Source organism: Sphingomonas sp. (assembly GCF_031426035.1).
Classification (GTDB): Bacteria; Pseudomonadota; Alphaproteobacteria; order Sphingomonadales; family Sphingomonadaceae; genus Sphingomicrobium.
In genome coordinates, this window is record NZ_JANPKO010000006.1 from 1 (window position 1) to 54,846 (window position 54,846).

Below are 54,846 nucleotides of genomic sequence, written 5' to 3' on the forward strand. Positions count from 1 at the left end.
GGGGCCACCGCGCGCCTGTCGGGCTGGGTGCATCGCAAGCGCGACCATGGCGGGCTGCTGTTCCTCGACCTGCGCGACCATCACGGCCTGACGCAATGCGTGGTCGCCCAGGGCTCGCCGATGCTGGCGACGCTGGAGGCGCTGCGCCCCGAGAGCGTGGTGACGGTCACCGGCGAGGTGGTGCTGCGCGAGCCGGGCACGGTCAACGCGAAGCTGCCGACCGGTGCGGTCGAGCTGCGCGTCCGCGAGGTGACGGTGCAATCGGCCGCCGAACAACTGCCTATCCAGGTCGCCGGCGAGCAGGAGTTTCCGGAGGATCTGCGCCTGCGCTACCGCTTCCTCGACCTGCGCCGCGAGAAGCCGCACCGCAACCTGATGCTGCGCTCCTCGGTCATCGCCTCCATCCGCCGCCGCATGATCGACCAGGGTTTTACGGAGTTCCAGACGCCCATCCTGACCGCGAGCAGCCCCGAGGGCGCGCGCGATTATCTGGTGCCGAGCCGCGTTCACCCGGGCAAATTCTACGCGCTTCCCCAGGCGCCGCAGATGTTCAAGCAGTTGATCATGGTCGCCGGCTTCGACCGCTATTTCCAGATCGCGCCCTGTTTCCGCGACGAAGACGCCCGCGCCGACCGCTCGCCCGGCGAATTCTACCAGCTCGACTTCGAGATGAGCTTCGTCACCCAGGACGACGTGTTCAACGCGATCGAGCCGGTGCTCGCCGGGCTGTTCGAGGAATTCGCCGACGGCAAGGCGGTCACCCCCGCCGGCCAGTTCCCGCGCATTCCGTATCGCGAGGCGATGCTCAAATACGGCAGCGACAAGCCCGACCTGCGCAATCCGCTGGTCGTCCATGACGTCGGTGGCCACTTCGCCGGCTCGGGCTTCGGGTTGTTCGCCAATATCGTCGCCGGCGGCGGCGTGGTGCGTGCGGTGGCGGCGCCGAACACCGCCGACAAGAGCCGCAAGTTCTTCGATGAAATGAACGAATGGGCGCGCGGCGAGGGCTTCGCGGGTCTCGGTTATGCTACGCGCAAAGGCGGCGAATGGGGCGGCCCGATCGCCAAGAACCATGGGCCCGAGGCGATGGACAAGCTCGCCGCGGAAATGGTGCTCGGCCCCGACGACGGCATCTTCTTCGCCGCCGGCAAGGAAGGCGAGGCGGCCAAGCTGGCGGGGGCCGCGCGCACCCGCGTCGCCGAGCAGCTCGGGCTGATCGAGGACGGCGCGTTCCGCTTCTGCTGGATCGTCGACTTCCCGATGTTCGAATATGACGAGGACGCCAAGAAGGTCGATTTCTCGCACAATCCGTTCTCGATGCCGCAGGGCGAACTGGAAGCGCTCGAGAGCAAGGACCCGCTCGATATCCTCGCCTGGCAGTATGACATCGTGTGCAACGGGGTCGAATTGAGCTCGGGCGCGATCCGCAACCACCGCCCCGACATCATGTACAAGGCGTTCGAGATCGCCGGCTACAGCCGCGCGGAGGTCGACACCAGCTTCCCCGGGATGATCGGCGCCTTCCAGTACGGCGCCCCGCCGCACGGCGGCTCGGCGCCGGGCATCGACCGCATCGTGATGCTGCTCGCGGGCGAGCCCAACATCCGCGAGGTGGTGCTGTTCCCGATGAACCAGAAGGCCGAGGACCTCATGATGAACGCCCCGGCGCCAGTCTCGGCGCGCCAGCGCAAGGAGCATGCGATCAAGGTCGTAGCCGACAGCTGTGTTTGTACCAGCGAATGCAGGGTCCCAGTCTGGGCTCCTGCCTTCGCAGGAGCACATTGCTAATAGTATATACTAATCACTTCGTAGCTTTTCTCGCTGGCGGGGAGGTGGACGATGCGTTCGTCGCCGACCTTGGCCCCGATCAGGGCGCGGGCGATCGGCGAGCTCCAGCCGATGCGGCCCGCGCCGGCGTCGGTCTCGTCATCGCCGACGATCGTCACCACCCGCCGCGCATCGTCGTCATCCGCCAGCTCGACCGTCGCCCCGAAGCGCACTGCGTTAGTCGCCTGGGCGGCCGGGTCGACCACCTTGGCCGCCTTCATCACCCGCGCCAGATGGCTCAACCGGCGGTCGATCTCGCGCAGCCGCTTGCGCCCGTAGATATAGTCGCCGTTCTCCGAGCGGTCGCCGTTGCCCGCCGCCCAGCTGATCACCTCGACCAGTTTGGGCCGCTCGTGCCCAAACAATTGGTCATATTCAGCGCGCAGCCGCGCCAACCCGTCCGCCGTAATGAACCGCGGCGTGGCCCCCGTCACCAGGCCGCCGTCAACCCGGCGCGCCCTTGCCGAGGTAGCGCGAGACATGCATCGCGGTGGCCGGCTGGGGCGACGGGTTGAGGCTGTCGTAGACCACGCTGTTCTCGATCACCCGCTGGACATAGCCGCGCGTCTCGGTGAACGGGATCTGCTCGATCCAGCGCAGCACGTCGGTCCCGCCGCGCGGATCGCCATAGGCGTTGACCCACTTGCGGACATTGCCCGCGCCGGCGTTGTAGCTCGCCACCGCGAGCGGGACATTGCCTCCCCATGTGTTGAGCATGCGCTGGAAATAGGCCGAGCCGAGCATGACGTTGTAGGTCGGGTCGCTGGTCAGGCGGCCGTAGTCATAGCCGTAGCCCATCTTGCCCGCCTGCTCGCGCGCGGTGCCCGGCATCAGCTGCATCAGCCCGCGCGCCCCGGCGTGGCTGATCGCGGTGCGGTCGAACGAGCTTTCCTGCCGCGTGATGCCATGCGCCAGCGACCAGATCCGCCCGCTCGGCACCGACGATGAGTGCGTCGGGAAGGCCTGGCGGACGTAGAACGCCTCGCCATTGTTGCGCGCCGAGCGGGCCACCCACACGTTCAGATCCTGGCGCCCGATCTGCTGCGCCAGCTCGACCGCGAGCAGCCGCTCGTCGCGCGTCTTGAGCGATTCCGCCAGCGCGCGGACGAACAAGGCCTGCTCGTCGCGCCGCCCCTGGCTGCCCAGCACCCGCGTCGCCTGGACCAGCCGGTTGGCGCCGAACTGCGCGCGCAGCGCCGGCGCCACCGTGCCGGTCGCGGCATATTGCGGGGCAGGGACCGTGCGCCCGAGCCGCTCGAGCGCAAGCTGCCCGTAGAACAATTCCGGATAACCGCCCGCCGCGGTGAAGTACGCCGTCGCCTCGGCCGGCTTGCGCGCCGCCAAGGCCGCGCGCCCGGCCCAGTAATAGCCCTTGCTCAGTACCTGCAGCGACTTGCCGCCCTTGGCATAGCGGTGGAACATCGCGACCGCGTCCGCCGGCCGCCCGACCGCCTGCAACGCCGCCGTTCCCGCCAGCCACGCCAGCGAGGTATATTCGTCGCGCACGCCGTACGGCTGGGTGGTAATGTCGGTGCCCGGCGCGAACGAATCGTCGAGCTGGCGCGCGATGTTGAACGCGGTGGTCCACTGCCCGGAACGCGCCGCGCCCTCGGCGAGCAGCAATTGCATCTCGTAAAAACGCTCGACGTCGGCCGGCCGCTCGGTGAAGCCGTGCGGCCGCGCGAAAAGCGAGCGCGCCAATTGCTCGTTGCCGCCGTCGCGCAGGTAACGCGCGCGGTCCATCAGCAGCCCGGCATCGGCGGCGACGCGGTGCTGCGCCTGCTGGTAGAGATATTCGGCGTTGGGCGAGCGCGTCTGCATCGCCACCCGCGCCGCGAACGCCGGGCGGCGCGCCGCGCCGACCAGGCTCAGGAACCGCTGCGCATCGCTCGCCTTCTTGTCGAACAGCAAGGCGTCGGCGCGGCGCTCGTGGTCGGCGAACGTCAGGCTGGTCCCGAACCGCGCGTAAAAACTCTGCTCGTCGTAGGCGCTGAGGTCGGGCGAGGCCCACGCCTTGCGCGCCGCCTCGAGCGCCTCGGTGGCGCGGCCCGTAGCGCTGAGCGCCTCGGCATATCGTGCAAACCCATTGCCGCTGAGCGGCGGGTCGCTGCGGAAGAACGCCAGCACGGTCGCCGCATTCTCCCCCGGCCGCATCGCTTTTTCGGCCGAGCGCCGCATCGCGCTCTCGCCCGGCCAATCGGGGTTGTAGATCAGGAACCGCGCATAATCGCCGAAACTGTAGCCCTCGCTCTGGCGCAGCCGCCGCCAGTCGTTGAGCGCATAGCCGACATTGCCGGCCTGGGCCTGGTACGACGGGGCATAGGATGGCTGAACCGCGACCTGCGCGCTGCTCGACCCGGCAAATCCCATCAAGGGCAGTAAAAACGCGGCTCGCCTCATGCTGGACACCATGCAGTCGCAGTCCTTATCAGTCGCTGAACGGGAGGCTCAAACTAGACCCTCCGGCAATCCCCGTGGAAGGTAAAAGTTCATGTTTTTCGGGTCGATACCGGCGCTAGTCACGCCATTTGCAGGCGGCCGTGTCGCGGAAGACACATTCGCCGAGCTGGTCGAGTGGCAAATCGCCGAAGGCTCGACCGGCCTGGTGCCGTGCGGGACCACCGGCGAAGTCCCCACCCTGTCGGCCGACGAGCACCGCCGCGTCGTCAAGCTGGCGGTCGACACCGCGCGCGGCCGCGTCCCCGTGATCGCCGGCTGCGGCAGCTACTCGACCGCCGCCTCGATCGAGCGCATGCGCGCCGCGGCCGAGGTCGGCGCCACCGCCGCGCTGATCGTCGTGCCCTATTACAACAAGCCGAGCCAGTCCGGCATCGCCGCCCATTACCGCGCGCTGGCCGAGGCGTCGGACCTGCCGATCGTGGTCTACAACGTTCCCAGCCGCACCGTTGCCGACATCAGCGTCGAAACCCTCGCCGAGGTTGCCCGCCTGCCGACCGTGGTCGGGGTCAAGGACGCCAGCGGCAACCTCGCCCGCGTCACCGCCCAGCGCCTCGCCAGCGGCGAGCAATTCTGCCAGCTCTCGGGCAACGACGACATGGCGCTCGGCTTCAACGCGATGGGCGGGGTCGGGTGCATCTCGGTCACCGCCAACGTCGCGCCCAAATTGTGCGCCGATTTCCAGGAGGCGACGCGCGAAGGCCGCTGGGACGAGGCGCTGGCGCTCAACGACCGCCTCTACCCGCTCCATGCCGCAATGTTCGCCGACGCCTCCCCCGGCCCGGCCAAATATGCGCTGAGCCGCGTCCGCCCCGGCTTCCCCACCGAGCTCCGCCTGCCGCTGACCGAGCCGAGCGAGGCTGCCCGGCAAGCTGTCGACGCCGCGCTGGATCACGCAGGTCTCGCTTAAGCTTGTATCCCTGCGAAGGCAGGGATCCAGTCTGGGCCCCTGCCTTCGCAGGGGCACACTCCTAGCTTTCGGCTCGGACGCACCCTAACTGACGCCCATGGCCAAGCCCCTCCCAGCCCCGTTCGACAAGGCCAAGGTGGTCGCCGAGAACCGCCGCGCGCGCTACGATTATTTCGTCGAGGAGCGCTTCGAGGCGGGCATCCAGCTGACCGGCACCGAAGTGAAATCGCTGCGCGTCGGCGAAGGCTCGATCGCCGAAAGCTATGCCGCGGTCGAAGGCGAGGAACTGTGGCTGATCAACAGCCATGTCCCCGAATACAGCCACGGCAACCGCCTCAACCACCAGCCGCGGCGCCCGCGCAAACTGTTGCTCAAACAGCGCGAGATCGCCAAATTGCAGGGGGCGGTGGCGCGTCAGGGGCTGACGCTGGTCCCGCTTTCCATATATTTCAACTCGCGCGGCAAGGCCAAGGTCGAACTGGCGATCGCGCGGGGCAAGAAGATGCACGACAAGCGCGACACCGAAAAGGAACGCGACTGGAAGCGTGAGCAGGGGCGGCTGCTGCGCAACCATGGCTGATCTCGCCGTCCGCCTCAGCCGCTGGTTCCACCGTGTTGCGCCATCGCGCGAGGAAGTGCTCAAGAGCCGCTGGCTGAAACCGTTCGGCAAGCGCATCCGCCGCCGCGGCCTGTGGCGCTTTACCCGCCGCTCGGTTCCGCGCGGCGTGGCGATCGGTCTGTTCATCGGCATCGTGCTGATGATCCCGGGGCTGCAGATCGTCGGCGCCGCCTTGGTCTCGGCGCCGCTGCGGGGGAACATCCCGCTCGCCGCGGCGATGACCTTTCTGTCCAACCCGGCGACCACGCCGCTGTTCATCGTCGCCGCGATCAACGTCGGCAACCGCCTGGGCTATCATGCCGATCTCGCCGCGTTCGACGCGCTGCGAACGACCAACGCCAGCGTCGGCCGCTGGCTAAGCTGGCTGGTGTCCGATGCGGCCCCGGCGATGCTGACCGGGCTCGCGGTAATCGGCGCGGTGGTGGCGTTCGCAGGATATTGGGTGTCGCTCGTCGGATGGCGCTGGTGGGTGGCGCGCAAGTGGCGGCACCGTCGCCGCAGCGCGTAAGCGGCACGCCGCGCGCCCAAGCCGACCCGGAGGATCCATGAATCGCCTGACTATCCTGTTTGCCGCCGGCACCATGCTGTCCGGTTGCGCCGCGACGACACCGCCGCCGATCGCCGCCGCCCCGGAGGCACCAGCGCCGCCGCCGGCCGCCGCAGTACCCGCCGCCGCCCCAGCCGCGAAAATCGGCGAATTCGGCTTCGACCGCACCGGGATGGACCCGAGCGTCCGCCCCGGCGACGATTTCTACGAATTTGCGAACGGCGCCTGGGCCAAGCGCACCCCGATCCCGGCCGACAAGTCCAATTACGGCATGTTCAACGCGCTCCAGGACACCAGCCAGGAACGCGTCCGCGAGCTGCTCGAGGCGGCCAAGGACGATCCCGCCAGCCGCATCGGCGCCGCATACGCGAGCTTCCTCGACGAAGCCGCGGTCGAGGCGCGCGGCCTGACCCCGATCCAGCCGTGGCTCGATCAAATCCGCGGCCTCGATGACCGCGCCGGCTTCGCCGCTCTGTCCGCCAAAGCCGCGCGTCGGGGCATCGTCGGCCTGTTCGCCGGCGGGGTCGGCCAGGATGACCGCAACAGCGAGGTCTACATCGTCGGGCTCGGCCAGGCCGGCCTCGGCATGCCCGACCGCGACATGTATCTGCTCGCCAAGCCCGAGATGGCCGCGCTGCGCACCGCATACCTCGCCCATTTGACCAACGTCCTGACCCTCGCCGGAGAGGCCAACGCGGCGTCCCGCGCCAAGGCCCTGCTCGCGTTCGAGACCGCCATCGCCAAAGTGTCGTGGAACCGCGAGGACAGCAGCGACGCGACCAAGATCTACAACAAGATGACGGTTGCCGAGCTCGCCCGGCTCGCCCCCGGCTTCGACTGGGCCACTTACCTGCGCGAGGGCGGGGTCGACGTCACCGAGCTGCTGGTCGCCCAGCCCAGCGCGTTCACCGGCATCGCCGCGCTGGCACGCAAGGCGCCGCTCCAGGTGCTGCGCGACCAGTTGATCGTGCGTTCGCTCGATGCCTATGCCGACGTGCTGCCCAAGGCGGTCGCCGACGAAGCGTTCGCTTTCTACGGCACCAAGCTCAACGGCACCCCGCAAAACCAGCCGCGGTGGAAGCGCGCGGTCGATTTCACCACCAATGCGCTGACCGACGAAGTGTCGAAGGACTATGTCGCCAAATATTTCACCCCCGAGGCCAAGGCGGCGATGGACGTGCTGGTCGCCAACGTCGTCGCCGCGCTCGGCACGCGGATCGAGGCGCTCGACTGGATGGCGCCCGCAACCAAGCTCAGGGCCAAGGCCAAGCTCGCCGCGTTCAAGAGCCGCGTCGGCTATCCCGAGCAGTGGCACGACTATTCGTCGGTTACGATCGCGCGCGACGATCTGTTCGGCAACGCCGAGCGGGCCAACCGCTGGGCCTATGACTGGAACGTCGGCAAGCTGGGCAAGCCGATCTACCGCTGGGAGTGGGGGCTCGACCCGATGACGGTCAACGCCCAGGCCAACTCCAGCCTGGTCGCGATCACCTTCCCCGCCGCCATCCTCCAGCCGCCGTTCTTCGATCCGGGCGCCGATCCCGCGATCAATTACGGCGCGATTGGCGCCGTCATCGGCCACGAAATCAGCCACCATTTCGACGACCAGGGCGCCAAGTATGACGACAAGGGCAATCTTGCCGACTGGTGGACCCCGCAGGACGTCGCCAACTTCAACGCGCGCTCGAAGAAGCTCGTCGAACAATATGACAAATATGAGATTCTTCCGGGCGAGTTCCTCAAGGGTGAATTTACTTTAGGGGAAAATATCGGCGACCTTGCGGGCATCCAGATCGCCTATGATGCTTACCGGAAGTCGCTCGGCGGGCAGGAAGCGCCGGTGATCGACGGCATGACCGGCGACCAGCGCTTCTATCTCGGCTGGGCGCAGGTGTGGAGGCGCAACTATCGCGAGGCCAATCTGCGCAGCCGCATCCTCACCGATCCCCATGCGCCGGCGATCCAGCGGGTATGGATCGTGCGCAACTTCGACCCGTGGTATCAGGCGTTCGATGTGCAGCCCCAACACAAGCTCTATCTGCCGCCGGAGCAGCGGGTCCGGATCTGGTAGCTGATGCTGCATCAGGACCTGCCGGCGCTCGACGCCTCGCCGCTCAATCAGGGCGCGCGCTGGCTGGTCCCGGCAATCGGCGCTGCGGCGGCGCTCAGCGGGGGCGGGCTGCTGTGGGCGGCCGGCTTCCCGCTCGCCGCCGGCATATTCCTGGCGGCATGCCTTGCGGGGGCGGTGATGGGCATGCGCCGGGCAAGTCCGCCGATGGCATTCGATCCGGTCGCGGCCGGCCCCGATTTCTCGATCGTCGGCTCGGCGCTAGCGCTGTCGGACCAGGCCGCGGCGCTGACTGCCGCAGACGGCACCCTGCTGATCGCCAACGCCGCCTATCGCGCGCGCTTCGAGGGGGCACCGCGGCCCGCGACCCTCGGCACCGACGACGATGCGATGCAGGCTCTCGCGGCGGCGCAGTCGATGGCGTGGCGCGATGGCGGGGGGTGTGCGGGCGGGGTGACCACAGCCGCCGGCCCGATCGCGGTCGAGATCGAGCGGGTCGGCGCGCGCGGCGACCTCTTGTTGTGGCGGTTTCCCGAGCCGACCGCGTCCGATCCCATGGCGATCGCGGCGGAGCGCGTCACCGGGGTCGTCGGCGAGCGCCTCGGCCACGCCGCGGTGCTTGCCGCGCTGGTCGACCAGGATGGCCGGCTGCTGGCGTCGAACCGCTTGTTCGCCGACCGCGCGCTGACCGGCATCGAGGCCCGCGACCACCCCAGCTTCGCCGATCTCGTCGAAGTTTCCGACGACGGGCAGTTCCGCCTCGTGGCCGAGGGCGAGAACGCGCATATGATGCGCGCAGTGCACATGCCGGTCGACCCCGCGCTGCCCAACGGGCCCGGCACGTTCCTGCTGTTCGACAGCGCCGATGCGTCGGCCGGCTCGACCCAGCTCCAGGCGCTGCTCGACATGCTCCCGATCGGGCTCGCCCTGGTTGACCGGGACGGGCGCTTCCTGACCATGAACGACGCCTTTCGCACGGCCGGCGGGATCAAGCCCAACGCGCGCCCGATCTATCCCGGCGACCTGGTGGTCAAGGAGGACAAGGCGGCCGTCGCCGACACCGTGCGGCGCAACGCGCGCGGGCCCGCGATGTCGGGCGATCTCGCGGTCCGCCTTGCGCGGAGCCCGGCCGAGCCGGTCGCGCTGACCGTCGCCGGCCTGCGCGGCCTAGGCGACGCCGCGGTGCTGCTCCTGCTCAAGGACAATAGCGAGGAGGCCAAGCTCAAGCGCCAAATCGCCCAGGCGACCAAGATGCAGGCGGTCGGGCAATTGGCCGGCGGCGTGGCCCATGATTTCAACAATATCCTGACCGCCATCATCGGCCACTGCGACCTCATGCTGATGCGCCACACGCCGGGCGACAGCGACTATGACGACATCCAGCAGATCAAGTCGAACTCCAACCGCGCCGCCGGCCTGACCCGCCAATTGCTCGCTTTTTCGCGCCAGCAGACGCTGCGCCCGCAAGTGCTGCAATTGCCGGATGTCGTGTCCGAGGTGTCGCACCTGCTCAAGCGCCTGCTCGGCGAGACGGTCCAGCTGGCGGTCAAGCATGGCCGCAACCTCGGACCGATCCGCGCCGACCCGGGCCAGCTCGAGCAGGTCATCATCAACCTCGCGGTCAACGCCCGCGACGCGATCATCGCCAAGGGCGGCGGCACGCTGACCATCCAGACCTACGCGGTGCGCGCCGACCAGGTCGCCGAGCTTGGCTCGGAGATTCTGCCGACCGCCGATTACACTGCCTTGTCGGTGACCGACACCGGCTGCGGCATCGCGCCGAGCATCCTGTCCAAGGTGTTCGAGCCGTTCTTCACGACCAAAGAAGTGGGCAAGGGCACCGGGCTCGGGCTCAGCACCGTCTACGGCATCGTCAAGCAGTCGGGCGGCTTCATCTTCGCCGATTCCAAGGTCGGGGAGGGGACTCGCTTCGTCATTTACCTCCCAGTCCACCGGGTCGAGGACAAGCCGGGCAAGGCGGCACGGGGAAGCAAGGCCCCCGCGGATGAGCTGTGGGGCACCGGCACCGTGCTGCTGGTCGAGGACGAGCCGATGGTGCGCACGGTCGCCGAGCGGGCGCTGGTTCGCCATGGCTACACCGTGATCACCGCCACCAACGGCGAGGAAGCGCTCGAGGTGCTCGGCCGGGGCGGGGACATCGCCTTGCTGATCACCGACGTGGTGATGCCGGCGATGGACGGTCCGACGATGGTCCGCGAGGCGCGCCTGAGCCGCCCCGATCTGCCGATCCTGTTCATGTCGGGCTACGCCGAGGAGCAATTGCGCAACTCGATCGACATCGACAATGTTGCCTTCCTGCCCAAGCCCTTTTCGGTCCAGGAACTGGCCGAGGCCGCGCGCAAGGCACTGGCGCCCAAATAAATCTTTGCAGGTCCGGAACGGCAGCTTATGCCTACGCCGCAATGACCGCTTCCCGCACCATCCTGATCGTCGAGGACGAGCCGCTGATCGCCATGATGCTCGAGGACTTCCTCGAATCGCTTGGCCATTCGGTCCAGGCCACCTGTGACACGGTCGCCTGCGCCCTTAGGGAGGTCGACAAGGGCGGGTTCGACCTCGCCATCCTCGACGTCAATTTGAAGGGCGAGAACGTGTGGCCGGTGGCAATGCGCCTGCGCGAGCAGTCGGTGCCGTTCGTGCTGGCGACCGGCGGCCATGTCGATCCACCGCCGCCCGAGTTCGCCCACGTTCCGGTGATCGAGAAGCCGTACACCATCGACCGCGTCACCCCGGCGCTCGACGCCGCCTACGCCCAGTAAGCCGCGCCTGCCCCGGCTGCTCCTCGCTGCCGCCATTGTCCTGATCGGCACCCTCGTCATGCTTTCGATGCTCCAGACCCAAACGATCTTTCCGACCCATGCGGTGGCAAATCCCGGCCCGCTGCCGCGCGGCGCCAAGCTGCTCGAGCTTGAAGCGGCCGACGGCAGCCGGCTCCACGGCGTCCATATCCCGCCGCTGTCACCATCGGCCGACCGGCTGCTGATCCTCGGCTTCGGCGGCAATGCGTGGAACGCGCAGGATGCCGCCATCTATTTTCACCAGCTCTACCCCGCGGCCGATGTCGTCACCTTTCATTACCGCGGCTATCGCCCGTCGACCGGCACGCCGTCGGCGAAGGCGCTGCTCGCCGATGCCCCGATCGTCTACGATTTTGCGGTCAAGCAAGTGGATCCCAAACACATCGTCGCGGTCGGGATGAGCATCGGCAGCGGAATCGCCGCCAACCTCGCCGCGCACCGCACGCTCGACGGCCTCATCCTCGTCACCCCGTTCGATTCGCTCGAGGCGGTCGCCACCGGGCAATTCCCGTGGCTGCCGATCGGAATGGTGTTCGAGCATGAGATCGAGGCCGCCGAGCCCCTGAGGGAGTCCAAGGTACCGGTGGCGATCGTCGCCGGCGAGCGCGACACCTTGATCCCGCCCGAGCGCACCGAGGGCTTGCGCCGACAGGTCGGCAATCTCGCCTTCGACCGTACCATCGCCAGTGCCGGCCACAACGACATCTACCACCGCTCGGAATTTCATGCCGCGATGCGCGCGGCCCTCGACGCGGTATTGCGCTGATTGCGCGGGAGCCGCGGCGCCGGTCAATTCATGCTCTTAACTTGGCCGTGAAAAACCGATAAAAACACCGCTGCTCGGTTCACTAGATGCGCCTTTCGCGCGCACCAGGGAGGGCACTTTGAGCAACCGCCTGTTTCCGACCGACATCCTGTTCGAGCAGCGCCTGCTGAGCTGCTGCGGCCTGTACCGCAATCGCCTGGATGGCGAATGGGGCCCGCGGACCGACGCCGCGGAGCGCGCGTTCATCGCCGAGTGCGACGCTCTCGCGCAGGCCGAGGGGCGTTTCGACGACCGCAGCGAGCGCAACATCCGGACGCTGCAGACGGCCGCGCAAAAACTGTGTCGCCGCTCGCTCAAGCGCCTGATCACTGCCGGTTTCGACGCGCGCGTCATCTCGGGCACCCGCACCTATGCCGAGCAGACCGCGATCTACCGCCAGGGCCGGTTCGGCAATCCTGGCCCGATCGTGTCCCGCGCCAAGGCGGGCAGCAGCTGGCACAATTTCGGGCTGGCGTGGGATATCGGGCTGTTCGACAACGGCCGCTACCTGACGTCGGGCAATCAGTATCGCGCCGCCTCTGCGCACGCCAAGCTAGATGGCATCGAGTGGGGCGGAGACTGGCGCAGCTTCAAGGATGAGCCCCATTACCAGGTGCCGGGGGCGCACACGACAATCGCCAGCGTCCGCCAGTTCTTCGAAGCGGGCGGGCGGTAATTGTCAGGCAGCGGCGGGTTGCCCCGCGATGGGGCTGACAGCACGCAGGACTGAACACCGGCCAATCGCCTGAAATCGCCTCAAAAAAGTTTCGCCAAATCTCTTATGTTCTTCTCTTGTTCCGCGTGAACAAACGGTATACATCATTCTCTCCACGAGGCGCCGCTCGGTCGCCTGATTGACGAGAGGAACAAGGCCATGGCAGCGCAACTGGCAGTCGTCGGAACGGGATTGGATTCGGGCAATATGGACAGGCAGAAGGCGCTCGAAGCCGCCCTCGCGCAGATCGACCGCGCGTTTGGCAAGGGCTCGGCGATGAAGCTCGGCAGCCGCGAGAAGATGGAGATCGAAACGGTCTCCACCGGCAGCCTCGGGCTCGACATCGCGCTCGGCGTCGGCGGCCTGCCGCGCGGCCGGGTGATCGAAATCTACGGGCCGGAAAGCTCGGGCAAGACCACGCTCGCGCTGCACGCGATCGCCGAGGCGCAGAAGGTCGGCGGCACCGCCGCGTTCGTCGATGCCGAACATGCGCTCGACCCCGGCTACGCCAAGAAACTGGGCGTCGACATCGACGAATTGATCGTCTCCCAGCCGGACACCGGCGAGCAGGCGCTGGAGATCGTCGACACGCTGGTGCGCTCCAACGCGGTCGACGTGCTGGTCGTCGATTCGGTCGCCGCACTGGTGCCGCGGGCGGAGATCGAGGGCGAGATGGGCGACAGCCACGTCGGCCTCCAGGCGCGCCTGATGAGCCAGGCGCTGCGCAAGCTGACCGGCTCGATCAGCCGTTCGAAATGCACCGTCATCTTCATCAACCAGGTGCGGATGAAGATCGGCGTGATGTACGGCAATCCCGAGACCACCACCGGCGGCAATGCGCTCAAATTCTACGCTTCGGTGCGCCTCGACATCCGCCGCACCGGGCAGATCAAGGACCGCGACGACATCGTCGGCAACACCACGCGGGTCAAAGTGGTCAAGAACAAGGTCGCGCCGCCGTTCAAGCAGGTCGAGTTCGACATCATGTACGGCGAGGGCATCTCCAAGGTCGGCGAGATTCTCGATCTCGGCGTCAAGGCCGGCATCGTCGAGAAATCGGGCGCTTGGTTCAGCTACGATTCGATCCGCATCGGCCAGGGCCGCGAGAATTCGAAGCTTTACCTCAAGGAAAATCCCGACGTCGCGGCGCGCCTCGAGCGCTCGATCCGCGGCAAGACCGAGGAAGTTGCCGAAGCGCTGATGGTCGGCCCCACCGCCGACGACGAATAAGGTCCCCAGCAGCGGGCGGGCGGCTCAGCCGTCCGGCAGCATTCTAGTGCCGACGGCTAGCCGTCCGCCCGCGCCTTGTCCTCGACCCCGGCGAACAAGCGCTTGGGCTCGGTCAGCGCGATCACCACCAACGCGGCCACTGCACAGGCGGCCGTGCCGACCAGGAACGGCAAGGCCGTCCCGTCGAACGCGCGCCCGATCGCGAAGCCGAGCCCGGCTCCGCCGATCGTCCCGACCACGCCCTGGACCGACGAGGCGGTGCCGGCGATCGGCCCCATATGCTCCATCGCCAGCGTGCCCAAATTGGACGAGGTGAACGCGAACGCCGCCATCGCCAGCCCCTGCAGCACGATGAACAGCGCCAGCGTCTCATATCCCGCTGCGGCGATCCCGGCATGGACGACCGTCACTATCGCGAAGACCACCGCGCCGCCGTGCCCGACCATCCGCAGGCCGTAGCGCCCGACCACCTTCGAATTGGTCCATGACGCCAAGGCCATCGGCGCCGCCACCGCGGCGAACACCCAGCCGATCGCGGACGGCGCATCGAAGGCATCGAACACGATCTGCTGGACCGTCGCGATGTACGCGGTGAGCCCCCCGAACGTGAACGCCAGCGCCAGCGTATAGCCGCGCGACTGCGGTTCCCTGAGCGTCTCCCACGCCGCCGCGCCCATGTCGCGCCACTTCAGGCTGCGGCGATATTCGGGGTGCAGCGTTTCGGGCAGCCGCAACCACGACCACGCCAGCATCCCCACCCCGTATGCGGCAAGCACGAGGAAGATCCACCGCCACGGCGCGAACAGCAGGATCGCCTGGCCGATGCTCGGCGCGATCACCGGCACCACCATGAACACCATGAACACCAGGCTCATCACCCGCGCCATCGCTTCGGCCTCGAACAGGTCGCGGACCATCGCGATGACCAGCACCCGGGTCACCGCGGCCGACGCGCCCATCGCCACCCGACCCGCGATCAGCAAGGCAAAGCTGCCCGCGATCCCGCACAGCAAGGCGAACGCCGCATACAGCGCGATCCCCGTCGCCAGCACCGGTTTCCTGCCAAAGCGGTCGGCCAATGGACCCCACAGCAACTGGGTCGATCCGAAGCCGAGGAAGTAAGCGAGCACCACCCACTGGCGGTTGTTCTCCGCTGCCACCGACAGGTCGGCGCCGATCGCCGGCAGCGCCGGGATCATCGCGTCGATGGCAAACGCATTGAGCGCCATCAGCCCGGCCAACATAATGGTCAGCTCGCGCGCGCCGGGGCGGGGGCCGGGGCGTGTCCCGTGGTCGATCTTGAACGGCATCGCGGCCTGCTGGCGTAGCGGGGCGCGCCATGCAAGAGAAAGGCTCATGGCAGCGACTCCCGACTGGTCCGGCGCGGGCGGCGATATCTGGGCCGAGCGCTGGCGCGACACCGACCGCGCGCTGAGCGAGATCGGCGCCGCGCTCGACCGCGCGATCCGCGCCGCCGCCCCGGCGAAACCGTTCACGGCGCTCGATATCGGCTGCGGGCCAGGGACCACCGCGCTGGCGCTCGCCGCCGCCCGCCCCGATGCCACGGTCCTCGGCTGCGACCTGTCACATGCCTTGGTCGCAGTCGCGCGCGAGCGCACCGCCGGTAATCCGTCGCTTAGCTTCACCGCCGAGGATGCCGAGCAAGCGGCCCGCGACCACGGCCCGTTCGACCTCCTGATCTCGCGCCATGGCGTGATGTTCTTCGACGACCCGCGGCGCGCCTTCACGACATTCCGCGCCGCGACCACCGCGGGTGGAGCGCTGGTCTTCTCCTGCTTCCAGTCGTGGGAGCGCAATGCGTGGGCGGCCGAGATCGCATCCGCCGCCGCCGGCAAGCCGCTCCCTCCGCCGGGCCGCGAGCCGAGCGGCTTCGCCTTCGCCGATCCTGAATATGTCGGCGAGCTTCTTCGGGGCGCCGGGTGGACCCCCGCCGATCCCGAGCCGCTCGCTTTCGATTACGTCGCGGGCGAGGGCCAGGCCGCAACCGACCAGGCGCTCGACTTCTTCTCCGTGATCGGCCCGGCGGCGCGCGCGATGGAGGCGATGGACGCACCGGCGCGCGGTGCGGCGCTCGACCGCATGCGCACTGTGATCGCGGAACATAACGACGGCGACCGCGTGACATTTCCGGCCGCGGCGTGGATCTGGACGGCGCGCGCGCAATGAGCATTTCCGGCCAGAGCCGGCGCGTGTGCCTGATCGGGCTGCCGACCGACAGTCACTCGTCCTTTTTGCGCGGTGCCGCCAGCGCACCGCCCGCGATCCGCGCCGCGCTTTCGTCTGACCACAGCAATCGCGCCAGCGAATCCGGGCTCGAACTCGGCGACGACATCTGCTTCGAAGACATCGGCGACCTCCCGCTCGACGAGTCCGCCGCCGACCCCGCGCGCATCCGCGACGCCGTCTCGGCCGCCGCCAGCGACGGCGCGGTGCCGATCTTGCTCGGCGGCGACCATATGGTCACCAGTCCGATCGTCGCCGGCCTCGCCGCGATCCACGGCCCCGTGAACATCCTTCACTTCGACGCGCACCCCGACCTCTACGACGATTTCGATGGCGATCCGCTGAGCCACGCCTCCCCGTTCGCGCGGATCATGGAGGCCGGGCATGCCACGCGGCTGGTTCAGGTCGGCATTCGCACCATGAACCGCCATTGCCGCGAGCAGGCCGCGCGGTTCGGCGTCGAGGTGATCGAAATGCGTGACTTCACCGTCGCCGCGGTGCCGATCCCACCCGCACCGCTGTACATCAGCATCGACCTCGACGCGCTCGACCCGGCGTTCGCGCCCGGCGTCTCGCACCACGAGCCCGGCGGCCTGTCGGTGCGCGACATTCTCGGCGTGCTCCACCGCGTGACCGGACCGATCGTCGGCGCCGACGTCGTCGAGTACAACCCAGCGCGCGACATCAATGGCATGACAGCCACGGTGGCGGCGAAACTGGTCAAGGAACTGAGCGCACTGGCAGGGGGCGGCAATGGCTGAGTGGACAGAAATTTCGCGCCGCGGGCTGATCGGTGGCATCGCGGCGGCGGCGGCACTGACTGGCGTGACTCCGGCGCAGGCCTCGACCCCGCTCGTCCCGGCCCCGCCGATCGGCCGCCCCGAGCACCTCGCCCGCCTCGCCAAGGCACGCGCCTTGATGCAGCGCCACGGCATCGGCGCGGTTCTGATCGAGCCCGGCGCCAGCCTTGATTATTTCACCGGGGTCCAGTGGTGGCGCTCGGAGCGACTGACCGCGGTGGTCATCCCCGTCAGCGGTGACCCGATCGTCGTCACCCCGTTCTTCGAGAAACCGTCGGTCGAAGAGAGCCTCGGCATCCCCGCCGAGGTGCGCGTGTGGCAGGAGGATGAGGAGCCGCTGAAGCTGGTCGCCGATTTCCTCCGCGAGCGCGGCCTAGCCAATCAGCCGGTCGGGTTCGAGGAGACCAACCGCTTTTTCATCCTCGACAAGCTCCAGCAGCATCTGCCCGGGGTCAAGGCGGTCAGCGCCAACCCGGTCGTGCGCGGTTGCCGGATGATCAAGTCGCCCGCCGAGCTGGCGCTGATGCAGCACGCCGCCGACATCAATGTCGCCGCGCTCGCCCGCACCGCGCGCGCCCTCAAGGTGGGCATGCCCGCGACCGAGGTCGAGCGGCTGTACAGCCAGGCGGTGACCGACCTCGGCGGCGTCAGCGGCGGCGGACTGGTGCTGTTCGGCCCGGCCAGCGCGCTGCCCCACGGCACCGGCAAGCCGCAGGCGCTGCAGCACGGCGACGTCGTGCTGCTCGATTGCGGCTGCTCGGTGCACGGCTACCAGGCCGACAATGCGCGCACCTTCGTGTTCGGCGCCGATCCCACCGCGGAGCAGCGCAAGGTGTGGCAGCAGATGCGGCGCGGGCAGGATATTGCGATGGCCGCAGCGAAAGTCGGCGCGGCAGCGGGGAGCGTCGACGACGCAGTGCGCGCATCATATGAAGGCTGGGGTTACGGGCCGGGCTACAGGCTGCCTGGACTGTCGCATCGCACCGGGCACGGCATCGGGATGGAGGGGCATGAGCCGGTTAATTTGGTGCAGGGCGAAAGCACCCCGTTGGCGCCGGGGATGTGTTTTTCCAACGAACCGGGGATTTATTTGCCGGGCAAGTTCGGGGTGCGGCTCGAGGATTGCTTCTTCATGACCGCGGCGGGGCCCAAGTGGTTCACCGTCCCGCCCTCCAGCATCGACCAGCCGTTCGGCTGACCTTGACCTTTCTCGGGCGAGCCGCGAAGCCTTGGCCCGACCACAGGAGCGACGATGCGGGAAGAAAAAGCGCAGAAATTCGGGCTGCAGTACCAGATGCTGGTCGGGTTCGTCGTCGGCCTCACGTTCGGCCTGATCGCCAACGCCACCGCGGGCGATGCGGCATGGGTCAGTTTCCTCACCACCTATGTCACCGGCCCGATCGGCCAATTGTTCCTGCGCCTGCTGTTCATGCTGGTCATCCCTCTGCTGTTCTCGGCGCTAGTGGTCGGAATCGCCGAGATGGGCGACGTCGGCGCCTTGAAGCGCGTCGGCTTGCGCACCTTGGCGTTCACCGTCATCGTCTCGGGCATCGCGGTGGTGCTCGCGCTGGCGTTCACCAACCTCATCCAGCCCGGCGCCGGGGTCGATCCCGTGCTCGCCAACCAACTGCTCGCCGACGCGCGCGAAGGGGCGGGGGCGATCCTGTCAGGCCAGGCGGACAAGCCGCAGGGCGTCAACGCGGTCCTCGCCTTGGTCCCCAACAACGTCATCGCCGCCGCCGCCGACAACGACATCCTCGCGGTGATGGTGTTCGCGCTGATCTTCGGCATCGGGCTGCTGATCACCGATTCCAAGCCCGCCCAGGTCCTGCAGAACTCGATCGAGGGCATCTTTCACGTCTCGATGCGGCTGATCTCGCTGATCATCCGCTTCGCGCCGATCGCGATCGCCTGCTTCATGTTCAACCTCGCGTCGGTGTTCGGTTGGGAGCTGCTGGTCCGCCTCGGCGCCTATGTCGCAGTGGTCCTGCTCGCGCTCGGTACCCACATGTTCATCGTCTATCCGCTGGTGCTCAAGCTGGCCGGCGGAGTGTCGCCGATCGCCTTCTTCCGCAACTCGCAGGAAGCGATCGTGATGGCCTTCTCGACCGCCTCGTCGAACGCCACGCTGCCGACCGCGCTGAGGGTCGCCGAGACGCGGCTCAAGCTGCCGCCGCGGGTGGCGCGCTTCGTGCTGACCATCGGCGCCACCGCCAACCAGAACGGCACCGCGATCTTCGAGGGCGTCACCGTGCTGTTCCTCGCCCAATTCTTCGGGGTCGAGCTAAGCCTCGGCCAGCAGACGCTGGTGCTGCTGGTATGCATCCTCGGCGGGATCGGCACCGCCGGCGTCCCGGCGGGCTCGCTGCCGGTGGTGGCGCTGATCCTCGGCATGATCGGGGTGCCGCCCGAGGGCATCGGGCTGGTGCTCGGGGTCGACCGCTTCCTCGACATGTGCCGCACCAGCCTCAACGTCACCGGCGACCTCGTCTGCGCCACCGTCGTTTCGCGTGGCGAGCCGCATGAAGGCGAGCGCGAGGACCGCATCCCGGGCGTCCCGCCAAAGCCGGTGTGAGCGAACTCGACGCGCTCCCCGCGCACTACCGCCTAATCCTGTGCGACGTGTGGGGCTGCATCCACGACGGCATCCGCCTGCTCCCCGGCGTGGTCGAACGGCTGACCCGGTGGAAAGCCGAGGGCCGCACCGTGTTTCTCGTCACCAACGCCCCGCGCACCGAGGCGACCATCGCCCGCGAGCTCGAGTGGCTCGGCTTGCCGCGCAGTGCGTACGACCGCATCGATTCGAGCGGGGAGGCGGGGATTGACGCCTTGACGTCACTCGGCCGCCCGACCGGCTTCCTCGGCACCGAGGACGACCGCGCCGAGCTCGAGCGGGCAGGGCTGGCGTTCGTCGAAGACTCCGATGCGACCGACATCGCCTGCATCGGCTTCGACGACCACCGCGCCTCGATCGCCGATTATGCCGCCGACCTCGATCGCTGGGCCGCGCGCGGGGTCACGCTGCACTGCCTCAACCCCGACCGCGTGGCGATGGTCGGCGAGATCGCGGTGCCGTGCGCCGGCGCCATCGCCGACGCCTACGAGGAGCGCGGCGGGCGCGTGACCTGGTATGGCAAGCCGCATCCCGCGATCTACCAGCACGTCCTCGCCACCGCCGGTTCGCCCCCGCTCGACAGCGTGGTGGCGATCGGGGACGGGCTGCTGACCGACATGCTTGGCGCGGCGCGCCACGGCATCGCCGCGGTGTTCGTCACCGGCGGCATCCAGCGCGGCGCCGGCATCCCCGCCGATTTCGCGCAGGCGCACGGCCTCGGCGACTGGCGGCCGCTGTTTACCGTGAGTTCGCTCGCCTAGGCCGGTTCGGGCATCCGTTGCTGGACCACCTTGTCGGCCAGCGTCCCGTTCAATTCGGCGAGATGGTCGAACCCCGCCTCATAGCTCGCCAGCCCCTGGCTCTGCGACCTCAGCTCGGCGTCGAGCCCGCCCAGCTCGGCCTCGGGGATCAGCGCGTCGACCCGCTCCCACCCGGTCCAGCCGTCGCGCGGGCCCATCCCGAGCATCTGCCCGCGGCGGCTCGCCACCGCCGAGCTGACCCGGCTCGCCGCGCCCGACGGGCACACCACGCTGAGCTTCTGCACCGGCTCGAGCAAATGCGGCCCGGCCGCGGCCAGCGCCTCGTGCATCGCGATCCGCCCGGCCATGCGGAACGCCAGTTCGCTGCTGTCGACGCTGTGATAGCTGCCGTCGATCAGCGTTACCGCGACATCGACCACGGGGAAGCCGAGCGGCCCCTTGATCATGGCGTCCTTGACGCCCTGCTCGACCGCCGGGATCCATTGCTTGGGGATTGCCCCGCCGTGGATCTTCTCCTCGAACTTGAAGCCTTCGCCGCGCGCCAGCGGGCGGATTTCGATGATCACGTCGCCGAACTGGCCGTGCCCGCCCGACTGCTTCTTGTGGCGGCCTTTCTGGGTGACCGTGCGGCGGATCGATTCGCGGTAGCCGATGGTCGGCGCGTGGCTCTTGACCTCGACCCCGTAGCGCCGCTTCAAGCGCGCGACCACGGTGTTCAAATGCTCGTCGTTGACGCCCTTCAGGCGCATTTCGTGGCTCGCCTCGTCATGCTCGAGCGCGAGCGCGCTATCCTCCTCGAGCAGGCGCTGCAACGCGCTTGACAGCCGCACGTCGTCCTTGCGGTCGGCGGGGGCGATCGCCAGCACGCAGTTGCGCGCCGGATAATCGACCTCGAGCGGCGGCGGCAGCGCGCCCGTGCCGAGCCATTGCCCGGCGCGGGTGCCGTCGACCTTGGCCACCGCGACGACATCGCCGTCGCGCGCTTCGGCGACCTTTTGCGTCTTCTCGCCCTGCGCCTTGAACAGCGCCCCCAGTCGCGCAACCTCGCCGTCGGCGGTCTTGACGTCCGAACCCTCGGCGATGCGCCCGCCGAGCATGCGCGCCAGCGCCAGCCGGCCGACCGAGCCGCCGTGGCTGATCTTGAACACGCCCAAGGCCGGCGCGCTGACCCCGAGGCGCTCCGCCGCCGCCTGCGGGCCGGGCGCTTCGTGGCGCAGCGCTTTCAATAGCCGCCGCACGCCCCACGAGCTGGCCGCCGAGCCGAACAGCACGGGAACGCCGAGGCTTTCGCCGGTCTCGCGCGCCAAATCGGCGAGCACGCGGTCCTGGCTCGGCGCCTGGTCGGTCAGCAATTGCTCGAGCAGTTCGTCGTCATGGTCGGACAATTGCTCGAGCATCTGGTTGCGTGCCTCGGCCTCGCGCTGCTGCAGCTCGGACGGGATCTCGATCCGCTCGGATTCCTTGCCCGGGCGGTATTGGAACGCGCGCTCGAGCGCCAAGTCGACGAAGCCGGTGACCTTGTCGGCGTCGCGGATCGGGATTTGCCGCGCGATCAGCGGCGACACGCTCATCGGCTGCAATGCGCTGAGCAGGTCGCGGATGCGGCCGCGCGCCTGGTCGATGCGGTTGACGAACACGATGTGGGGGATGCCGAGCTCGTCCAAGGTGCGCAGCGCGGGGGCGGCGAGGGGGGCGCGCGCGGGATCGGGGTCGACCACCACGATGGCGAGGTCGGCGAGCGCGATGGCTCGCGCGCCGTCGGCGGCGAAGCCGATCGAGCCGGGGCTGTCGATCAAGGCGAAATCGTCGCCGAGGTAGGAGAAATTATAGAGGTTCAATTCGGTCGAGCCGCCGCGTTGGCGGGCTTCGGGGCTGGCGTCGCCGATGCTCGAGCCGTTCGACGTCGCGCCGAGCCGGTCGCTTGCCCCGGCGGCGAACAGCATCGCCTCGGCCAGGCTGGTCTTTCCCGCGCCGGCCGGCCCGACCAGCGCGATCACTCGAGTGCCCTTGGTTGCTCCGCTTCTTGCAGCATCGGCCATGCGACTCTCCTTCGTCCGGATCCCGGGCGCGCGAGTCGCTTTCGAGTGCGCCTCACGCGCATGTTGAATATTTCACCGTCCGCCGGTTTTGGGGAGATTGCAAGAGTGGCGGGCGCGGCGGCAGTGTCGCGACGCGGGCGGGTCAGCGGGCGTCAGGGGCCGCCGGCTTCCAGTCGAACAGTTTGCGTAGCGCGGACCGATAGGCGGCTGGAAGATCAGCCGCGTGCGTTCCGTCCTTTAGGTCGATGCGCTCGGTGATCATGCCCGTCGAAAGGCGCCTGCCTTGCTCGTCGACCCAGCGGATGGCCTGCTGCCGCGGTTCGGCCGCATTGGCAGTGCCGCTTACGACATAGAGGCGCAGGCCGCTGCGCCGGGGCGGGGTGGGCGGCTCCCACAATTTCTCGCTGTGAAGCCGGAACGACGGGTTGCTCGCAATTCGTCCCCAGAAGGCGTCCGGCCGGTTGAGCGCCGACCACAACACGAACGAGCCGCCGTAGGATTGGCCCACCAGCACCCGCCGCAGCGGGTCGCCGCGGGACGCCGCCTCGACGCGCGGGAATAGCTCGGCCTCGAGGAAGCGGTGGAACGCCTCCGACCTCTCCCCGAAATCCACGTCGCGCTTGTTTATCTTCGGGTCGAATCCGCCATAGGCGATGCCGACCACGATGGCCTCCGGCAGTTTGTCGTCGATCGTCAGGAACAGGTGCTGCGATGCCAGCAACGGGAAGGCGGAATCTCCGTCGAGCAAGTAAACTATCGGATAGCGATGGCCGCGGTCGTCGGCGTACCCCTGCGGATAGCGGATGAAGATATGGTAGGTGAGGCCGGTCGCCGCGGACGCGAGCGGGAAGTAGTCGCCGGCGATCGCGGGCAGATGTACGAGCGGATTAGACGGAGCCGCCGCCGGGCGTGCAACTGCGGTGCCCGTAACAGCGGTCAACAACGCGAGCAGGATTGCGAGCTGACGCATCAGGCTCGCAGCTTAATCCAGCTTTGACCGCTTACGCCAGCCGCTCAAGCGGCCGGCAACAGCTTGCGGTCGCCGGCCAGGCGCAGCAGCGCGGCCTGGAGCTTCTCGAACGCGCGCACCTCGATCTGGCGGATGCGTTCGCGGCTGACGTCATAGACCTGGGACAATTCTTCCAGCGTCTTGGGCTCGTCGGCGAGGCGGCGCTCCATCAATATGTGCTTTTCGCGGTCGTTGAGGCTCTCCAGCGCGTCCATCAGCAAATCGTGGCGGACCTGGCTTTCCTCGGCGTCGGCGATGCTCTCGTCCTGCAGCGGGCCGGTGTCGACGAGGAAGTCCTGCCACTGGCTTTCGCCCTCGCTGTCACGCAGCGGGGCATTGAGCGAGGTGTCGCCGCCCATGCCCATGCGGCGGTTCATCGAGATCACTTCGTCCTCGGTGACGCCGAGGTCGGTGGCGATCTTGGTGACGTCGGCTGGCTTGAGGTCGCCTTCCTCGAAGGCGTCGATCTGGTTCTTCATCCGGCGCAGGTTGAAGAACAGCTTTTTCTGCGCCGCGGTGGTGCCCATTTTGACCAGCGACCACGAGCGCAGGATGAATTCCTGGATCGAGGCGCGGATCCACCACATCGCGTAGGTGGCGAGGCGGAAGCCGCGGTCGGGCTCGAACTTCTTGACCCCCTGCATCAGGCCGATGTTGCCCTCGGAGATCAGCTCGCTGACGGGGAGGCCGTAGCCGCGGTAGCCCATCGCGATCTTGGCGACGAGGCGCAGGTGCGAGTTGACCAATTTGGCCGCGGCATCGGTGTCCTCATGCTCGCGCCAGCGCTTGGCCAGCATATATTCCTCCTCCGGGGCGAGGATCGGGAATTTCTTGATTTCGCTCAGATAGCGGTTGAGGCCGGCCTCGCCGCCCGAGGCGGGGATCGAAACGAGGCGTTTTTGCTGTGCCATGATCCTGCGTATTCTCCATGCGCCGGGCGCTGCTTAAGCGCCGTAGCGTTTCAAAACCTATACACCAAGCGCGCTGAACAGTTCCTGCATATCGGGCGGCATCGGGCTGGTGAACGCGAGATGCTGCTTGGTCGCGGGATGGATGAAGCCGAGCGCGGCGGCATGCAGCGCCTGGCGATGAAAGCCGAGCGATTTCAGTATCTCGCGGTGAGTCTTTCCGGCGCGGCCGTAAACCGGGTCGCCGAGCAGGGGATGGCCGATCGAGGCCATGTGGACGCGCACCTGGTGGGTGCGGCCGGTTTCCAGGGCGCATTCGACCAGCGCCGCATCCTTGAGCGTTTCGAGGCTTTTCCAGTGGGTTACCGCCCGCTTGCCGCGGCTGCCCTCGACGATCGCAATTTTCTTTCGGTTGCTCGCCGAGCGGGCGAGGGGGGCATCGACTTTTCCTTCGCGCGTTCGCGGCACGCCCGAGACGATCGCGAGGTAGCGGCGGTCGATACTGTGGGCGGCGAACTGCTTGGCGAGGCCGGCGTGGGTGACGTCGGTCTTGGCCACCACCAGCAGTCCCGAGGTGTCCTTGTCGATGCGGTGGACGATGCCGGGGCGCGCGACCCCGCCGATGCCCGACAGGCTGGCGCCGCAATGGTGGAGCAAAGCGTTCACCAAGGTGCCGTCGAAATTGCCCGCGGCGGGGTGGACCACCAGCCCGGCGGGCTTGTCGACCACCAGCAAATGCTCGTCCTCGAACGCGATGGTCAGCGGGATGTCCTGCGCCTGGTTGTGCGCGGGGGTGGGCTGGGGGACAGCGAGGCGGAACTGCTCGCCGCCGCGGACCTTGACCGCGGGATCGCGTAGCGCGGTGCCATTGGCGTCGAGCGCGCCGGACTTGATGAGGACCTTGAGGCGCTCGCGCGACAGCGTCGGCAGCGCCGCGGCGAGCGCGCGGTCAAGCCGCCACCCGGCCCAGGCCGGCTCGAGCGCCACGTCGACGAAATGATGCCCCCCGGCCATTGCTGGGAATATGGGCGCGCATTCAGGCGGTTCAAGCGGTGGCCGCCTTGCCTCGTCCGGGGTTTTTGCCCATCACGCCGCGATGACCAGCCCGACCTCCGCCGCCGACTTCGCCAGCCTGCTGTGCTCGCGCCTGTGCCATGACCTGATGTCGCCGGTCGGCGCGCTCAACAACGGGGTCGAATTGCTCGCCGACGAGAGCGACCCCGACATGCGCGAGCAATGCATGGCGCTGCTCGCCGACAGCGCGCGGACCACCGCCAACAAACTGAAATTCTTCCGCCTGGCATTCGGCGCCGCGGGCGGGTTCGGCGACAGCGTCGACACCAGCGAGGCGCGCGCCGCGCTGGAAGGGCTGTTCGGCGCCGAAAAGCGCCTCGAGCTGGGCTGGATGGTGGCCGAAGACCGGATGCCAAAGGGCGCGATCAAGCTGCTGCTCAACTTGGCCTTGATCGCCGGAGATGCGCTGGTGCGCGGCGGGCGGCTTGATGTCGGCGCCGAGCGCACCGGCGGGGGGCTCGAGCTGGTGATCCGCGCCGAGGGGCCGCGCGTGCTGCTCGACCCCAACCTCCGCGCGACCTTGACCGACGGCCTGCCCGACGGCCCGGCCGAAGCGCGCGTTGCCGGCGCCTGGCTCGCCCACAGCCTGGCCGCCGAGGCCGGCGCGACAATCCAGCTGTCCCCGCCCAACGAAGAGCTGCTGATGATCGGCGCCACGCTGCCGGGTCACGGATAACGGCGCGTTAACACCTCGCGGCCATAAGCGACCCCTTGCAGGGGAAGCCGGGCGCCGATGGACGATTTGATTGCCGATTTCGTAGCCGAATGCCGCGAGATGCTCGAAGCGCTCGGCGGCGAGATCGTGGCGTGGGAGGCCGCGCCCGACGACCGCGCCCGCCTCGACAGCATTTTCCGCTTCGTCCACACCGTCAAAGGCAATTGCGGCTTCTTCGATTTCCCGCGCCTGGAAGCGCTCAGTCACGCCGCCGAGGATGCGCTGGCCGATGTCCGCGCCGGTCGCCGCCGGTCCGACGCGCCGCTGGTCAGCGCGGTTCTCGCGGTGATCGACCGCATTGGTGAAATGATCGCCGCGATCGATGCCGGCGAAGAGTTTCGCGACGGCGGTGACGATGCCCTGATCGCCGCGCTCGCGCCGGGCGCGGAAACAGCGGCGGCACCGGTCGCCGCCACGCTCGCCGAAGCCAATGGCAAGGCCGCCGCGGCGCCGCGCACGATCCGCCTTTCGGTCGAGCTGCTCGACCGCGTGATGAGCGGCGTGTCCGACATGGTGCTGGCGCGCAACGAGCTCGCCCGCCGCCTGCGCGAATCGCCCACCGACGTGCCGATCGACGGCGCCTTCGAGCGACTGTCGGGGATCATCGCCGAGATGCGCGATGCGATCACCCGCACCCGCATGCAGCGCATCGAGAATTTGTTCGTCGCGCTGCCGCGCATGGTGCGCGACCTGTCGGCCGAACTGGGCAAGCAGGTGCTGGTCGATATCGATGGCGGCGACGTCGAGCTCGACCGCGAGATGATTGAGATGATCCGCGATCCCCTGACCCACATCATCCGCAACGCGGTCGACCACGGCATCGAGCTGCCGGCCGAGCGATTGAAGGCGGGCAAGCGCGAAATCGGCATTCTCGCGGTGTCCGCGCGCCAGTCCGGCAACCAAATCCTGATCGACATCGCAGACGACGGCCGCGGCATCGATGGCCACAAGCTGGTCGAGAAAGCGCTCGCCGCCGGGCTGCTCGACAGCGAGGCCGCCGCCGCGCTTGCCCCGCGCGACCAGCTCGCGCTGGTGTTCGAGGCCGGCTTGTCGACCGCCAAGCAAGTCACCTCGATCTCCGGCCGCGGGGTCGGCATGGATGTCGTGCGCTCCAACGTCGAGCGCATCGGCGGCATCGTCGAGGTCGACAGCCGCCCCGGCGAAGGCACCCGCATGACCCTGCGCGTGCCGCTGACGCTGACCATCATCCCCGCGCTGACGGTGTCGATCGGCGCCCAGCATTTCGCGATTCCGCGCTCGGCGATCGAGGAGATCGTCCGCGCCAACGGCGAGTCCGTCACCCTCGAGCAAGTCGGCGGGGCAGGGGTCGCGACGATCCGCGGCCGCCGCGTCCCCGAAGTCGCGCTGGCCGACATCCTCGGCCTCGACAGCGCACTGGCCGACGACGAGCGCACGCTGATCGTGCTGCGCCCGGCGGGCGGCGATGTTTATGCCCTCGCGGTCGACAAGATCCACGACCATGAGGAGCTGGTGGTCAAGCCCGCCGCGCCGGCGGTGATGGCGACCGGGCTGTACGCCGGCACCACGCTGGCCGACGACGGCAGCCCGATCCTGCTGTTCGACCCCGCCGGGCTGGCGCTGGTCGGCGGCGTCAAGCTCGAAGCGCAGGAACGCGCCGCGCGGATCGTCGAGGACCTCGATTTCGCCCCGGTCGCAGCGGCCACCCCGGTCCTGCTGTTCCGCGGCCTCGACGGTGGCCGCCGCGCGCTGCGGCTGGCGGTCGTCGACCGCATCGAAGAGGTCCCCGCCGCGGCGATCAAGCCCGGTGCCGGGCAACTCCGCGTCCAGCTCGGCTCGACCATCCTGCCGCTCGGCGGGACCGCCGGTCCGCTGCCGGACGGCAAGGTGCGCCTGTTCCGCCTCAACGACGGGGTGCAGGAAATCGCTTATGCGTTCGCCGAGGTGATCGACCTCGCCGCGATCGAGCATGACGTCATTTCCGCGGAGTGCCCGGGCGAGGTCAGCGGCGTGACCCTGATCGCCGGCGAGCCGGCCGAGCTGCTCGACGCCCATTGGCTGTTCGCCCATTTCGCCGGCCCGGCCGCGCCGGCCGCGGCGGACCGCTTGGTGTGCCGCCTGCCGGGCGGCGACCCGTGGATGCAGAACATGCTGCGGCCGATCGTCGAGGCGGCCGGGTACCGCGTGGTCGACGAGAGCGACAAATGCGACGCGGACCTGGTCATCACCGCCGAAGGCAGCAAGGCGACCAAGGCCAAGGGCGGCAAGACCATCGTCTTGCGCGCCGAGCCGGACGCCGCCGGCGCCAAGGACAACAGCATCTACCGCTACGACCGAGCGGGCCTGCTGATGGCGCTCAAGGCGGCCGGCGCGGGGAGGGGACGATGAGCGACTTGTTGCTGGTCGTGACGATCGCCGGGGAGCGCGTCGCGCTGCCCGCCGCCGCGGTCGAATCGGTGGTCGAGCTCGATACATTGATCCCGGTGCCGCGCGCCGCCCCGCATATCGCCGGGCTGTCGGCGTTGCGCAGCCGGGTGCTCACCGTGGTCGACTGCAGGCGCTCGCTGGAGCTCGGCGCAAGCGACCGCCCGAGCGGCATCCGCGAGGCCGCGGTGGTCGAGATCGACGGCCATCATTACGCGCTGATCGTGGACGTGGTCGAAGACGTGGTGGAGGCGCTGTCCGACCCGGTCCCGGTGCGCGCGGCGATGGCCCCCGGGTGGGAGCGCGCGTCGGCCGGCATGGTCGAGACCGAAAGTGGGCCGCTGCTGCTGGTCGATGTCGCGGCGCTGGTCAGCGGCGCCGAGGCCAAGGCGGCTTAAGCTCTTCGTTACTGTTGCCATCTATAGCCTCAGGCCAAGCCAAGCGGGAATATGAGAAGCATGAAAACCTGTCTGATCGTCGACGACTCCAAGGTCATTCGCAAAGTCGCCCGCCACATCCTCGAAACGCACGAATTCGAAGTCGAGGAAGCCGGTGACGGGCGCGAGGCGCTGACCCGCTGCGAAGCCCGGATGCCCGACGTCGTCCTGCTCGACAGGAACATGCCGGTGATGAGCGGAATGGAATTCCTCCGCCTGCTCCGCCAGCGGGGCCACAACGACCAGCCCAAGGTCGTGTTCTGCACCACCGAGAACGACATGGCGCACATCCGCGCCGCGCTCGAGGCGGGGGCCGACGAATATGTCATGAAGCCGTTCGACCGCGAGACGCTGCACATCAAGCTTCAGCTCGTCGGCGTCGCCTGAGCCCCCCGGCATGGAGCGGGCGCTCGCCACGACGCGGGACCCACGAGGACCACCCCGCCGCAATCACCGCCGCATCCGGCTGATGGTGGTCGACGATTCGATCGTCGCCCGCGCCGTGCTGTCGCGGATGATCGAAACCGACGACTGCTTCGAGATCGCCGCCGTCGCGGCCAGCGCCGAGGATGCGCTCGACGCATTGCGGACGGTGCGCGTCGACACCATCCTGCTCGACCTCGAGATGCCTGGCGTTGGTGGCCTCAAGTCAATTCCGAAAATTCTCGCCGCGGCGGGCGGGGCGCGGGTGATGATCGTGTCGAGCCTCGCCAACGAGGGCGCCGAGCATACCGTCGCCGCGCTCGCGCTGGGTGCGACCGATGCCTTGCCCAAGCCAGGCACCGGCCGCTTCCATGGCCGGTTCTCGGAGGTCCTGATCGCGCGCCTCAAGGCGCTCGGTTTCGCCGATGACGTCGCCGCGCCGGAGCCGCAGGTCATGGCGCCGTATCGCGGCGGGCCGCTGCGCGCGATGCCGTCCGACCCGCTCGCCTTGCTCGCGATCGGCGCTTCGACCGGCGGCATTCACGCGCTCAACGGCCTGTTCAAGGCGCTGCCGGCGCGGATCGGCGTGCCGATCCTGGTCACCCAGCACCTTCCCACCCCGTTCATGCCGGTGTTCGCGCGGCAATTGGCGATGACCGCCAAGCGCGAGGCGGTGGTTGCCGAGGACGGCATGCTGCTCGCCCCCGACCGCATCGTGATTGCCCCCGGCGACGCCCATTTGACGGTGGTGGCAGCCGGCGACGGCGCCGCGGTGCGGCTGACCCACGATCCCGCGCTGAGCGGGTGCATGCCGTCGGTCGATCCGATGCTCGAATCGGCCGGCGCGCTGTACGGCGCGGGCGCGATGGGCGTGGTGCTGACCGGCATGGGCCGCGACGGCGTCCACGGCGCCGCGCGGCTGGTCGCCGCGGGCGGCGCGGTGCTCGCCCAGGACGAAGCCAGTTGCGCGGTGTGGGGCATGCCGCGCGCGGTGCTCGACGCCGGCCTCGCCTGCGCGGCCTTGCCGCCGGACAAATTGGGCCGCCGCATCGCATCGCGCACGGAAGATTTCACGTGCAGGTAAGCGACAGCTCGAGCCGCATCCTCGCCGGTCTCCTCGAAGCCCGCACCGGACAACAACTGACCTTGAGCCGCCGCTGGCGGATCGAGACCGCATTGTCGTCGCTGTTGCGGGCACGCGGCATCGCCACCCTCGACGAACTGATCACCATCCTCGTCATGGGCAGCGAGCCGGGCCTGTCGAGCGAGGTGGTCGAGGCGCTGCTCAACAACGAGACCTATTTCTTCCGCGACCGCGCCCCGTTCGACCTCATCGCGCGCCACGCGCTGCCGGTGCTGGCCGAGCGGCGCAAGGCGGCCAAGCGCATCCGCATCTGGTCGGCCGGCTGCTCGACCGGGCAGGAGGCCTATTCGCTGGCGATGCTGTTCGCCGAGGACGCCGCGGCGTGGCGCGGGTGGACCATCGACATCCTCGGCACCGATGTCTCGGGCGCGGCGATCGACCGCGCGCGCTCGGGGTCGTACACCCAGTTCGAGGTCCAGCGCGGGCTCGGCATCCAGCAGACCATCCGCTGGTTCGAGGAAACCGGCGACGCCTGGCGCGCGGTCGAGGCGGTGCGCCGCCCGGTGCGCTTCCAAGTCCACAATCTGCTCGAGCCGCCGCCGCACCCGGGCGACTTCGACATCGTGCTGTGCCGCAACGTTTTGCTTTACCTGTGCGCCGAGAAGAAGGCGCTGGCGTTCGACCGGCTGGCGTCGGCGATGGCGCCCGATGGGTGGCTGATGCTCGGCGCCGGCGAGACTGTCATCGGCCAGACCGACCGGCTGGTTTCGGACAGCGCGGCGCGCGGCTTTTACCGGCTCAGCGACCCCGCCGCCGAGACACCGCGGCCGCGCGCCGCGCGGGGGGCTTGACCTCGCGCCCAAGCTGGTGCGCCATGCGCGGCGATGGACATGATCGAGCGCCCTTCGCCCAATTTCGACGAGCGCAAGCTGCCGGTGTCGATGATCGTCCTTCATTACACGGGCATGCCGACGGCCGAGGCCGCGCTCGACCGGCTGACCTCGCCCGAAGCCAAGGTGTCGGCGCATTATTGCGTCGACGAGGACGGCACGATCACCCGCCTGGTCGATGAGGAACATCGCGCGTGGCACGCCGGCAAGGCACGCTGGCGCGGCACCTCGGACGTCAATTCGGCGAGCGTCGGGATCGAGATCGTCAACCCCGGCCACGAGTTCGGCTACCGCTTGTTCCCCGACGAGCAGATCGCCGCCTTGATCCCGCTGGTGGCGCGGATCAAGGAGCGCCACGGCATCAGCCGCGGCAATGTCGTCGGCCATTCGGATGTCGCTCCGGCGCGCAAGGAAGACCCCGGCGAGCTGTTCCCGTGGGAGGCGCTGGCGCGGCGTCGGCTGGCGCTGCCGAGCCCGACCCGCGACCTGATCGACCCGTTCTGGACCGACGCCGCCTTCCTCCTCGCGCTCGAGCGCTTCGGCTACGACCTCGCCGAGCCCGACAAAGCGGTGATCGCGTTCCAGCGCCGCTTCCGCCCCGACCTGATCGACGGCATCATCGACGGCGAGTGCCGGGCGAAACTGCTCGCGCTCTTGCTGCCGCGCCCGCAATAACCGATATGTGCCGACGTCAGAGGGCCGGGCGGCCGCGTCGGGGAAACTCGCCGAGGAAAGTCCGGGCTCCACGGAACGACGGTGCCGGGTAACGCCCGGCGGGGCCGCGGCTTTCGGGTCACGGCTTCAGGGACAGTGCCACAGAAAGCGATCCGCCGGTCTTCGGGCCGGTCACGGCGAACGGGTGCGGCAAGAGCGCACCGCGGGTCCGGCAACGGCCCCGGCACGGCAAACCCCACCGGGTGCAAGACCGAATAGGGGTGGCATACGGGCCTGTTCCGGCTCGCCGCCCGGGTTGGTCGCTGGAGGGGCGGAGCAATCCGCCTCCTAGAGGAATGGTCGCCCATCTCCCGCGAGGGGGAGGACAGAACCCGGCTTACAGGCCCTCTGACATTTTCTTTCGTCGCGCGGCACTGGCGGATACTCCGCCGCGTCCCTAGGTTCGGATGGTATGGCGAAGCAGAAACGATCGGACGACTGGGGGTTCCCGCGCTGGCGGCCGTACGGCAAGTCGCGCGACGCCGCGCGCATCCGGCTGTGCGACCGCCACGGCTGCACCAATCCCGGCGACCGCCCCGCGCCCAAGGCGCCCAACAGCCCCGAGCGCTGGTATTTCTGCGAGAGCCACGCCGCCGAATACAACAAGGGCTGGGATTATTTCGCCGGGCTCGACCCGGCGTCGGCCGCGGCGCGCGAGGCAGACGAGGCGCGTGACGCGTCGGGGTTCCGCCAATCGCCGCACTGGGGCTGGGGCGGGCCGGGCGACGGCAGCCGCAGCCGCGACGAGATGCGTGCATTGGATGCGCTCGAGCTCGACGCCGATGCCGACTTCACCGCGGTCAAGGCCGCCTATCGCCGCCTGGCCAAGGCCAACCACCCCGACTTGAAGCCGGGCGACGCCGAATCGGCCAAGCGCTTCCAGCAGATCCAGGCCGCGTACGACGTCCTGCGCAAGGCCGACGAGCGGCAGCGCGAGACCGCCGCTAGGCGCGGAGCATGAAGGTGCCCGAGCTGTAGGCGATCGGCCGCGCCGGGTCGCCGCCGTGGGCGACCCCGCGCACGAACGCGACCTGACGGGTCAATTTTACGCACTCGCAGCGCGCGAACACCGTCTCGCCCTTCACCGCCGGGCGGAGGTAGTCGATCCTGAGGTCGATGGTGACGATCGGCTCGAAACGGCCGAGGCTGGTCCACACCGCACAACCGCTGGCGGTGTCGATCAGGCTGACCACCGCGCCGGTTGCCAGCACACCGGTGGCGGGGGCGCCGACCAGCTCGGCGCGCCACGGCAGGCGGAGCTCGGTCCAGTCGGGGCCGGCGGCAACGAACTCCATGCCGAGCGCGCGGCCGTGGCCGATCTGGCGCGCAAGCTGAAAGAAGCGTTCGACGTCGAACCCGGCGGCAGTTTCGACCATCACGCGGCCAGCCGCTGCGCGGTCTGCCGGACCAGCGCGATCATGTTCGGCACGCCCTGGGTGCGGTTGGCGCTGAGGTGCCGCGCCAGCTCGAAGCGGGCGAGCGCGGCGGCGACATCCATGTCGGCGACCTCGGCCGCGGGCTTATCCTGCACTGCCGCCAGCACCAGCGCGACCACGCCCTTGGTAATCGCGGCATTGCTGACGGCGAGGAAATGGAGGCGGCCGTCGGGGGTCACGGTGGGATAGACCCACACCGAGGCGGAGCAGCCGCGCACCTTGGTCGCCTCGGTCTTGAGCGCCTCGGGCATCGGCTCGAGCAGGCGGCCGAGGTCGATCAGCTGGCGATAGCGGTCCTCGCCGTCGAGCAGCTCATATTCGTCGAAAATGTCGTCAAGGGAGGGCAGGGCCGTCATCGCGCCCGCCTAGCAGGCAGCCCGCTGCGCTTCTAGCGGTCGCGCAGCTCCTCGATCTCTCGCGCCAGGCTGTTTTCCTTGTCGGTGGCGATCCGCTCGAGCACGTGCAGCCGCTCCTTCAACTGCTTGACCTCGTCCTTGAGGCGAAGCGTCTCGGCCTGCTCGACCGGGTCGATGTCGCGCAGTCGGCGGCGGTGCGAGTATTTCGCCCGCAGCACCGACGCGATCATCACCGCGACGACGATGATCGCGACCATTTCAAACGGGTTCATTGCACTTTCTCTCCGGTCTCGATGCGGGGCGCGTCACGCAGCGCCTCGATCTGGGCTGCGGTCTGCGCGCCGCCGTCGGTGACGATCTGCTCGAGGACCCGCACGCGTTGCTCGAGGTCGTGGCTGCGCGACGCATATTGCGCGGCTTTCTCCGCGGCCATGCCGGCCTCAACCTCCAGTTTCTTCTCACGCAGCCGGAAGTACCGGTTGGCGATAATCATCAACAGAATCACCGGCAGGCCGACGACGATCAGCGCGATGAAGACGTTGGCGGGACCGTCCATTACGCATTGCCTCCCTTGTCGAACGTCAGCGAGTCGATCTCGCGCGCCAGCCGCGACGGCTGGTCGGTGACGATCCGCTCGATGGTTTCGAGGCGATCTTTGACAGCCCCCAGCTCGGCCCGCAACTGCGCGTTCTCGCCGGTCAAAAGCTTGATCCGCTCGATCGATTCCTTGTCGCTGCTGGGGTGGATCGGAATCCCCCACGAGCTCTCCAGCGGGTAGCCGTGCTTGACCCTCAGCCAGGTCGTGATGACCCAGCCGACGACCGCGCAAATCCCGATGATCGCGGCCACCGGCGCGAATGTTTCAAATGGAAATTCCATACGTTCCCCCAGATACTTGGGTTGATGCGCCTAGCGCAATTGCTCGATTTCGCGCGCCAGCGTGCGGTTTTCGGTGGTGACGTAGCTCTCGATGTCGGCCAAGCGGCGGTCGATGTCGCGCATGCGGCTGCGGATGTCGCGCGCGGTGCGCGCCGGCGAGGCGCGCACGCTCTGCCAGAACTGCTGCTGCTCGCGGTCCTCGACGGCCAGCTCGCGCGGCTTCTTGTCGGCCACCCAGCCGGTGATGAAATAGAGCGGGAGGATGGCCAGGCTGCTCATCAGGATCGCGGCGACCATCATCACCCGGATCAACGTCACGTCGAACCCGGTGTAGTCGGCGATCCCCGAGCACACGCCCATGATCTTGCCGTTGTGCTTGTCGAGGTAGAATTTGGTCCGGCTCGGCGGTTGCGTCGACATCGGTCAGTCCCTCTCGCTGAGGAGGCGCTGGCCGGCGCCCTCGCCGGGCAGGCAGTTCTGACGCCAGTTGGGGTTTTCGGCGGTCATGATGCGCTCGATCGTGCACAGCCGGTCGTCGAGCCGGCGCGCGGCGTCATGCAGCTCGTCGAGCAATTTCTCGTCCGATCCGGTCAGCGTGGCGGCGGTTTTCCATTTGGTGACGTAGTGGAAAATCAACCACGGCAGCCCGATGAACAATGTGATGATGGCGAGCCCGCCGATCAGCATGCCCATGAATTCTTCGGCCATAAACTTCTATTCCCCCTTGGCGGCGCGGGCCGCTTTCATGGCTTCCAGCTCGGCGTCGACTTTTTCCGACGATTTGAGCTCGGCGATCTCTTCTTCGAGGCTCTTCGGCCCGGTCATCCCCAGCGCGTCGGCGCGGCCCTCGGCGAAGTCGGCGCGGCGCTCGAGGATCTCGAAGCGCGAGAAGGCGTCCTCGGTGCGGCTGCCGTTCATCACTTCGCGCGCCCGGGCCCGCGTCACCGCGCTCTCGAGGCGGACGCTGACCGCATTCTGCTTGGCGCGCGCCTCGCGCAGCTTGCCCTGCAGCTTGGCGATGTCGATCTCGTAGCTCTTGAGGGTGTCGGCGATGACCGCGATCTCCTCCTTGAGCCCGGCCGCCATGTCGGCCGCCTTCTGGCGCTCGACCAGCGCCGCCTTGGCGAGGTCCTCGCGGTCCTTGGACAAGGCCAGCTCGGCCTTCTCGGTCCAGCTCGCCTGCAGTTCCTCGAGCCGCGCCAGATGGCGGCGCATTTCCTTGCCGTCGGCGATCGAGCGCGCGGCCGAGGCGCGCACCTCGACCAACGTCTCTTCCATCTCGAGGATGATCATGCGGATCATCCGCGCCGGGTCCTCGGCACGGTCGAGCAATTCGGTCATGTTCGCCGCGAAAATGTCGCGTGTGCGGCTGAAGATACCCATTCTAATACTCCGGTCGTCGTAATCAGGGCCCTGTACGCCATTTCCTATTCAAGAGCCGTGCCAGCCTTCAGGGAGCGACGGAATTCCGGCAAAACCCCGTTCTTCCGCCGCTTAGATGACCGAAATATCTTGCCAAGAGGTGGGGTTTACCACCAACTGTCGGTCAGATTTTTGAGCGGGACGCGATGGAGCGGGGCAATCAGTTCGTCGGGCAAAGCCTGGCCTTTCTCGACGCGGTCGAGCGCGCGAGCCGCGCCGCGCCACTCAACCGCCCGGTATTGGTGATCGGCGAGCGCGGGACGGGCAAGGAATTGATCGCCGAGCGGCTGCACCATCTGTCGGGGCGCTGGGCCGGGCCGCTGGTGGCGATGAACTGCGCCGCGCTCCCCGAAAATCTGATCGAGGCCGAGCTGTTTGGGCACGAGGCGGGCAGCTTTACCGGCGCCGCCAAGACTCGCCACGGGCGCTTCGAGGAGGCCGACGGCGGCACCTTGTTTCTCGACGAATTGGCGACCTTGTCGTCGCCCGCGCAGGACCGCCTGCTGCGCGCGGTCGAATATGGCGAGGTGACGCGGATCGGCGCGTCCAAGCCGATCAACGTCGACGTGCGGATCGTCGCCGCCACCAACGAGAATTTGCCGGGGCTGGTCGACCGCGGCAAGTTCCGCGCCGATCTGCTCGACCGGCTGTCGTTCGAGGTGGTGACGCTGCCCCCGCTGCGCGCGCGGAGCGGCGACGTGCCGCTGCTGATCGACCATTTCGGGCGGCGCATGGCGGTCGAGCTCGAATGGAACAACTGGCCCGGTTTCTCCGACCGCGCCCTGGCCGACCTCGAGGCCTATCCGTGGCCGGGCAATGTGCGCGAATTGCGCAATGTGGTCGAACGCGCGGTGTATCGCGCCGAAGACCCCGAGCGCCCGATCGACCAGATCCAGTTCGACCCGTTCGCGTCGCCGTGGGCACCAGCGTCCGGCGGGTTCGTGCCGTCGGCCGAGCCGGCGGCGGCGACCGAAGCCGCGCTCCTGCCGCCCGCTGCTGGCGAGCTGGCGAGCGATTTCCGCGGCGCCGTCACCGCTTACGAGCGGTCGCTGCTGGAGGACGCGCTGGCGCGCAACCGTTTCAACCAGCGCGCCACCGCCGCCGCGCTCGGCCTCAGCTACGACCAGCTGCGCCATGCGCTGAAGCGCCACAGGCTGCAGGATAGCGCAGCCTAGCTTCCAAGCGTCTGGTAGGTCGCCATCGCGTACAGCATCGGGATCGACAGCGCGGTGTTGGTGCGCGAGGCGAGCATCGCGGTGCGCGCCGACTTAGCCTTGGACGCATCGTCGGCCTCGACCAGGCCGAGCGCGCGCTGCTGGTTGGGCCAGATGATGAACCACACGTTGAACGCCATGATCAGCGCCAGCCACATGCCGATCCCGATCAGCTCGAAGCCGTCCTGCAGGGTCAGCGCCTCGACCAGGTAGTTCTTGACCCACGCGAGCAGTGCGCCGGTCAGCACGGTGAAGGCGGCGCCCCAGCGGAAATAGAACAGAGCGTTGGGGGCGATATGCTTGCTTACCGCGGGTTTCAGCTCGGCGGGGATCGCCGGCATGGTCGGGATCTGCACGAAGTTGAAATAGTAGAGCAGGCCGATCCACACGACCCCGAAGAACACGTGGAGCCAGCGCAGCACCGCCTCGGCGCTGATGATCTCGGCGTGAACCCCGGCCATCAGCGCCAGCGCCAGCGCCAGCCCGATACCCAAAGTGATGTTCAGATTCTCGAGCAGCTTGCCCATGTCATTGTCCCCTGTTCGACAGCAACTCCGTTGGCCGCGCTTCTAGGGCGAAGCGGCGGCTTACCGCAAGGATTTGCGGGCGATCGGCGGAGCAAGGCGGGGGCCGCGTCGTTGATGCCGTGATCCCCCTCGCGGACAGGAAACCGCCATGCCTTTCACGCTGCCCGATTTGCCGTACGCCAAGGACGCGCTGGCGCCGCACATGTCGGCCGAAACGCTCGAGTTCCATCACGGCAAGCACCACCGCGCCTACGTGACCAAGACCAACGACCTTGCGACCAAGGCCGGGCTCGAGGGCAAGTCGCTGGTCGAAGTGGTCAAGGCGGCCAAGGGCAAGGGCGACAAGAAGCTGTTCAACAACGCCGCGCAGCTATGGAACCACAGCTTCTTCTGGCAATGCCTGACGCCGGCGCAGGGGCAGAAGCCGGAGGGCAAACTGGCGCAGCGGATCGAGCGCGATTTCGGCTCGGTCGACGCACTACTGGAGAAGCTGGGAACCGAAAGCACCGAGCATTTTTCCAACGGCTGGGGCTGGCTGGTGCTCGATGGCGAGACATTGAAGGTGACGTCATTGCACGACGCCGACACTCCGCTGGTGCACGGGCTGGTGCCGTTGTTTACGCTCGATGTGTGGGAGCACGCTTACTACATCGACTATCGCAACGAGCGGCCGAAGTTCGCGGCGGCGGTGCTCAAGAACATCGTCAACTGGGAGTTCGTCGCCAAGAATCTCGACGGCAAGGGTTCCGAACGCGCCGACCAGCCGGCCACCGCCGCGCGCGAAAAGGAAGCTACTGCTTGAGGCGATAGCCGGTGCGAAAAATCCACGCGACGCCGGCGAGGCAGGCGAGGAAGAACCCGAGCGTCGCTGCCAGCGCGGTGCCGAAGGCGACGTCGGCCGTGCTGAAGAAGGTCCAGCGGAAGCCGTTGATGAGGTAGACCACGGGGTTGAACAAGGTGATCGAGCGCCACGGCTCGGCCAGCATATCGATCGAGTAGAAGGCGCCGCCGAGGAAGGTCAACGGGGTGACGATCAGCAGTGGGATGACCTGGAGCTGCTCGAACCCCTTGGCCCACACCCCGACCATGAAGCCGAACAGGCAGAAGGTCGCGGCGACCAGCAGAAGATAGATCAACATCAGGAACGGGTGGTCGATCTCGAGCGGCACGAACAGATGCGCGGTGGCGAGGATTACCAACGCGACCACGATCGACTTGGTGGCCGCCGCGCCGACATAGCCGAGCACGGTTTCGAGCGCCGACAGCGGCGCCGAGAGGATTTCGTAAATGGTCCCGGTGAAGCGCGGCATGTGGATGCCGAAGCTGGCGTTGAAGATGCTCTCGGTGAACAGCGACAGCATCATCAGGCCGGGGACGATGAACGCGCCGTAGGGCACCCCGCCGATCTCGCTCATGCGGCTGCCGATGGCGGCGCCGAACACCACGAAATAGAGCGAGGTGGTGATCACCGGCACCGCGAGCCCGGTCCACAGCGTGCGCGCGAAGCGGTGCATTTCGAAGCGGTAGATGGCGAGAATGCCGCGCCAGTTCATGCCGCGCTCCTGGGTTGGTGGACGAGGGTGACGAAGATGTCCTCGAGGCTCGACTGCTTGGTGTCGAGGTCCTTGAACGATATCCCGGCGTCGCGCATCGCGGTGAGCAACGAGGGGATTCCGGTGCGCTCGGCCTTGGCGTCGAACTCGTAGGTCAGGGTGGCGCCGTCATCGCTCAGCGCGGGGCGCCACTCGGCGAGCGCGGCGGGCACCGCGGTCAGCGGCTCGGTCAGCTGGAGGTGGAGCACCTTGCGGCCGAGCTTCTTCATGAGCTCGGCCTTGTCCTCGACCAGGATCAGCTCGCCCTTGGCGATGACCCCGACGCGGTCGGCCATTTCCTCGGCTTCCTCGATGTAATGGGTGGTGAGGATGATGGTGGTGCCGTCGCGGCGCAGGCGGCGGACCATCTCCCACATGTCGCGGCGCAGCTCGACGTCGACCCCGGCCGACGGCTCGTCGAGGAACAGGATGTCGGGCTCGTGGGCGAGCGCCTTGGCGATCATTACCCGGCGCTTCATGCCGCCCGACAGCTCCTTCATGATCGTGCTGCGCTTGTCCCACAGCGAAAGGTCGCGGAGGATCGCCTCGATCTTGGCCGGGTCGCGGGGCTTGCCGAACAGCCCGCGGCTGAAGCTGACGGTGGAGATCACCGGCTCGAAGGCGTCGGTGGTCAGTTCCTGCGGGACTAAGCCGATGCGGGCGCGAGCGGCGCGATAGTCGCTGCGCCAGTCCTTGCCGTCGACCAGCACGGTGCCGCCCGACGCGGTGACAATGCCGCACACGATGTTGATCAAAGTCGTCTTGCCCGCGCCGTTGGGGCCGAGCAGGGCGAAAATCTCGCCGCGACGAATGTCGAGGTCGACGCTCTTGAGCGCCTCGGTGCCCGACGCATAGGCTTTGCGCAGGCCGCGGATGGAAAGGATGTTGTCGCTCATTCAACAGGTCCGGGCTCGGCCGGCGCGGCGTCGTCGCGGGCGAGGCCGTGGCGCATCAGCATCGGTACGTTTGCGAGCGCGAACAGGAAGGTGAGGGGAATCGCCCCCCACAGCTTGAAGCCGACCCAGAATTCGGTCGAGCTGTTGCGCCACACTGCCTCGTTGAGCGCGGCCATGAAGACGAAAAACAATGCCCAGTTGCGGGTCAATTTGACCCATCCAGGCGGGTCGAGCCCGGGGTAGGTGCTGCCGAGCACCGCTTTCAGCAACGGCCGCCCGGTGGCGAGGCCGAAGCCGAGCAGGCCCGCGACGAACAGATAATAGATCGTCGGCTTCAATTTGATGAAGGTCTCGTTGTGGAGCCAGATGGTCAGCCCGCCGAGCACCACCACCATCACGCCGGAGAACCACAGCAAGGGCGAGATGCGCTTGTAGCGGACGTAGGAGAACAGCATCGCGGCGACCATCGCCACCATGAAAGCACCGGTCGCGACGAAAATCCGCGCCGCGTCAGGGACCGGGGCGAGGAAATTGACGAGGAAGAACACCAGCAATGGGCCGAGGTCGATGAGCAGGCGCGAGCCGCCTTGCGGTTCGGTGTGCGCGGTCATTCGGGCAGCCCGGCGATGGCGCGCGCGACCGCGCGGGGGTCGAACGGGCGCAGGTCGTCGGCCTGCTCGCCGACCCCGATGGCGTGGATCGGCAGCCCGAACCGCTCGGCCGCGGCGACCAGCACCCCGCCGCGCGCGGTGCCGTCCAATTTGGTCATGATCAATCCGGTCACACCGGCCAACTCCTTGAAAACCTCGACTTGCGCCAGCCCGTTCTGGCCGGTGGTGGCGTCGAGCACGAGCAGAACGTCGTGCGGCGCTTCGGGGTTGAGGCGGCCCAATACGCGGCGGATCTTGGACAATTCGTCCATCAAATGGGTCTTGTTCTGCAGCCGCCCGGCGGTGTCGACGATCAAAGCGTCGATGCCGGTTTCGGTCGCCTGGCGCACCCCGTCGAACACGATTCCGGCCGCGTCGCCGCCTTCCTGGCCCGAAATGTCCGGCGCGCCGATGCGCTGGCCCCAGATCTGCAATTGCTCAATCGCAGCGGCGCGGAAAGTGTCGCCGGCGGCGAGCAGCACGCCATAATCCTGCTCCTTCAGCCAGTGCCCGAGCTTGCCGATGGTGGTCGTTTTTCCCGAGCCGTTGACGCCGATCACCAGGATCACGTGGGGGCGGGGGAAGCCCCACACTTCCAATGGCTTGGCGACGGGCGCGAGGATCTTCTCGATCTCCTCGGCGAGAATGGTGCGGAGGCCGCGCTCGTCGAGCTGCTCGAAGCGCTTGGCGGCGATCGCTTCGCGGATGCGCTTCGACGCCGCAGGGCCGAGGTCGGAGGCGATCAGCGCCTCCTCGATATCGTCGAGGGTCGAGGTGTCGAGCGCGGCCTTGGTGGCGAGGCCGGCGATGTTTTCGCTGACGACGGCGGCGGTCTTGGAAAAGCCGCCGCGCAGGCGGTCGAGCCAGCTCATGCCCACGCCCCGACCAGATGGTCGCCGTCGATGGCCACGATGCGGGCCAGGCCGTTGTCGCCGCGCACGGTGCCCGGAATGGTTATCGGCGCGAAGCCGTCGCTATGGCCCTTGGCATTGTTCTCGATCAGCACGCGCTGATTGGTCCCGACCAGCGTGTGCAGCCACGCCGAGCGGCGCTCCGCCGCTTGTTCACGGAGCCGCGCCGCGCGGGCCTTGATTGTCGCGTGATCGAGCTGCGGCATACGCGCTGCGGGGGTCCCACTCCGAGCCGAGAAGGGAAAAACGTGCGCGGCAACGATGTCGCAATCGTCAAGCAATCGCAGTGTGTTGTCGGCCATATCCTCAGTTTCGGTGGGAAAGCCGGCGATGAGATCGGCGCCGATCGTCGCGTCGGGCCGCGCGGCTTTGATCCGCTCGACCATGCGCACCGCATCGGCGCGGCCGTGGCGGCGCTTCATGCGCTTCAGGATCATGTCGTCGCCGGCCTGCAGCGAGAGATGGAAATGCGGCAGCAGGCGCGGCTCGCCGGCGATCAGCGCGAACAATGTGTCGTCGATCTCGATGCTGTCGAGCGACGACAGGCGCAGGCGCTGCAGTTGCGGAAGCTCGCGCAGCAGCCGTTCGACCAACGGGCCGAGGCCACCTTCGTAGCTGGTGATGTCGACCCCGGTCAGAACGATCTCGGCCGCGCCCGCATCAAGCTCGGCGGCGACCGCGTCGCGCACCGCCGCGAACGGCAGCGAGCGGCTCGGCCCGCGCGCAGTCCAGATGGTGCAGAACGTGCAACGATGGTCGCACCCGGTCTGCACCGCGACGAAGCTGCGCACGCGGCTGCGGAAGCCGGCGGCGACGGTCAGCGGGGCTGCGAAATCGCGAGTGCGCACCTCGTCGACCTCGGGCATCGCGGCGAATGCGGTGGGGTCGAGCTGCGCCGCGCAACCGGTCACCACGATCCGCGCGCTCGGGCGTTGCCGACGAGCACGGCGGATCGCCTGGCGGGTCTGGCGAACCGCTTCGTTGGTGACCGCGCAGCTGTTGATGACCAGCCAGTCGGCGCCCGCCGGCGCGGTGCGCTTGATCGCCTCGCTTTCGGCGAAGTTGAGGCGGCAGCCGAGCGTCACGGTATCGACGCTCAAGACAGTTTTCCCAGGTCGATCTCGCCGCTGAACACATGGGTGGCGGCGCCGACCATGCGGATTTCCTCGCCCGGCGCCCACGCCACGCTCACCGCGCCGCCCGGCATCGCGACTTTGACCGGCGAGGTCACCCGCTTGGACTTGATCGCCGCCACCGCGGTCGCCGAAGCGCCGGTGCCGCACGCCAGCGTCAGCCCGGCGCCGCGTTCCCATGTGCGCAATTTGAGGCTGCCGTCGGGCTGAACCGCGGCCAAGTTGACGTTGATCCGCTCGGGGAAAGCGGGGTCGTGCTCGATACTCGGGCCGAGCCCGTCGAGCGCGATGACGTCGACGTCGTGGACGAAGAAGATCAAATGCGGGTTGCCGACCGACAGCGCCATCGGCTTTTCGAGCGGCCCCCAGCCGAGCGGGATGGCGTCGGTGTCCATCGGATAGGAGAGGGGAATGGTGTCCCAGGCGAATTTGGGCTCGCCGAGGGTGACTTCGATCTCGCTGCCGGCCGCGCCGCCGGTGACGATCCCGCCGCCGGTCTCGATGGTCTTGGCCCCGGTCAGCGCGACGACGCAGCGCGCGGCGTTGCCGCAGCTCTGCACCTCGCCGCCGTCATGGTTCCAGATGCGCATGCGCAGGTCGGCGGTTTGCGAGGGTTCGAGCACGATCAATTGGTCGCAGCCGATGCCGGTGCGGCGGTCGGCGATGGCGCGGGCGAGGGGCTCGGGCATGGCGAGCGGCTCCTGGCGCGCGTCGAAAATGGCAAAATCATTGCCAAGCCCGTGCATCTTGTCGAACCGCCGCGTCATCGGCGCGTGACTTAGGGAGCGGCAGGAGCCGAGTCTAGCGAGGGGCAGACGGCAGGGGCCGCGACCGACGTCATGCCGGCGAAGGCGAGCCCGGGATGCGTGCCCAGGCGCCGATGATTTCCGGGCTGGACATGATTGCCTGGGCTTTCTCGAGACGCTCGCGAATGCGCAGTTCGAGCGTGTCGATCTCGATTTCCTCGGCGGTCGCGACCTCGAGCGCCTCGACCAACGGCAGCATCACGCGCAGCGAATTGGTCAGCAGTCCCGGACCTGCGCTGAGATAGCCGCCAATCTCGGCCCCGAGCCGCATGTCCGGCGCGGGCAGGCCGACCTCCTGAAACAGGCTGTGGAGCCTGGGCCCCATGCCGATGTCGATACCGGCCCGCTTGAAGGTTTCTCGCAACCAGCCGAGCGCCTGGTCGACCAGCGGCACCGGGGGCACGGTCTTGCCCGCGGTCAGGTCGATTTCCTGAAACGCGACCAGGCCGCCGGGCGTCACATGGTCGGCGAGCTCGGCGAGGACGGCAGCCGGGTCCGGCAGGTACATCAGGACAAGCCTGCCGACCACGGCGTCAAACATCTGGTCCGGCGGAATCCCGTCATTGACCGAGGCATTGACGAACTGCACCTGCTCGATCCCTCGCGTGTCGGCAATGCCCTGGGCAAGGAGGACTGCCTGCTCGGATTCCTCCAGCCCGACGACCTGGCCCTCGGGTCCGACCAAGTCGGCGAGGATGAAGGTCAATTCGCCGGAACCGCTCGCAAACTCGAGCACCCGCATCCCCGGCGCGATGCCGGCCTCGAGCAAGAACTGGCGCGTGATCGGGTCGAATGCTTGGGCTGGCATGCCGATGCTGCTCGGCACCGGGTCATAACGGACAAGCATGATATCGCTTGAAGCTGGCCTCATATTGCGCTCCCCGTCCGGTGGGATCTGCGCGGCTTGCTTGATAGTCGCTCAACGGCTATGCGCCTCGGCGTCGTTTTCGACAATACATCGATGTTAAGCGCCCATGGGTGCACGCCGGCCAACGAGGTTTCGTTCGCCGGCGCAATCGCGTTTGGGATCCCCGGACGGGCCTGGCATCGTTGAGGAGATTGGGATGTTCGACAGTCTGAGCGACCGGCTCGGCGGCGTGTTCGACAAGCTTCGCGGGCGCGGTGCGCTCTCGGAGGCCGACGTGCGCGGCGCGCTTCGCGAGGTCCGCGTGGCGCTGCTCGAAGCCGATGTCGCGCTGCCGGTCGCCCGCGATTTCGTCGACCAGGTGACCGAAAAAGCGGTCGGCGCCGAAGTGCTGCGCTCGATCACGCCGGGCCAGATGGTGGTCAAAATCGTCCACGACGCCTTGGTCGAGATGCTCGGATCGGAAGCCAGCGAGCTCAACCTCGACGTCAATCCGCCCGCGGTGATCATGATGGTCGGGCTGCAGGGCTCGGGCAAGACGACCACCACCGCCAAGCTCGCCAAGCGCCTCACCGAGCGCGAGCGCAAGAAAGTGCTGATGGCATCGCTCGACGTCGCGCGGCCGGCGGCGCAGGAGCAGCTTGCGGTGCTCGGGCGCCAGGCCGGGGTCGACACGCTGCCGGTGATCGCCGGCCAGCCGCCGGTCGAGATCGCGGCGCGGGCGCTGCAGGCGGCGCGGCTGCAGGCCTATGACGTGGTGCTGCTCGACACCGCCGGGCGCCTGCATGTCGACGACGCGCTGATGGGCGAGATGAAGGCGGTGGCGACCGCTTCGCGCCCAGTCGAGACCTTGCTGGTGGTCGACAGCCTGACCGGGCAGGACGCGGTCAACGTCGCCAAGGGCTTTTCCGCCGAAGTCGCGCTGACCGGGGTGATCCTCACCCGCATGGACGGCGATGCGCGCGGCGGCGCCGCGCTGTCCATGCGTGCGGTGACCGGGCAGCCTATCAAGTTCGCCGGTACCGGCGAGGCGATCGACGCGCTCGAGGCATTCCACCCGAGCCGCGTGGCGGGGCGCATCCTCGGCATGGGCGACGTCGTCAGCCTGGTCGAGCGCGCCGCCGAAACGATCAAGATAGAGGATGCCGAAAAGCTCGCGGCCAAGATGGCCAAGGGCAAGTTCGACCTCGACGACCTGCGCGCCCAGCTCGACCAGATGAAGCGCATGGGCGGGCTCGGCGCACTCGCGGGCATGATGCCGGGGCTCAAGGGCATGAAGGGCGCGATGGACAAGGCGCAGGACGGGAAAGCGCTGGTCCATCTCGAGGCAATGCTGTCGTCGATGACCGCAAAGGAGCGCGCGCGGCCCGAGGTGATCAACGCCAAGCGCAAGATCCGCATTGCCAAGGGCAGCGGGACCACCGTCCAGGAGGTCAACAAACTGCTCAAGATGCACCAGGAAATGGCCGGGATGATGAAACGGCTGAAAAAGATGGGGGGCTTGGGCAAGCTCGCCGCGATGTTCGGCAAGGGCGGGCTCGAGGGCGCGCTCGGGGGCGCGGCGGGCGCCTTGCCCGGAGGTTTTGGCGGCGGCGGAGGGCCGGCCCTGCCGGGGCTCGGCGGCGGCGCCCAGTTCAATCTCCCGCCTGGTTTCGATAAGTTTTCAAAGAAATAATGTAATCCACGAAAAGGAATAGAAAAATGGCACTTGCAATCAGACTGACCCGGGGCGGCGCGAAAAAGCGGCCGTACTATCGCATCGTCGTCGCCGACAGCCGCGCGCCGCGCGACGGGCGCTTCATCGAGAAGCTCGGTACCTACAATCCGCTGCTGGCCAAGGATTCGCCGGATCGCGTGAAACTCGACGGCGAGCGCATTTCGCACTGGCTGTCGGTCGGCGCCCAGCCGTCGGACCGCGTGCTGCGCTTCCTCGACGCCGCCGGGATCAAGGAGCGTGCTGCGCGCAACAATCCCAAGAAGGGCGAGCCGGGCGAGAAGGCCAAGGAGCGCGTCGAGGCGCAGGCGACCAAGGCCGCCGAGGCCGAGGAAGCCAAGGCCGCCGCCGCCGCCGCGCCGCCGGTCGAGGAAGTGGTGGCTGAAGAGGCTCCGGCTGCTGAGGAAGCGCCTGCCGAGGACGTGACCGCCGCGGAGGCTCCCGCCGCCGAGGAAGTTGTCGCCGAGGAAGCCGGCGCCGAGGCGCCGGTGGTCGAAGAAGCCGCTGCCGAGGAGGCTCCCGCTGCAGAGGAAGCTCCCGCTGCAGAGGAAGCAACGGCCGAGGAAGCGACCCCGGCATCGGACGCCGAGATCAAGGGCGAGTCGACCGACGCGCCGGCCGAAGGCGCCGACGAGGCCGCCCCCGCCGAAGGCGCCGAGCACGCCGAAAAGGCCGAATAGGTCTTGGCCGCGCCGGCCACCGCACACGGCAAGCGCATCGCGCTCGCGGCGGTGGCCGGCGCCCATGGCGTCAGGGGCGAGGTGCGCTTGAAGCTGTTCGCCGAGAGCGCCGCCAGCCTGTCCGCGCACAAGCGATTGTTCGTCGGCGGCAACGAATTGGCGCTGGCAACGCTGCGGCCCGACGCCAAGGGCGCGGTGGCGCGCTTCGAGGGAGTCGCCGACCGCAGTGCGGCCGAGGCCTTGCGGGGATCGCTGGTCGAGGTCGACCGCGCCGCGCTGCCGCCGCTTGGGCCGGGCGAATTCTACCACGCGGATATTATCGGGCTGCCGTGCGTCGATCGGGACGGCGCGGCGCGCGGCTCGGTCGTCGCGGTGGAGAATTTCGGCGCCGGCGACCTGCTCGAGATCGAGGGCGCGGACGGGCGGCGTTCGCTAATCCCGTTCAGACCGGGGATCGCCGACCTCGAGGGCGACCAGCGCATCGTCCTCGACCCTGAATTTCTCGCTTAACCGCTCCTGCTTAACCGCGATTGTTCAAATGGGCTGAACGGCGGCCCGCGCCATGCTATGCACGGCCCACGAGTACAGCGGGGGCGCGGTGGAAATGGCAGTGGAGTCCGTTCAGCCCGGCACCGCATTGCAGCCGTCGCGCCTGAGGCTGCCGGAGCGCATCCCCGACCTCAAGCAGCCGTGGCTCAAACTGTTCCAGCTGGTGTGGATTCCGGCGCTGCTGCTGGCGGTGCTGGGGCCGGCCATTGGCACCTGGTACCGGCTGACCACCGCAAGCCAGAACTTGGCGCTGGTGCTCGGCAGCCGGGTCGGACTGGCGCTGTCCGATTACGACCTTACCAATGTCCGCTTCCCGGTCGGCGACGCGGCGCGCGCGGCGGGGGTCCAGCCGGGCGACGACATCATCGCCATCAACGGCGCTCCGGTCGCCAAGGTGGTACCGATCTCCGAACGCGGCATGGCGCGGCCCAACGACGCCACCGACCAGGACTATGAATTGTTCGGCGCGGTGATCCAGGGCGCGGACGGCGAGGAAGTGCGGTTGCGCCTGCGCGGCGCCGATGGTGCGATACGCGAGTTCACCGCCGCCAGCAGCGAGCGTCACATCGAGCAGGGCGCGCGCGGGCTCGGGCTGCCAACCTGGTTCCTCAACATTTTCGACCTGCTCCACGTGCTAACTTACCCGTTCCTGCTGTTCGCGGCGTGGATCCTCCACCGCCGCAAGCCCGAGGACCTGGTCAGCTCGATCCTGTCGCTGGCGATCCTCCTCACAATTGCCTCAGAGCAGCCGTCATTCGCCTTCCTGATCAATGTGCTAAAGGTACCCCAGCCGCTCCATCAATTGCTCTACGACTGCGGCAACATCCTGCTGCTGCTCGGCATCTTGCTGTTCCCGTTCGGGCAATTGCGTCCGCGCATCGTGGTCGGCCTGGCGGCACTCCTGCCGGTGCTACTGTTTCTCCAGGGCGACCTCTACCGCCTAATGTTCATGCTGCTGATCACCGCGGCGGTGGCTTTGCTGCTGCTGCGGCTGCGCAACACCGCGTCGGGGGATGCCCGCCAGCAGCTCAAATGGGCGCTGTTCGGCTTCTCCGGCTACGCCTTGTTCCTCGCCGTCCCGACCATCGCCGATTTGTTCAAGCCAGGGGTCGGCTCGTTCGGCAAGCTGCTGACGCTCGAGGTGCTCGGCGGCTTTTCGTTCGGCATCGCCTTCCTCTGCCTACAGATGGGCATCCTCATCGCGCTGCTGCGCTTCAGGCTGTACGACGCCGAGGTGGTGATCAGCCGCTCGGCGACCTTTGCCCTGGTCACCCTGATCATCGGCGGAGTGTTCGCGGCGACCTCGGAAGGGGTCAAGGAACTCGCCCTCAATTTGCTCGGACGCGATGCCGGGTCGGGGCCGACGATCTTCGCCGCCGCGCTCGCCACAATCCTGGTCAGCCCGGCGCAGGAGCGCATCCAGCGCTGGTCCGAGCGGCGCTTCCAGCGGCAATTGGTCGCGCTGCGCGACGATCTGCCCGAATGTGTGCGCGACATGCGCGTCACCGCCTCGCTCCACGAACTGCTCGAAGAAGTGCTGGCGCGGATCCAGTCGGGCGTCCGCACCACCCGGCTGGCGGTCGCCATCGGCGGTCAGGTCGCGAGCATGCGCGGGGTTCGCCCTGAAGAGCTCGAGGCATGGCGCGCGAGCAACGAGGCCGGGCTCGCCGACACCGCCGCCGAGGGACCCGACACTTTGTTCCCGGTGCGCATTCCGCTGCGTATCACCCACGGCGCCAATGAATCGCTCGGCTGGCTGCTGGTCGGCCCGCGCCCCGATGGTTCGAACCTCGGCAAGGACGAGCGTGAGGCATTGGAGGAAGTCGCCGACCCGGTCGCGCGGGCGATCAAGATAGTCACCCGCCGTGAGGGCCGCGAGCGCGAGGTCGAGCAATTGATCGCGCGCCACGAGCAGCGAATCCGCGAACTCGAAGGGCGGCTCGACGACGCCACCGCGACGGTTCCGCCGGCGGCGGCGCACAAGTGAGGTGACGCGCATGGCCTGAACTGGCACGCCGGTTAAGCGGCGGTTGACCATGTTGACGCATAAGCATAATTTGCCGCTCCCGCGCCCTCACAGGCGGGACTCGACGCTTTCGATAGGACGCATTCGATACCAGGCTCGCGCGCTGCCGGGGCGGCGCGATCGACGGGAGGCCCAGATGATCGCACGCAGCATGAAGATGACGCTTGTTTCGGTTGGCGCGAGCCTGCTGCTGGGGGCGACCAGCGCCGCCGCGGCCGTGGTGGTGGTCCGCTCGACCGGGCCGTCGGCGAAATCCTACCCGGCCGGCAAGACGCTAGCCGACACTGCCAAGATCGAGCTGCAGGCCGGCGATTCGCTGACCCTGCTGACCGCCAAGAGCACGCGCACGTTGCGCGGGCCCGGCACGTTTTCGGCCGCTTCGTCGGGCCGCGCCCAACTGGCGATGGCGGCCAACCGCCGCTCGCGCTTCGGCGCTTTGCGCGCCGGCGACTTGCCGGAAAACCCCAGCCCGTGGGACGTCGACGTGCAGTCGAGCGGCAAGGTGTGCATCGCCGACCCCGCCAAATTGATGTTGTGGCGGCCGACCGCGGACGAGGCGACCACGGTCACGCTGAAGGGCCCTGGCGGCACGGAGCAGACGGTCGACTGGGCGGCCGGGCGCCTGACCGTGCCGTGGCCGGCGACACTGCCGGTGGTCGACGGCGCCCAATATGAGCTCGACTGGAGCGGGGCCAGCGAGCCGACCTCGGTCAGCTTCGTCACCCTCGCGGCGACCCCCACCGACCCGGTCGGAGCGGCGCAGACCCTGATCGAGAAAGGGTGCGACAAGCAGCTTGATTCGCTGGTCGACGGCCTCGGCAAGGAAGCGCCCGAAACGGCCAACTAGGCTTCGGCTGGCGCCCGCAAGATCGGCCGCTCGCTGGCGAGGTCGTTGCGGATGGTGGTCGCCGCCACCCCGCCTTCGCCCATCGCGTGGCTGATCTGGTCGAGACCGAGGACCACGTCGCCCGCCGCATAGAGCCCGCCGATGCTGGTCCGCTGGTGGCTGTCGACCTTGATGCACGCGTCGTTGCTCAAGTCCGCGCCGACCATTTCGGCGAGCTGGGTGTGGGTGTCCGAGCCGAGCGCGGGATAGACGCTGTCGAAGGTGTAGTGGCCCTCGGCGGTGTCGACCACGATCAGGTCGTGGTCGATCGCCACCGCTTCTGCCGGGCCGTCGACGGTGTTGATCCCGGCATCCTCGAGCCGCTTGCGATCTTCGGCCGAGACGACCAGCGCCTTGTCCGGCGCGATCAGCGTCACGTCGGCGGTATAGCCGCGCAGGAACAGCGCCTCGCCGACCCCACCCTTGCCCGAGCCGATCACGCCGACTTTCTTGTCGGTCACTTCATAGCCGTCGCAGATCGGGCAGTAGCGGATCAGCCCGCGGGCCAGCGCGTCGTCGTGGAGCACCTCGTCCATCGGCGGTCGGCGGTTGGTAACTCCGGTGGCCAGGAGCACCGAGCGTGCCTTGACCTCGCCCGAGCCCCATTCGGCGGCGAACAGGCCGTCGCATTTCTCCAGCTTGGTGACCCGCGCGGTTTCGATTCTCGCGCCGTATTTCTGCGCTTGCTCGCGCATCCGCTCGAGCAGCTCCTTGCCGCTGATGCCGTCGGGGAAGCCGGCATGGTTGTGGCTGCACGGGATCCACGCCGCGCGGCTCTTGCCGGCGTCGATGACGCGGATCGCGAGGTGGAAGCGGGCGAGGTAGATGGCGGCGGTCAGCCCGGCCGGGCCGCCGCCGATGATCAGGCAATCGAGGGGTTCGTCCATCGCTGCGTAGCGCGCGGGTGTCCCGGCGAGTTCCACCCAGCCGACGGCAATGCTAGGCGCGCGGGATGACTTTCGCCGCCACCGTCGTCACGCTTTATCCCGAGATGTTCCCCGGGCCGCTCGGCGTCAGCCTCGCCGGGCGCGCGCTGGCTGACCGGTTATGGTCGCTCGACACGCGCAACATCCGCGACTTCGCGACCGACAAGCACCGCAGCGTCGACGACACGCCGGCCGGCGGCGGAGCAGGGATGGTGCTCCGCCCTGACGTTCTCGCCGCAGCGATCGACAGCGTCAGCGATGGGCGTCCGATGCTCGCGCTGACTCCTCGGGGCAAGCCGCTGACCCAGGGCCGCGTGCGCGAACTTGCCGCCGGACCAGGTGCGATCCTGCTGTGCGGGCGGTTCGAGGGATTCGACGAGCGCATCTTTGAAGCCCGCGACATCGAGCCGGTGACGGTCGGCGACTTCGTGCTGTCCGGCGGCGAGCTAGCTGCGATGGTCCTGCTCGATGCTTGCGTTCGGCTCATCCCCGGGGTAATGGGCGCGGCCTCCAGCGGAGAGGAGGAGAGCTTCGAGCAGGGGCTCCTCGAATATCCGCACTATACCCGACCCGTAACCTGGGAAGGTCGCACGATCCCCGAAGTGCTGCGATCGGGGGATCATGCGAAAATAGCGGCGTGGCGCCACCAGCGCGCACTCGCCGACACACGGCTATGGCGGCCGGACCTGATCGAGCGCCACGGGGGCGCATCGCAGGCACCGCCCTCTGGCGCGCGGCACGACAAAGACGAAGGTCAAGACTGATGAACCTCATCGAGACGCTCGAGCGCGAAGCCATTGACGCGCTGACCGAGCTCCGCGCCGTTCCCGAATTCCGCCCCGGCGATACGCTTAGGGTTGGCGTCAAGGTCGTCGAAGGCGACCGCAGCCGCGTGCAGAATTTCGAGGGCGTGTGCATCGCCCGCTCCAACAAGGGGGTTGGCTCGAGCTTCACCGTGCGCAAGATTTCGTTCGGCGAGGGCGTCGAGCGCGTGTTCCCGCTCTATTCGCCGGCGATCGACGCGATCGAGGTCGTGCGCCGCGGCGCCGTCCGCCGCGCCAAGCTCTATTATCTGCGTGGCCGCACCGGCAAATCGGCGCGCATCGCCGAGCGCCGCGACCCGCGCCCACCCAAGGGCAGCGAAAACGTCAAGGCCGAGAAAGCCGACGCTTAAGCTTTCCGGCACACAGATCCACGAAGGGCGGGGGGCAACCTCCGCCCTTTTCGTATCTGCTAGAGCCGCACCCGCGTCATCGCCAGGCTCGAGTCGGCGGTATATTGCGCCCGGGCATTGGCCGGCCGCGCGCGCACCAGCAAGCCAGCCGCGGGCGGCAGGCCCGGTCGCCAGCCGAGCACGATGAACTCGATCGGCCGCGGGGAGCCAATCACCACGTCCATCACCAGCCCCTCGCAGCTGCGCCCGAAGCAGCGCAGCGTATAGCGGCCGTCCTTGCTGCCCGCCCCGACCGGGCGGACGAAGGAGCCGGTCCCGGCCGAGCGGATATCGGCATCCTCCGGCGCGACCAAGGTGACGCTGACCGCACCCTTGGGCACGAGGCGGAGGCTGATCCGGCGGCCGGCGCCGGCGCCCTGGCGACCGACGACTTGGACGGCTGGGGCAGGGAGCGCGTCAGTCACCGGGGCCGCGGCAAGCCAGCGCTTACGCTCGCTGTAGGGCAGCTCGCCGCGCTGCCATTGGCCGAGCGGGGTGAAAGCGGCGGGCAGCGGGGCATCGTCGTTGGTCACCGACCACCACGCGCGCGCGCCGTCGGTGACATGCTCGAGGCTGAATTGCTGCTGCTTGTCCGCAGAATATGCCGGCGCGGCTGCTGCGGCGCCCCAGCCGGCCAGGGCGAGGATCGCGGCTCCGACCAGCGACCGGCGCGGGCTCACCCCGTCGAGCAGCGGCTTGGCCTCGATCAGCGCGGGGAGCAGGATCACCGCGCCCAGAGGCGCCAGCAGCCAGATCGGCCCGCGGCTGAGCAGTTCCTCGAGCAGCGCCAGCATCGCGCCGAAGGTCAGGAACAGCAGCAGCACCGCGCCCAAGGCGGCGAGCCGTTCGGCCCCGCGAGCGTTCTTCCCGGCGAACGCGCCAAGCAGCACCACCAGCGCCGGGAACAGGAAGAAGATGATCCCGCCGGGCGCGACCAGTGCGATGGCCGCGCCGATAGCTACGAACAGCAGCCAGAAAGCTGTGCGCAGCCGCTCGGCATCGATCCCTTTGGCGAGTGTCGCCAGGACGCCGAGCGTGGCGGCGATGGCCGAGGCGTAGGCCGCCAGCTGCGACCACAGCGGCATCGCGCGCCAGAACATGCCGGGGCGGACCAGCCCGACGATCATCTGCGCGACCCAGGCAAGCGCGGTCGCCAACAGCAGCGCCGCGACCACCGCCAGCAGCGGGCGGCCAAGACTGCCGCGGTGCCATGCCAGCCAGCCGAACCCCGCGAGCAGTGCGACCAGCAGCACCACGCCGACCACCAGCGGCAGCTGGATCAATTCGGTGCCGAGCAGGTCCATGAAAATGCGGTTGCCGCTCGCTTGGGGGACGCCATCGGCGAGCGCGGTGGCGAGTGCGAGCGTCTGGTCACCCATGTGCTGGAGGCTGCGCTGGTCGAGCGCGGCGAGATTGTCGCCGGCGCTGTGATAGCGCGTCTCGTTGCCGATGATGGCGAAGTTGAGCGTGGTCCAGCCGCGCTCCGAGAAGGAATTGACGTCGGTGTAATTGGGCATCAGCCGGTAGATATCGGTCGCCAGCGAATTGGCCACCGGCACGTCGACTGCTTTCCCGAACATCTTGACCGCGGCGCCGTTGGGCATGCTCGTCTCGAACATGTTGGCGGGACCGGTGACGCCGCGCCCCTCGAGGTTGATCAGGCTGTCTACATCGCGGCTGAGCGGATCGGCGAGAAACGCGCGCGCGCCGACCAGGCCAAGCTCTTCGCCCTCGTTGAAGAGGATGGTGACGGGGCGCTTGAGCGGCTTGTCCTTGAGCAGATGCGCGACCTCGAGCAGCGTTGCGACGCCGGCCCCGGCATCGCCCGCGCCCGGCCCCGCCGGGGTGCTGTCGTAATGCGCCGAGAGCAGCAGCTGCTTGCCTGCCGCCGGGCCGATGGTGACGACGACGTTGCGCACCCGCGCGCAGGCCAGCCCGCGCGCCTTGTGCAGTTCGTTGCAGGCGACCGCATCGCGCACCAGCGGCGTGAGGCCCATGTCGCGCAAATGGACCAGCATGCGCTCGCGCACCGCGTCATTGGCCGCGGTGTCGG

General features: G+C 68.2%; 56 protein-coding genes, 1 other RNA gene and 1 pseudogene (1 of these 58 only partly in view). 33 read left to right on the plus strand and 25 right to left on the minus strand.

Going from position 1 to position 54,846, the window contains the following annotated elements; genetic code table 11:
* Nucleotides 1-1,788 (plus strand): aspartate--tRNA ligase (gene aspS / locus RMP08_RS00370; protein ID WP_310466956.1); only part of this gene is annotated, 1,788 nt, incomplete at its 5' end.
* Here the strand turns inward: aspS and greB are convergent.
* Nucleotides 1,785-2,261, minus strand: coding sequence for a transcription elongation factor GreB (greB, locus tag RMP08_RS00375; protein WP_310466957.1), 477 nt, complete (start codon nucleotides 2,259-2,261; stop codon nucleotides 1,785-1,787). The two genes, aspS and greB, sit on opposite strands and share 4 nt — an antisense overlap.
* Before the next feature lie 10 nt (nucleotides 2,262-2,271).
* Nucleotides 2,272-4,197: a lytic transglycosylase domain-containing protein gene (locus tag RMP08_RS00380; protein WP_310466958.1), complete on the minus strand. Its 1,926-nt coding sequence runs from the start codon at nucleotides 4,195-4,197 to the stop codon at nucleotides 2,272-2,274.
* A gap of 121 nt (nucleotides 4,198-4,318) precedes the next feature.
* Between RMP08_RS00380 and dapA the strand changes: the two genes are divergently transcribed.
* The 9 genes from dapA to recA all read left to right on the plus strand — a co-directional run bounded on the left by dapA (nucleotide 4,319) and on the right by recA (nucleotide 13,997).
* Nucleotides 4,319-5,194, plus strand: coding sequence for a 4-hydroxy-tetrahydrodipicolinate synthase (dapA, locus tag RMP08_RS00385; protein ID WP_310466959.1), 876 nt, complete (start codon nucleotides 4,319-4,321; stop codon nucleotides 5,192-5,194).
* Nucleotides 5,195-5,291: 97 nt separating this feature from the next.
* Nucleotides 5,292-5,774 carry an SsrA-binding protein SmpB gene (gene smpB, locus RMP08_RS00390; protein ID WP_310466960.1) on the plus strand — a complete coding sequence of 161 codons (483 nt, stop codon included), beginning with the start codon at nucleotides 5,292-5,294 and terminating at the stop codon, nucleotides 5,772-5,774.
* A complete protein-coding gene (locus tag RMP08_RS00395; protein WP_310466961.1) occupies nucleotides 5,767-6,321 on the plus strand; it encodes a DUF2062 domain-containing protein in 555 nt (184 codons plus the stop codon). The genes smpB and RMP08_RS00395 overlap by 8 nt, the downstream gene beginning before the upstream one ends.
* A gap of 37 nt (nucleotides 6,322-6,358) precedes the next feature.
* Nucleotides 6,359-8,431 (plus strand): M13 family metallopeptidase, encoded by a 2,073-nt coding sequence (locus RMP08_RS00400; protein WP_310466962.1) that lies wholly within the window; start codon nucleotides 6,359-6,361, stop codon nucleotides 8,429-8,431.
* A gap of 3 nt (nucleotides 8,432-8,434) precedes the next feature.
* Entirely contained in the window at nucleotides 8,435-10,810 is a 2,376-nt protein-coding gene (locus RMP08_RS00405) for an ATP-binding protein (RefSeq protein WP_310466963.1), read from the plus strand.
* A gap of 41 nt (nucleotides 10,811-10,851) precedes the next feature.
* The gene (locus RMP08_RS00410) at nucleotides 10,852-11,208 is read left to right on the plus strand and encodes a response regulator (protein WP_310466964.1); all 357 of its coding nucleotides are present in this window, start codon (nucleotides 10,852-10,854) and stop codon (nucleotides 11,206-11,208) included.
* A 58-nt stretch (nucleotides 11,209-11,266) separates the two neighbouring features.
* On the plus strand, nucleotides 11,267-12,013 hold the full coding sequence (locus tag RMP08_RS00415) for an alpha/beta hydrolase (protein ID WP_310466965.1): 747 nt from the start codon (nucleotides 11,267-11,269) through the stop codon (nucleotides 12,011-12,013).
* A 118-nt stretch (nucleotides 12,014-12,131) separates the two neighbouring features.
* Nucleotides 12,132-12,728, plus strand: a complete 597-nt coding sequence (locus tag RMP08_RS00420; RefSeq protein ID WP_310466966.1) for a M15 family metallopeptidase — start codon at nucleotides 12,132-12,134, stop codon at nucleotides 12,726-12,728.
* Between the two features lie 246 nt (nucleotides 12,729-12,974).
* Nucleotides 12,975-13,997: a recombinase RecA gene (recA, locus tag RMP08_RS00425; protein ID WP_310466967.1), complete on the plus strand. Its 1,023-nt coding sequence runs from the start codon at nucleotides 12,975-12,977 to the stop codon at nucleotides 13,995-13,997.
* Nucleotides 13,998-14,053: 56 nt separating this feature from the next.
* On the opposite strand, the gene RMP08_RS00430 is transcribed toward recA, so the two are convergent.
* Nucleotides 14,054-15,355, minus strand: coding sequence for a multidrug effflux MFS transporter (locus RMP08_RS00430; RefSeq protein WP_310466968.1), 1,302 nt, complete (start codon nucleotides 15,353-15,355; stop codon nucleotides 14,054-14,056).
* Between RMP08_RS00430 and RMP08_RS00435 the strand changes: the two genes are divergently transcribed.
* The 5 genes from RMP08_RS00435 to RMP08_RS00455 are packed head-to-tail and all read left to right on the plus strand — an operon-like array spanning nucleotide 15,354 to nucleotide 20,416.
* Nucleotides 15,354-16,184: a class I SAM-dependent methyltransferase gene (locus RMP08_RS00435; protein WP_310466969.1), complete on the plus strand. Its 831-nt coding sequence runs from the start codon at nucleotides 15,354-15,356 to the stop codon at nucleotides 16,182-16,184. The two genes, RMP08_RS00430 and RMP08_RS00435, sit on opposite strands and share 2 nt — an antisense overlap.
* Complete coding sequence (locus RMP08_RS00440) at nucleotides 16,181-17,002, plus strand: agmatinase family protein (RefSeq protein WP_310466970.1); 822 nt, start codon at nucleotides 16,181-16,183, stop codon at nucleotides 17,000-17,002. The genes RMP08_RS00435 and RMP08_RS00440 overlap by 4 nt, the downstream gene beginning before the upstream one ends.
* A complete protein-coding gene (locus RMP08_RS00445) occupies nucleotides 16,995-18,239 on the plus strand; it encodes a Xaa-Pro peptidase family protein (protein ID WP_310466971.1) in 1,245 nt (414 codons plus the stop codon). Before RMP08_RS00440 ends, RMP08_RS00445 begins: the two co-directional genes overlap by 8 nt.
* 54 nt (nucleotides 18,240-18,293) lie before the next feature.
* A complete protein-coding gene (locus tag RMP08_RS00450; RefSeq protein ID WP_310466972.1) occupies nucleotides 18,294-19,616 on the plus strand; it encodes a dicarboxylate/amino acid:cation symporter in 1,323 nt (440 codons plus the stop codon).
* Entirely contained in the window at nucleotides 19,613-20,416 is an 804-nt protein-coding gene (locus RMP08_RS00455; protein ID WP_310466973.1) for a TIGR01459 family HAD-type hydrolase, read from the plus strand. Before RMP08_RS00450 ends, RMP08_RS00455 begins: the two co-directional genes overlap by 4 nt.
* Here the strand turns inward: RMP08_RS00455 and RMP08_RS00460 are convergent.
* The 4 genes from RMP08_RS00460 to RMP08_RS00475 form a co-directional block, all read right to left on the minus strand.
* Nucleotides 20,413-22,455, minus strand: a complete 2,043-nt coding sequence (locus RMP08_RS00460; RefSeq protein ID WP_310466974.1) for an elongation factor G — start codon at nucleotides 22,453-22,455, stop codon at nucleotides 20,413-20,415. The genes RMP08_RS00455 and RMP08_RS00460 overlap by 4 nt on opposite strands.
* Nucleotides 22,456-22,597: 142 nt before the next feature.
* The gene (locus RMP08_RS00465; RefSeq protein WP_310466975.1) at nucleotides 22,598-23,425 is read right to left on the minus strand and encodes an alpha/beta hydrolase-fold protein; all 828 of its coding nucleotides are present in this window, start codon (nucleotides 23,423-23,425) and stop codon (nucleotides 22,598-22,600) included.
* Nucleotides 23,426-23,469: 44 nt separating this feature from the next.
* Nucleotides 23,470-24,375, minus strand: a complete 906-nt coding sequence (gene rpoH / locus RMP08_RS00470; RefSeq protein ID WP_310466976.1) for an RNA polymerase sigma factor RpoH — start codon at nucleotides 24,373-24,375, stop codon at nucleotides 23,470-23,472.
* A gap of 57 nt (nucleotides 24,376-24,432) precedes the next feature.
* Nucleotides 24,433-25,386, minus strand: coding sequence for an RluA family pseudouridine synthase (locus RMP08_RS00475; protein ID WP_310466977.1), 954 nt, complete (start codon nucleotides 25,384-25,386; stop codon nucleotides 24,433-24,435).
* A gap of 82 nt (nucleotides 25,387-25,468) precedes the next feature.
* Here RMP08_RS00475 and RMP08_RS00480 point away from each other — a divergent pair, with 82 nt between their 5' ends.
* The 9 genes from RMP08_RS00480 (at nucleotide 25,469) to RMP08_RS00520 (ending at nucleotide 33,073) form a co-directional block, all read left to right on the plus strand.
* On the plus strand, nucleotides 25,469-26,122 hold the full coding sequence (locus RMP08_RS00480; protein ID WP_310466978.1) for a histidine phosphotransferase family protein: 654 nt from the start codon (nucleotides 25,469-25,471) through the stop codon (nucleotides 26,120-26,122).
* A 57-nt stretch (nucleotides 26,123-26,179) separates the two neighbouring features.
* Entirely contained in the window at nucleotides 26,180-28,528 is a 2,349-nt protein-coding gene (locus RMP08_RS00485; RefSeq protein WP_310466979.1) for a chemotaxis protein CheW, read from the plus strand.
* A complete protein-coding gene (locus RMP08_RS00490) occupies nucleotides 28,525-28,962 on the plus strand; it encodes a chemotaxis protein CheW (protein WP_310466980.1) in 438 nt (145 codons plus the stop codon). Before RMP08_RS00485 ends, RMP08_RS00490 begins: the two co-directional genes overlap by 4 nt.
* Nucleotides 28,963-29,022: 60 nt before the next feature.
* Entirely contained in the window at nucleotides 29,023-29,388 is a 366-nt protein-coding gene (locus tag RMP08_RS00495) for a response regulator (protein WP_310466981.1), read from the plus strand.
* A 10-nt stretch (nucleotides 29,389-29,398) separates the two neighbouring features.
* Nucleotides 29,399-30,508 carry a chemotaxis-specific protein-glutamate methyltransferase CheB gene (gene cheB / locus RMP08_RS00500; protein WP_310466982.1) on the plus strand — a complete coding sequence of 370 codons (1,110 nt, stop codon included), beginning with the start codon at nucleotides 29,399-29,401 and terminating at the stop codon, nucleotides 30,506-30,508.
* Nucleotides 30,499-31,359: a protein-glutamate O-methyltransferase CheR gene (locus RMP08_RS00505; RefSeq protein ID WP_310466983.1), complete on the plus strand. Its 861-nt coding sequence runs from the start codon at nucleotides 30,499-30,501 to the stop codon at nucleotides 31,357-31,359. The genes cheB and RMP08_RS00505 overlap by 10 nt, the downstream gene beginning before the upstream one ends.
* Before the next feature lie 33 nt (nucleotides 31,360-31,392).
* The gene (locus tag RMP08_RS00510) at nucleotides 31,393-32,073 is read left to right on the plus strand and encodes an N-acetylmuramoyl-L-alanine amidase (protein ID WP_310466984.1); all 681 of its coding nucleotides are present in this window, start codon (nucleotides 31,393-31,395) and stop codon (nucleotides 32,071-32,073) included.
* Between the two features lie 16 nt (nucleotides 32,074-32,089).
* An RNA gene (gene rnpB / locus RMP08_RS00515) (RNase P RNA component class A) lies at nucleotides 32,090-32,468 on the plus strand.
* A gap of 56 nt (nucleotides 32,469-32,524) precedes the next feature.
* Nucleotides 32,525-33,073, plus strand: coding sequence for a J domain-containing protein (locus RMP08_RS00520; RefSeq protein WP_310466985.1), 549 nt, complete (start codon nucleotides 32,525-32,527; stop codon nucleotides 33,071-33,073).
* On the opposite strand, the gene RMP08_RS00525 is transcribed toward RMP08_RS00520, so the two are convergent.
* Genes RMP08_RS00525 through pspA form a run of 8 tightly spaced genes read right to left on the minus strand, consistent with a single transcriptional unit; the run spans nucleotide 33,057 to nucleotide 36,166 of the window.
* On the minus strand, nucleotides 33,057-33,488 hold the full coding sequence (locus RMP08_RS00525; protein WP_310467023.1) for a PaaI family thioesterase: 432 nt from the start codon (nucleotides 33,486-33,488) through the stop codon (nucleotides 33,057-33,059). The genes RMP08_RS00520 and RMP08_RS00525 overlap by 17 nt on opposite strands.
* The gene (locus RMP08_RS00530; protein ID WP_310467024.1) at nucleotides 33,488-33,895 is read right to left on the minus strand and encodes a SufE family protein; all 408 of its coding nucleotides are present in this window, start codon (nucleotides 33,893-33,895) and stop codon (nucleotides 33,488-33,490) included. Before RMP08_RS00530 ends, RMP08_RS00525 begins: the two co-directional genes overlap by 1 nt.
* A 41-nt stretch (nucleotides 33,896-33,936) precedes the next feature.
* Nucleotides 33,937-34,176: a hypothetical protein gene (locus RMP08_RS00535; RefSeq protein WP_310466986.1), complete on the minus strand. Its 240-nt coding sequence runs from the start codon at nucleotides 34,174-34,176 to the stop codon at nucleotides 33,937-33,939.
* Complete coding sequence (locus RMP08_RS00540; RefSeq protein WP_310466987.1) at nucleotides 34,173-34,460, minus strand: hypothetical protein; 288 nt, start codon at nucleotides 34,458-34,460, stop codon at nucleotides 34,173-34,175. Before RMP08_RS00540 ends, RMP08_RS00535 begins: the two co-directional genes overlap by 4 nt.
* Nucleotides 34,460-34,783, minus strand: a complete 324-nt coding sequence (locus tag RMP08_RS00545) for a hypothetical protein (protein ID WP_310466988.1) — start codon at nucleotides 34,781-34,783, stop codon at nucleotides 34,460-34,462. Before RMP08_RS00545 ends, RMP08_RS00540 begins: the two co-directional genes overlap by 1 nt.
* Nucleotides 34,784-34,813: 30 nt before the next feature.
* Nucleotides 34,814-35,203, minus strand: a complete 390-nt coding sequence (pspC, locus tag RMP08_RS00550) for an envelope stress response membrane protein PspC (RefSeq protein WP_310466989.1) — start codon at nucleotides 35,201-35,203, stop codon at nucleotides 34,814-34,816.
* A 3-nt stretch (nucleotides 35,204-35,206) separates the two neighbouring features.
* The gene (gene pspB / locus RMP08_RS00555) at nucleotides 35,207-35,491 is read right to left on the minus strand and encodes an envelope stress response membrane protein PspB (RefSeq protein WP_310466990.1); all 285 of its coding nucleotides are present in this window, start codon (nucleotides 35,489-35,491) and stop codon (nucleotides 35,207-35,209) included.
* 6 nt (nucleotides 35,492-35,497) lie between these two features.
* Complete coding sequence (pspA, locus tag RMP08_RS00560) at nucleotides 35,498-36,166, minus strand: phage shock protein PspA (RefSeq protein ID WP_310466992.1); 669 nt, start codon at nucleotides 36,164-36,166, stop codon at nucleotides 35,498-35,500.
* 185 nt (nucleotides 36,167-36,351) lie between these two features.
* Between pspA and pspF the strand changes: the two genes are divergently transcribed.
* Nucleotides 36,352-37,380 carry a phage shock protein operon transcriptional activator gene (gene pspF / locus RMP08_RS00565; RefSeq protein ID WP_310466993.1) on the plus strand — a complete coding sequence of 343 codons (1,029 nt, stop codon included), beginning with the start codon at nucleotides 36,352-36,354 and terminating at the stop codon, nucleotides 37,378-37,380.
* Here the strand turns inward: pspF and RMP08_RS00570 are convergent.
* Nucleotides 37,377-37,946 (minus strand): urate hydroxylase PuuD, encoded by a 570-nt coding sequence (locus RMP08_RS00570; RefSeq protein WP_310466994.1) that lies wholly within the window; start codon nucleotides 37,944-37,946, stop codon nucleotides 37,377-37,379. The genes pspF and RMP08_RS00570 overlap by 4 nt on opposite strands.
* A gap of 148 nt (nucleotides 37,947-38,094) precedes the next feature.
* On the opposite strand from RMP08_RS00570, the gene RMP08_RS00575 reads away from it, so the two are divergent.
* Nucleotides 38,095-38,748, plus strand: a complete 654-nt coding sequence (locus tag RMP08_RS00575) for a superoxide dismutase (protein ID WP_310466995.1) — start codon at nucleotides 38,095-38,097, stop codon at nucleotides 38,746-38,748.
* Here RMP08_RS00575 and RMP08_RS00580 read toward each other — a convergent pair.
* The 7 genes from RMP08_RS00580 to RMP08_RS00610 form a co-directional block, all read right to left on the minus strand.
* The gene (locus RMP08_RS00580; RefSeq protein WP_310466996.1) at nucleotides 38,738-39,499 is read right to left on the minus strand and encodes an ABC transporter permease; all 762 of its coding nucleotides are present in this window, start codon (nucleotides 39,497-39,499) and stop codon (nucleotides 38,738-38,740) included. The genes RMP08_RS00575 and RMP08_RS00580 overlap by 11 nt on opposite strands.
* On the minus strand, nucleotides 39,496-40,434 hold the full coding sequence (locus RMP08_RS00585; RefSeq protein ID WP_310466997.1) for an ABC transporter ATP-binding protein: 939 nt from the start codon (nucleotides 40,432-40,434) through the stop codon (nucleotides 39,496-39,498). The genes RMP08_RS00580 and RMP08_RS00585 overlap by 4 nt, the downstream gene beginning before the upstream one ends.
* Nucleotides 40,431-41,045 (minus strand): septation protein A, encoded by a 615-nt coding sequence (locus RMP08_RS00590; RefSeq protein WP_310466998.1) that lies wholly within the window; start codon nucleotides 41,043-41,045, stop codon nucleotides 40,431-40,433. Before RMP08_RS00590 ends, RMP08_RS00585 begins: the two co-directional genes overlap by 4 nt.
* Entirely contained in the window at nucleotides 41,042-41,956 is a 915-nt protein-coding gene (gene ftsY, locus RMP08_RS00595; RefSeq protein ID WP_310466999.1) for a signal recognition particle-docking protein FtsY, read from the minus strand. Before ftsY ends, RMP08_RS00590 begins: the two co-directional genes overlap by 4 nt.
* Nucleotides 41,953-43,095 (minus strand): radical SAM protein, encoded by a 1,143-nt coding sequence (locus RMP08_RS00600; RefSeq protein ID WP_310467000.1) that lies wholly within the window; start codon nucleotides 43,093-43,095, stop codon nucleotides 41,953-41,955. The genes ftsY and RMP08_RS00600 overlap by 4 nt, the downstream gene beginning before the upstream one ends.
* Nucleotides 43,092-43,895 (minus strand): diaminopimelate epimerase, encoded by an 804-nt coding sequence (gene dapF, locus RMP08_RS00605; RefSeq protein ID WP_310467001.1) that lies wholly within the window; start codon nucleotides 43,893-43,895, stop codon nucleotides 43,092-43,094. Before dapF ends, RMP08_RS00600 begins: the two co-directional genes overlap by 4 nt.
* A gap of 70 nt (nucleotides 43,896-43,965) precedes the next feature.
* Entirely contained in the window at nucleotides 43,966-44,781 is an 816-nt protein-coding gene (locus RMP08_RS00610) for a class I SAM-dependent methyltransferase (RefSeq protein ID WP_310467002.1), read from the minus strand.
* A gap of 217 nt (nucleotides 44,782-44,998) precedes the next feature.
* On the opposite strand from RMP08_RS00610, the gene ffh reads away from it, so the two are divergent.
* From ffh to RMP08_RS00635, 5 genes and pseudogenes are all read left to right on the plus strand, one after another.
* On the plus strand, nucleotides 44,999-46,474 hold the full coding sequence (gene ffh / locus RMP08_RS00615; RefSeq protein WP_310467003.1) for a signal recognition particle protein: 1,476 nt from the start codon (nucleotides 44,999-45,001) through the stop codon (nucleotides 46,472-46,474).
* A gap of 26 nt (nucleotides 46,475-46,500) precedes the next feature.
* Nucleotides 46,501-46,962, plus strand: a pseudogene (gene rpsP, locus RMP08_RS00620) (30S ribosomal protein S16); the annotation flags it as partial.
* A 234-nt stretch (nucleotides 46,963-47,196) separates the two neighbouring features.
* Nucleotides 47,197-47,703, plus strand: coding sequence for a ribosome maturation factor RimM (gene rimM / locus RMP08_RS00625; RefSeq protein ID WP_310467004.1), 507 nt, complete (start codon nucleotides 47,197-47,199; stop codon nucleotides 47,701-47,703).
* Nucleotides 47,704-47,797: 94 nt separating this feature from the next.
* A complete protein-coding gene (locus tag RMP08_RS00630; RefSeq protein WP_310467005.1) occupies nucleotides 47,798-49,729 on the plus strand; it encodes a hypothetical protein in 1,932 nt (643 codons plus the stop codon).
* 175 nt (nucleotides 49,730-49,904) lie between these two features.
* Complete coding sequence (locus RMP08_RS00635) at nucleotides 49,905-50,615, plus strand: hypothetical protein (protein ID WP_310467006.1); 711 nt, start codon at nucleotides 49,905-49,907, stop codon at nucleotides 50,613-50,615.
* Here the strand turns inward: RMP08_RS00635 and RMP08_RS00640 are convergent.
* Complete coding sequence (locus tag RMP08_RS00640; protein ID WP_310467007.1) at nucleotides 50,612-51,541, minus strand: NAD(P)/FAD-dependent oxidoreductase; 930 nt, start codon at nucleotides 51,539-51,541, stop codon at nucleotides 50,612-50,614. The genes RMP08_RS00635 and RMP08_RS00640 overlap by 4 nt on opposite strands.
* Nucleotides 51,542-51,606: 65 nt before the next feature.
* Between RMP08_RS00640 and trmD the strand changes: the two genes are divergently transcribed.
* Complete coding sequence (gene trmD / locus RMP08_RS00645; RefSeq protein WP_310467008.1) at nucleotides 51,607-52,344, plus strand: tRNA (guanosine(37)-N1)-methyltransferase TrmD; 738 nt, start codon at nucleotides 51,607-51,609, stop codon at nucleotides 52,342-52,344.
* Nucleotides 52,344-52,754, plus strand: coding sequence for a 50S ribosomal protein L19 (gene rplS, locus RMP08_RS00650; RefSeq protein WP_310467009.1), 411 nt, complete (start codon nucleotides 52,344-52,346; stop codon nucleotides 52,752-52,754). Before trmD ends, rplS begins: the two co-directional genes overlap by 1 nt.
* Nucleotides 52,755-52,813: 59 nt before the next feature.
* Here rplS and RMP08_RS00655 read toward each other — a convergent pair whose 3' ends face one another.
* Nucleotides 52,814-54,846, minus strand: partial view of a M20/M25/M40 family metallo-hydrolase gene (locus tag RMP08_RS00655; RefSeq protein ID WP_310467010.1) — the 3' portion only. The gene runs 181 nt beyond the window's last position; the window shows 2,033 of its 2,214 coding nt (coding positions 182-2,214); the start codon falls outside the window, past its right edge — the gene reads right to left on this strand; its stop codon occupies nucleotides 52,814-52,816.

Bases quoted from the DNA above. Each gene is read 5' to 3' on its own strand.
- RMP08_RS00415 (WP_310466965.1), top strand. From the start codon at position 11,267: ATGCTTTCGATGCTCCAGACCCAAACGATCTTTCCGACCCATGCGGTG.
- RMP08_RS00610 (WP_310467002.1), bottom strand. From the start codon at position 44,781: ATGCTTGTCCGTTATGACCCGGTGCCGAGCAGCATCGGCATGCCAGCC.
- cheB (WP_310466982.1), top strand. From the start codon at position 29,399: ATGGAGCGGGCGCTCGCCACGACGCGGGACCCACGAGGACCACCCCGC.
- RMP08_RS00465 (WP_310466975.1), bottom strand. From the start codon at position 23,425: ATGCGTCAGCTCGCAATCCTGCTCGCGTTGTTGACCGCTGTTACGGGC.
- RMP08_RS00585 (WP_310466997.1), bottom strand. From the start codon at position 40,434: ATGAGCGACAACATCCTTTCCATCCGCGGCCTGCGCAAAGCCTATGCG.
- pspF (WP_310466993.1), top strand. From the start codon at position 36,352: ATGGAGCGGGGCAATCAGTTCGTCGGGCAAAGCCTGGCCTTTCTCGAC.
- RMP08_RS00475 (WP_310466977.1), bottom strand. From the start codon at position 25,386: ATGGCCGGGGGGCATCATTTCGTCGACGTGGCGCTCGAGCCGGCCTGG.
- RMP08_RS00540 (WP_310466987.1), bottom strand. From the start codon at position 34,460: ATGGACGGTCCCGCCAACGTCTTCATCGCGCTGATCGTCGTCGGCCTG.
- RMP08_RS00445 (WP_310466971.1), top strand. From the start codon at position 16,995: ATGGCTGAGTGGACAGAAATTTCGCGCCGCGGGCTGATCGGTGGCATC.
- RMP08_RS00580 (WP_310466996.1), bottom strand. From the start codon at position 39,499: ATGAACTGGCGCGGCATTCTCGCCATCTACCGCTTCGAAATGCACCGC.
- RMP08_RS00640 (WP_310467007.1), bottom strand. From the start codon at position 51,541: ATGGACGAACCCCTCGATTGCCTGATCATCGGCGGCGGCCCGGCCGGG.
- RMP08_RS00490 (WP_310466980.1), top strand. From the start codon at position 28,525: ATGAGCGACTTGTTGCTGGTCGTGACGATCGCCGGGGAGCGCGTCGCG.
- RMP08_RS00525 (WP_310467023.1), bottom strand. From the start codon at position 33,488: ATGGTCGAAACTGCCGCCGGGTTCGACGTCGAACGCTTCTTTCAGCTT.
- RMP08_RS00485 (WP_310466979.1), top strand. From the start codon at position 26,180: ATGGACGATTTGATTGCCGATTTCGTAGCCGAATGCCGCGAGATGCTC.
- ftsY (WP_310466999.1), bottom strand. From the start codon at position 41,956: ATGAGCTGGCTCGACCGCCTGCGCGGCGGCTTTTCCAAGACCGCCGCC.
- RMP08_RS00575 (WP_310466995.1), top strand. From the start codon at position 38,095: ATGCCTTTCACGCTGCCCGATTTGCCGTACGCCAAGGACGCGCTGGCG.
- RMP08_RS00535 (WP_310466986.1), bottom strand. From the start codon at position 34,176: ATGAACCCGTTTGAAATGGTCGCGATCATCGTCGTCGCGGTGATGATC.
- RMP08_RS00545 (WP_310466988.1), bottom strand. From the start codon at position 34,783: ATGGAATTTCCATTTGAAACATTCGCGCCGGTGGCCGCGATCATCGGG.
- smpB (WP_310466960.1), top strand. From the start codon at position 5,292: ATGGCCAAGCCCCTCCCAGCCCCGTTCGACAAGGCCAAGGTGGTCGCC.
- RMP08_RS00435 (WP_310466969.1), top strand. From the start codon at position 15,354: ATGGCAGCGACTCCCGACTGGTCCGGCGCGGGCGGCGATATCTGGGCC.
- RMP08_RS00380 (WP_310466958.1), bottom strand. From the start codon at position 4,197: ATGGGATTTGCCGGGTCGAGCAGCGCGCAGGTCGCGGTTCAGCCATCC.
- pspA (WP_310466992.1), bottom strand. From the start codon at position 36,166: ATGGGTATCTTCAGCCGCACACGCGACATTTTCGCGGCGAACATGACC.
- RMP08_RS00480 (WP_310466978.1), top strand. From the start codon at position 25,469: ATGACCAGCCCGACCTCCGCCGCCGACTTCGCCAGCCTGCTGTGCTCG.
- RMP08_RS00630 (WP_310467005.1), top strand. From the start codon at position 47,798: ATGGCAGTGGAGTCCGTTCAGCCCGGCACCGCATTGCAGCCGTCGCGC.
- RMP08_RS00410 (WP_310466964.1), top strand. From the start codon at position 10,852: ATGACCGCTTCCCGCACCATCCTGATCGTCGAGGACGAGCCGCTGATC.
- RMP08_RS00405 (WP_310466963.1), top strand. From the start codon at position 8,435: ATGCTGCATCAGGACCTGCCGGCGCTCGACGCCTCGCCGCTCAATCAG.
- ffh (WP_310467003.1), top strand. From the start codon at position 44,999: ATGTTCGACAGTCTGAGCGACCGGCTCGGCGGCGTGTTCGACAAGCTT.
- pspC (WP_310466989.1), bottom strand. From the start codon at position 35,203: ATGTCGACGCAACCGCCGAGCCGGACCAAATTCTACCTCGACAAGCAC.
- RMP08_RS00520 (WP_310466985.1), top strand. From the start codon at position 32,525: ATGGCGAAGCAGAAACGATCGGACGACTGGGGGTTCCCGCGCTGGCGG.
- RMP08_RS00510 (WP_310466984.1), top strand. From the start codon at position 31,393: ATGGACATGATCGAGCGCCCTTCGCCCAATTTCGACGAGCGCAAGCTG.
- RMP08_RS00635 (WP_310467006.1), top strand. From the start codon at position 49,905: ATGATCGCACGCAGCATGAAGATGACGCTTGTTTCGGTTGGCGCGAGC.
- dapA (WP_310466959.1), top strand. From the start codon at position 4,319: ATGTTTTTCGGGTCGATACCGGCGCTAGTCACGCCATTTGCAGGCGGC.
- RMP08_RS00400 (WP_310466962.1), top strand. From the start codon at position 6,359: ATGAATCGCCTGACTATCCTGTTTGCCGCCGGCACCATGCTGTCCGGT.
- RMP08_RS00450 (WP_310466972.1), top strand. From the start codon at position 18,294: ATGCGGGAAGAAAAAGCGCAGAAATTCGGGCTGCAGTACCAGATGCTG.
- RMP08_RS00590 (WP_310466998.1), bottom strand. From the start codon at position 41,045: ATGACCGCGCACACCGAACCGCAAGGCGGCTCGCGCCTGCTCATCGAC.
- dapF (WP_310467001.1), bottom strand. From the start codon at position 43,895: ATGACGCGGCGGTTCGACAAGATGCACGGGCTTGGCAATGATTTTGCC.
- RMP08_RS00460 (WP_310466974.1), bottom strand. From the start codon at position 22,455: ATGGCCGATGCTGCAAGAAGCGGAGCAACCAAGGGCACTCGAGTGATC.
- RMP08_RS00430 (WP_310466968.1), bottom strand. From the start codon at position 15,355: ATGAGCCTTTCTCTTGCATGGCGCGCCCCGCTACGCCAGCAGGCCGCG.
- rplS (WP_310467009.1), top strand. From the start codon at position 52,344: ATGAACCTCATCGAGACGCTCGAGCGCGAAGCCATTGACGCGCTGACC.
- RMP08_RS00440 (WP_310466970.1), top strand. From the start codon at position 16,181: ATGAGCATTTCCGGCCAGAGCCGGCGCGTGTGCCTGATCGGGCTGCCG.
- RMP08_RS00395 (WP_310466961.1), top strand. From the start codon at position 5,767: ATGGCTGATCTCGCCGTCCGCCTCAGCCGCTGGTTCCACCGTGTTGCG.
- recA (WP_310466967.1), top strand. From the start codon at position 12,975: ATGGACAGGCAGAAGGCGCTCGAAGCCGCCCTCGCGCAGATCGACCGC.
- trmD (WP_310467008.1), top strand. From the start codon at position 51,607: ATGACTTTCGCCGCCACCGTCGTCACGCTTTATCCCGAGATGTTCCCC.
- RMP08_RS00495 (WP_310466981.1), top strand. From the start codon at position 29,023: ATGAAAACCTGTCTGATCGTCGACGACTCCAAGGTCATTCGCAAAGTC.
- RMP08_RS00570 (WP_310466994.1), bottom strand. From the start codon at position 37,946: ATGGGCAAGCTGCTCGAGAATCTGAACATCACTTTGGGTATCGGGCTG.
- rpoH (WP_310466976.1), bottom strand. From the start codon at position 24,375: ATGGCACAGCAAAAACGCCTCGTTTCGATCCCCGCCTCGGGCGGCGAG.
- pspB (WP_310466990.1), bottom strand. From the start codon at position 35,491: ATGGCCGAAGAATTCATGGGCATGCTGATCGGCGGGCTCGCCATCATC.